Below are 48733 nucleotides of genomic sequence, written 5' to 3' on the forward strand. Positions count from 1 at the left end.
CCGTACGGCCGATTGGATGGAAGGTGGTTGTGGTGCTACTGTGTTTCATGTCGCCCAGTCTAACACGTTCGGACCGAGCAACGGTCCTCGACAGGGCCGTGTCGGCCTCGCGGCCGACCCTCACCCAATCCCGCCCGACCGTCCTGCGGACGCTCTCAATACCCATATGAAACATACTACCGCACAACAGAATTAAAAACCATTGCCACACAACCGATTCCCTACGGGAATCTACGACTAGCGCGACCGTTCATTGCAGCTGCAACCAAAAAGGCCGGCAGATTTGCCCCGTCACGACAGCGGATCGCCGGTTTGCTATCGTCTACCGCGCGTGCTCTGACAGTTGCCACACCCAACGGGAGAACGCTCTCACAGGATGAGGGAGGGGGAGCCCCCGAAATGCACCCCTCCCTCACCCTTCCTGTTCGCCTCTGAGAGCCTGGAACCCCGCCGTGGCGGGGTAGCCGAGTTGGGCGCTCACCTACCCCGCCACGGTGGCACTCAGCAGGCGACTAGACCCGGTCCCAATCGCTGATCGATGTCGAGGTCAGCGAGAATGCGCCCTCGTTCAGCTTCTCCCGCACGGCGTCGTCGTCGATGCGCTGCTCCAGGCAATAGCTGTCCTGCTCGTTGCGGGGGACATCAGAGGCCAGCACTGACACCTGCACCGTCACGTCGACGGTGACCTCGAGGTCGTCCGCGCGGCCCTGCCAGCCGAATTGATCGCAGAACTGCTCGAATTGGCTGCACAGGTCGTTGTCGTCGGCCCACTCGCACGCCGCCTCGTTGCGCGCCCGGTCCTCACTCGCCAGCGTCGACGCCTCCTCACGGGCGGTGTCCCGGTCCAGCTCGGCGCGTCGCAGCTCAGCTCGTAGACGTTCGTTCTCGGCCTCGATCCGCCGAACGTCGTCGGCGCACACCCACGCCCCCGCCCAGGTGGCCGGTTTCGGCAGATTCAACACACCCTCACCGATCGCGGGCCACACCTGCTCGGCAGCGTGCCCGTTGTGTCCGTGGCTGACTTCCATTGTCGTCATGCGACTTTCCCTTCCATCTCCCCGGCAGACCGTGTGTCTCGTCCGGGTAAGTCGTTTCCTCGTGCGGTGGTGTCGATGATCGGCAGTCCGGGGTGCCAGTGCCCGCACGGCGGCAGTGCCGCGTCTCCCTGGTAGGCCTCGGCGGGGCCGTCGAAACAGCAGTGCCCCGAGTGCGGAACTGTGCCCACCCGCCAGCACACACACGCCGCCGTCGGCGCGGCCATCACCGCACCTCGGCGGGAGCCTCGACGCCACCGAGATCGGCGATCGCGGCGGCGACGTCGGGAGCCTCGACCTCGTGAGCGAACCACGCCGCCAGGCGTGCGACCTGCTCTGCAGACAGCGACACGGTGTCACCGGCGGCGGTCGACGACGCGAACACGACCGGCCCCCAGATCACCGGCTGACCGTCCAGAATCGCGTTGAGCACCGATGCCCAGGCGTTGACCGGCTGGGTGTACGCGGCCTCATCCCCGACCCACATGTCGATGCCCTCCGGGAGCCGCACCACATCGACGTACCCGCCGACCCCGGCCTGCAACATGCTCAGCGTGTCGCCTCCCTCGGCGGACACTCGCGAGACCGCGCCCTCGGTATCGATCCGCACACCCGACACAACAGCAGTCCTAGCCATGACGGCCCCTCTCGGTTTGAAGTCCGGCAGACCGTGTGTCTCGTCCGGAACTAACCCACACACTAACGGCACCCACCGACAACAATCCAGCACCGCCACAAAGCAATACACCGGGCCGACCTCATACCGGGGTCGGCCCGGTATGAGGTCGTTGCCCTGCCGGTACAACCGGGCGCCGGCACCCCGATCGGTGGGTGCCGACGCCCCGCTGGAGCCGGTCTAGGCGGCCGCGGCCGCGGCCGCGGTCTCGGCGTCGGGCAGCCGGACCGGCATCAGCAGATGCCGCACCCCGCCGGAACTCGATGGTCATCGGCCGGCGCGTCGGCGCGGTCGGTGACCACGTCAACTCGACGTCGCCCGGCGCGCACGCCAGCAGGGATGCCAGGTACTCCGGGTTGTACCCGGCGACCATCCCGACCGCCCGCTCGTCGACGTCATGGGCGGGAACCTCGAAGGTCGTCGACACCTGCCCGGTCTCGAGGTCGCCGGCCTCCACCCGAGCGCTATCGGCCGCCATCGTGACCCGCACCGAGAACACCGACAATTTCTTGAGCCGGCGCGCGAGATCCGCCGCAGCGATCCGCGCCCGCATCCGATCGTCCCCGGCGGCCGGGAGCAGATTGCGCCACCGCGGGAACTGGGCATCAATCAACCGAACCACCACGTCACTGTCGGGGCCGCTGATCCGAGCATGCCCGCCGTCGGCGTAGACGCTCACCGACCCGTCGCGCTTGGCCACCCGTGCCGCGGTCGCCGCGAGGACCTTCACCGGCACCAGCAGCGGCGCGTCCAGCTCTGCGGGGGCGGCCGTGGCCAACTCCGTTGCCGCCAGGCGGAACCGGTCGGTCGTCGCCAGCGACACCACCCCGGCGTCGTCGGCGTCGAGGTACACACCGGTCAGCATCGGCAGCGTCGCGTCGTCACCGGCCGCCGGCGCCACCGCGGCCACCGCGGTGGCGAACACACCGGTATCGGTCACCATCGCAGCGGTCCCGCCGACCGTGGGCATCACCGGCACAGCATCAGGCTTGGCGAACACCGCCACCGACGACCGCCCGTCGGGGCCGGCCACCACCAACCGGTCCCCGTCGCGCTCGAGCTCCACCACCCCGCGCCCCGCGGCTTTGACCGCGGCGGCGAGTTCGGGGAAGTCGACCGTGGTCGCCGCCAGATCACCAGTCACCTGGGCGCGCACCACCACCCCGGCGTCGTAGTTGTAGTGGGTCAGCGTGCCCACCCCGCCGAGCACGGCGATCGTCACCGTCCGCAACGGCGCCAACACACCACGACGCGCCGACAACCCGGTCACCCGCTTCACATAGGCCAGATCCCCGGCCAACAAACGTCCATCCCACTGCGCAACAGTCATGACACTGTCCTCTCGAATCAGTCCGGCAGACCGTGTGTCTCGTCCGGAACTAACCCACACACTAACCACACCCACCGACAACTTTCTATCTGTCACACAACGCAATACACCGGGCCGACCTCATACCGGGGTCCGCCCGGTACCGCACTTCTCGACCTGCGATTTTGGGGGAGGCGACAGACTGTCACCTCCCCCAAAATCGGGGCCAAAGTCCGCGCTAGCCGATCGGCGGCCACCCGGCAGGGACCTGAGCGCGTAGCGCCGAATCGATCGCCGCGCGAACGTCACCGCGATCAGCCCAATACTCGCCATCGAGGTACCGGAAGATCCGCCGTGGGCAGTTGCCGACAACCTCGAACATCACATCGTTGACCGCATCCAGATCGTTGTCGGCACCCAGATAGCAGCGCTCCCCGTCGGCCAGCGCGAGTGTTTCGATCGCCGAACAGTCGGTGATGTCGACATGGATCGCTACCCACCCGTTGGCGCACATCACCTCATACAAGGTGCGCAGCGCCGCCAACTCGGTATGGCGCTCAACAAGATTGCGCACCGTCAGATGCGACGACAGCGCCGCGAGACGCCCACCTGCAACGCCTCCGCCAGCGCAGAACCGAGCGCCGGCCGGCGATTTGTGCCCCACCCGGAGCGTTCGCGGCGACGTGCGGGAGTCCACCCGCGCCCGCTCCCCCGGCTCGCTGAACACCACCGGGCACACCGCCTGCTGCTGTTCGATGGTCACTGCGACTCACCCCCCAACACGAGCACCTGATAACCGAGCGCATCGGCGAGCATCACCATCAGTTCCTCACCCGACGGCAACGGCTGCTCGGCCATCCGATTGGTGACCGTGTCGCACACCGGCTCATCCTCACAACGACATTCGGAGTTCGACGGGTAGGTGTCGTGGGTCGAATCCAACGCGCACCCGTCGATGGTCAGCGGGTCGATCACCCACCGATCCTCTGACGGGTGGCGCATCAGGTACACCGACACCGCTTCCTCGATGTAGTGCGCGCCCGGATCATCACCGTCGCGGCGCGAGTACTTCGCATCAGCCACGACGCACCCCCTCAGCAGCGTCACGCACCCGTTTCAGATAGTCGACCTCGTCCATCTCCAAGGACGTCAGCAGCCCGGTGTCGCACATCTCCGACGCCGCACTGATCTGCCCGGCCAACCGCCGATGATCGGCTAGCGCCTCATTCAACCGCAGCCAGGCCATGTCCTGGCCGTCTGCGCTGCCGGTGGCCTCCTCGTCGACCGATCGCCAGAACTCGGTAGCGCCGTCGGCCCAGTCAGTGAACGTCGGCACCGACGACGGCGCGACATCGACGAGGTAGGCCGCCACCCACTCGATGGTCTCGCTGGTCCAGTCACCCTGCGCACCGAGGGTGACCATCATGCCCGCGCAGGCGAGCTGCGCGGCCCGTGCCGGGATCTGATCAGCGATCTCGCCCACCGTCACCGTTGGCGGGGCCTCAGGGTCGATGATCACCGCCAGGCTGCTCCGCGCCTCCGTGGGGGCCTCGGGGAACGCCTGCGCGTCGCGCTCACACACAACGACATCACCACCCCGACTGCCTTCCTCGATGTTGTGGCCGGTAGCGACGTCTTGGGCACGGTCAGCGTCGGCGGCGCGCACCCGGTAGCGGGTGGTGGTCGTCTCGGTGACTTCCACCGTGAACACCGGCGAGATATCGGGGGCGCTCATGCGGCGGCCTCGCCGTCGGTGTCGTCGGTGCTGGCCGGGCCGGTGCTGGCATAGACACACGTGACGGGTTCACCGTGGTGTTGTCCGCAGCACCCGGTGACCTCCAGGACCCGGTCCGCGCGACTCGTGTGGCGGCGCGCATAGGTTTCGGCCTCATCCAGCGCATCGGCGCTGATCGCCTCGTAATGGGTGCGCATGTCGGTGACGCCGTCGACCTCGGGCAGCCCGGCGGCGTCCCACATCCGCGCGTACAGCCCGAACCCGTCATGGCTCAACGGTGCGCGCAAGCTCGCTTCCCGCAGTCCCAGACACACTTCCACCGCCGTGCCCGGGCGGGTGTCCTGCTCTTGGCCGACCCGGTCAAGCAGCTCCCGGGCATAGGCCCGGTACACCGGTTCCACACTCAACCGCTCCAGCAGCTCGACCGGCGGCCGGATCAGCGAGAACGAATGGAACAGCGCATCCGCGCGAGCGGGCCAGCGCCGCTGCGCCGCCGCGATCTCATCCTCGGCCCACTCGATCGAGGCGAACACATCCGCCAACGAATCACGAACCTCTGCGAACAACTCGGCAACATCCATCGCCACAACACCCCTTCGGGAATCGCCCGGCAGACCGTGTGTCTCGTCCGGAACTAACCCACACACTAACCACACCCACCGACAGTTTTCTAGCTGTCGCACAACGCAATACACCGGGCGAACCTCATACCGGGGTCCGCCCGGTACGACCAAGGCGCCGGCCCCCGAATGGGGTGCCGGCGCCCGGGTCTCGAATGGCTGTCGGCCCTAGCGGTCAGGCGGTCAGGGCGGCCGCCGCGTCGACCTCGACCGGGACGCCGAGTAGGGCGAGCATGTCGGCGCTGGTCTCGAGCATCGGCCACAGCGCGCTCGGGTGGGCGCCTGCCCGCAGCACTTCATCGAGCAGCCGCGCGAGTGCCCAATCCGGATCCGCGGCGAGTGCCTGATCCAGTGCGATGCCGCTCATCGCGCCCTCACCGGCGAGGTAGTACAGGTGCGCGAGCATCGTCGCCGCGCTGGCCCGTACGGTGCCGGTGCTGTGGCGGGCGATGTGCTGCCACAGATTCGCCGCGGTGTGACGGTGGGCGGTAGTACCGGCCAACGCCAGCAACGCGTCCCGAATGTCGAGGTCACACAACGCGCGCCCGACCGCCGCCGCCGTCGCACAGTCCACCGGGCCATCCAGCGCGCCCATCACCGTGGCGACCGCCGCGACCGGATCGGTCTCGGTGTGACCGTGGGCGTCGAACTCGTAGCCACCGCAAGCGCATCCGTCTGGGGTGAGGTCGGCGCCGACCCGGTCGCGGCTGGCGGCCACCGTGCGGCCCTGCTCGACCGCGGCACGGGTGGCCGTCGGCGAGGTGAACGGATCACCGAGCACCTGGTCCGAGTCGCCGTCGCGGGCCTCCTCACCCCAGAGTGTGCGCCACCGCTGGCCCTCGGTCATCGTCTCGACCACATAGCCCGCGTGCAGCCCGCCGCACCCGGCGAGGATGTCGTGCATCCGGTGCGCGAACTCCCGATGCCGGGCATCGCCGCGGCGCAGCCGGTCATCCACGATCACCGCCGCCACCGTGGTCACGCCATAGGTGGCGATGATCGCCGCCAGGTCCCGCAGCGTCGCATACATCTGTTCGTGTGCGGTGCCATCGGCGAGCCGCGCGAAGTCGTGACGCATCGTCGCCACCACACGCTCACCGCCGTCGGTGAACGCCACGATCACCAGCGAGCGGTGCGGCACGAAACCCAGCAGACCAGGCACCGCCGTCAGCATCGATGCCACCGACATCGGCACTCGACTCGACATGCACTCACCCATCGAAATCACTCCCTCGAATCAGTCCGGCAGACCGTGTGTCTCGTCCGGAACTAACCCACACACTAACCGCTGCCACCGACAACAAACCAGCACCGCCACAACGCAATACACCGGCCCGACCTCATACCGGGGTCGGACCGGTGTACAAGAGCAACGACTTTGGCAGACTGGGGCGATGACGCATCCACCCGAGACCGCTCCCGGCCCTCAGCCTGACGGCGGAAGCCGCACGGCCGCGATAGTGGCGCCAGTCGTTGTGTATCAGAATCCGGACTTTGTATCGGGACTGCTCCAGGCCATCCTCGGTGCCGGCCTACTTGAATCGGCCGAGACCGAAGACCAGCAGAACTACTCACAGTCGCAGAATCAAGGGAACACAACCGGAGCTAACGCGTCCGGAAAGGCTGGGTTCCTCGGTTTCGGCAGCGCTGATGCCGGCGCCAACCTGCAACGAGTTCGTGAAGCCGTGCAGGCCGACCAGACAAACCGGGCGCAGCGTCTCAAATACGTCTTCTCTCAAGCTTATTACTTGAACTATCTGCGGTATCTACTCTCCGAGAACAACATCATCACGCCCGTCGACACTCTTGAGTCCGCGCACGACCTCAAGCCCGGCGACATTGTCGAGTTCTCCAGCACTTTCCGGGCCAACGAGATCAACGCCGTCCTTGACATCGCGACCCCCGAGCTGGTCTCGACCGTCACCAAGTACGTCATGCTTCGTACCACTAACCGAGAGCTGCGCGACATCAACGATGTCGACGGCATCATCAGGCACCGCCAGGTCGGGGAGCTGAACGCAGCGGACTCCGCTGAGCTAGCCGCAGCGGTCGCCACCGCACTACGCCAGGACTTTCGTTCCGAACACACCCGTGAGTTCTACGGACTGATCGCAACCGGCGTTGAAGGGTCAGGCATCGATGAGTCAGACGATACTGACAGCAGTGAAGCTGACGTCCCGGAAGGCGAGGATCGGGGGTTGACCGCGGTGACTGTATGCGAGACTGCGCATTTCACCACCGCGGACCCAGATCGGTTACTCGACGGTCAATTCACGGTCCTGGGCAAAGTCGTGTCTCCTCTCCAACAGGACGTCGGAGTGCTCGAGCGCAACAAACTGCTCGATCGGATCGACCCCGACCTCGTGGCCACCGTCTTCGACAACCTCGCCGTCCTCTCCCAGCAGGCACCGGCACAGAGCCTCACCGAGGGTTTCGATGGCAGCGGGATTGATCTCGAGTTCTCCGCGTATGTGCCGGGAAGCTCATTTGCAGTACTGCCCATCGCGATCTACGCCTAGTCGCCCAACCTGGTGTGAGACCAAGCCTGGTCGAGCTACGCCCGAATGCAATTCCTCATACCTATCGATAGTCGGTCAGCCGAGGCAGCGCGTCGACGAGCCTGTGATAGATGTCGGGCCAGCCGCCGGCCAGGCGGGTGATATGGCCGTTGTCCAGGCGTGAGGGGTCGATCATGGCGTTGACGCGGGCGGTGTGGGTGTCGGCGCCGAGGGCTTCCAGTTTGGCGTACAGCGGGTTAGGGGGGATGTCGCGAGCTGCGGCGTACGTCCACACCTGTTCCGTGCTCCAGTTCCAGATCGGCCCGAAGCTGGTCGTGCCGTCGCCGCGGCGCACCGTACCGCGAGGTATGGCGCCCTCGTGGCGGGCGGCTTGGGTGCGGTAGAGGTGGCGTCGGCCTGCGGACTCGGCGGCGCGTACACCCCACAGGTTGGCTGGCCCGAACACCGCATGCGCCCGAGCGGCCGGCGTTTCGATCATCGCCTGGCGCATGTCCACCTCGAGGCGCCAGGACGCATCGGTCGGGTCGAAGTCGCCCGCCGCGACGAGCAGGGTGAGTAGGTCGGGTTCGGTGGGAACCACGTGCAGGTTCAGATCCCATACGTCGGTGAGATCGCGCAGGTAGGTGCGGGTTTCGGGGAAGTCCAGGCCGCAGTCGTAGAACACCACCGGCACTTGTGGGTCGACACGCCGCGCGAGGTCGACGACGACGGTGCTGTCTTTGCCGCCGGACCAGGCCACCCACATGCCGCTGTGGTGGTCGCGGTAGTCGGCGATCTGGGTGAGCACAGCAGTGGGATCGAGGCCCCGGCCGCGCACCGCTCGCAGCGCGGTGAGGTCCAGGCCCGGGTCGGGTCCGTCAGCGGCGGCCACGCAGGGTTACTCCTACCGCTTGCGGCGGGACGTCGTGGTGGTGGTGCGTGGCGCTTCGGGGGTTTCGTTGTCGGCGTTGGGGTCACCGGGCTCGATCGAGCGGAAGTTGGTGACGCCGAAGCGGATGTCGTCGTGCACGATCAGTACATCGTTCCACCGGCCGCGACTGGGCGGCTCGCCCTTCTTCTTGCGCGGGGGCACTGGTGGGAGGTCTTTGGGTCGTCGGGTCGCAGACATCGGTTAGGACTCCTTGGTGTCTCGGGCTGCGGCACGCGCGGCGGCCTCAGCTCTGCGGTCACGAAACAACCGCCGGCCGGTGACCGGCGGCTGATAGTCGGGGTCGCGCGGGGTGTCGCGCAGCTGCACCACCAGAGTGGAATCATGCCCGCCGGGGCGGGCGTAGTCGGCGTACTCGTCGATGCCGGCCACCCGCATCCCCAGTCCGCGGGGCAGCAGGTGGCTGGTGTCGTCGACGCTGTCCGAGCGGCCCAGATACATCCCCCGGGAGGTCTCGATCTCCAAGATCACCGTCGCCGCACCCGACCCCCGACGTTGCGCGGCTACCGCAGCAGCTTCGTGCAGGGTGTGGGTGGTCATCGTGTACTGGTCAAACGAGATCCGCGCCCCGGGCTGCAACGTCTCGGGCACGTCACGTCGGCGGGTCACCGCGGTGTCGGTAGGCAGCTCGGCGACCGCGTACACCACATGCCCACGCCCGCTGTCTCGTTCGTAGCTCTGGATCAACCTGTCCAGGCGCTGCACCGAGCGGCGATCACGGTCGGAGAGCTGTTGGGCGTTGCCGGTAGCCTCACGCAGCGAGCTGTTGAGGTGGCGCCACCGATCCGGATCACCGATCGCCCATTGCATCTCGTTGATCTGGCTCCGCGGCGCCGCTTCGTGGACGCGTCGTTTGAGCGCTGAGCGGTCTTTGCGTTGCCGAGACGACAGCCCGGTGCGGAATTCGCCGCGATCAGGCAGCTGCCGGCGTTTGCGGTCATCGTCAACCGTCGAGGTGTCACGCGGGTATGCGCGGTCGCGGTCCCGTGCGGCGCGGTGACCGGAGGTGTCGTCCTCGAGGACCCGGTCCGACAGGTCAGCGCCGATTCGGGACTGTTCCATCGCGTCGTAGAACTTCTCGGCCACCACGCCCGCAGCTTTGAACCGGGCAGCATCAACCGGCCCGGCCTCGAGGTCGATGACCCCGTGCCCGGTGTAGGCCGTGCGTGTGGAACTCACGTGTTCAGCCTGGCAGAAACACCAGCCGCGCGCCGTCAACGCCGGCCGCGGCGCGTGCCGCGCACACCTGGTGGGTGGTCAGGGGCAGGTCGGCGTGCGCCGGCCAGTGTGTCTCCATCTGCTCCTCGGTCGCGCACACCCACACGATCGGGTCCTCGACGTCGATGCCGGCGGCGATCTCCTCGACGTGTGCGCGGGCCCGCGTGGTGATCTCCCGCAATTCCGCGACCACCCCTGCCGGCACCGCCCCGGTCCCGGCGATCCACGTCTGGACGCGTTTTCGGCCCACATCAAACCACTTCTGGATCTGGTTGAACCCCATCCCGCACGCCGCGGCCACACACACCAGCCACGCCGCATGGTCGGCGGCCTCGTCGAGGTCGCGGCGGATCACTCGCGCACTGGGCACGGCCATCGCCGCCCGGCCAGCGCACACCCGGTACACACCCTCCATCGCGATGCGCCCCGCAGTGGCGGCGAATACGTCGGCAGCGTCCTTGAACACCTCGATCTCGCCCGAGACTGTGGCTGTCTCGATCAGCCGCACCGTTTCCGTGGCCGCGACCGCGGTCACCTCGTCGAGCAGCTCGACGAGGCCGTCAGGGATCGGTGCGCGTCGTTCCTCGGCGGCCGCGATCGCCCCGGCATCCAGCCCGAGGATCTGCTCGACTTCGTACTCGAGCAACCCCACCGCCAACCGCGCACACCGCACCGCGGCGGCATCAACCTCATTGATAGTCATCAGCATCATCTTCGCTCACCCTCGATAGTCATGGGCAGACCGACTGTCTCGTCCCAAGCAAGCCCCATCATAGCCGCGCCCGGCCCGATTCCCCAGCACGTTTCCTGCCGGGGGACTAGGCCCACCGAACGTCCGAGCCGAGCTTGTCCCAGTGATCGTTGAGAGCTTGCGGATTCGCCGTGGTGTCGTGAGAAATCGCGAACTCGTGCGGCGAAAACCGCATCAAGTGCCACACCATGTGGGACTGGTGCACGGTTAGGTGACATCTGATCTGGCTTGCCCCGGGAGGGCGGCCTGGAAGGATGACTACTGTGCCTAAGCCTTATCCGAAAGAGTTCCGTGATGATGTGGTCCGGGTTGCCCGGGATCGTGAGAGCGGTGTGACGCTCGCGCAGATCGCGAAGGACTTCGGGATCCATGAGATGACGTTGCAGAAGTGGATGCGACGCGCCGACATCGATGACGGCAACAAGCCTGGGATGACGTCGGGGCAGTCGGCGGAGTTGCGGGAGGCCAACAAGCGAATCCGGTTGTTGGAGCAGGAGAATGAGGTCCTGCGCCGGGCCGCGGCGTATCTGTCGCAGGCGAACCTGCCGGGAAAAGGTTCTACCCGCTCGTGAAGGAGCTCGCCGCCGACGGAATCCCCGTCGCGGTGACGTGCCGGGTACTCAAGCTCGCCAGACAGCCCTACTACCGGTGGCTCAAGGAGGCGGTCACCACCGCCGATCGGGTCGCGGCCGCGCGGGCGAACGCCCTGTTCGATGCGCACTGCGAGGACCCGGAGTTCGGGTACCGGTTCCTCGCCGACGAAGCCGAACACGCTGGTCAGGCGATGAGCGCGAGGACGGCGTGGCGGATCTGCTGCGCCAACGGCTGGTGGTCGAGCTTCGGTAAGAAACGTGGGAAGAACGGTAAGAAGCCGGGGCCGCCGGTGCACGATGACCTGGTTGAACGCGACTTCACCGCCGACTCCCCGAACCAATTGTGGTTGACCGATATCACCGAGCACTGGACCGACGAAGGCAAGCTCTACCTCTGCGCGATCAAGGATGCCTGCTCGGGGCGGATCGTCGGCTACAGCATCGATGACCGCATGCAATCCCGTCTCGCCGTTGCTGCGCTCAACCATGCGGTCGCCCGCCGAGACGGCGATGTTGCTGGTTGTATTGTCCACTCGGACAGGGGTTCTCAGTTCCGGTCGCGGAAGTTCGTGTCCGCACTCAATCGGCACGGCCTGGTCGGATCGATGGGCCGCGTCGGCGCCGCCGGCGACAATGCAGCGATGGAATCGTTCTTCGCGCTGCTGCAACGCAACGTCCTCGACCGGCAGCGGTGGGCCACCCGCGAGCAGCTGCGGATCGCGATCGTCACCTGGATCGAACGGACCTACCACCGCCGACGCCGTCAGGTCCGCCTCGGCCGGTTGACGCCCGTCGAATACGAGACGATCATCAACACAGCCGCCTCAGCGGCATGACACCGACACTGTCACCCGATCGTGCAGCAGTCCCTGTTGGCCACCTGCTGATACTCCTCCTCGGTGTCGCAGTCAAAGGAGATCGTCACCGTCCGCTTGTGTTTCGGCATGCACGCGACGCTACAGCCTGGCGACACTGCAACGGGTTCAAAACCCGTCCAGTGTCAGTTCGACTGCGACCGGGCGCACTACGCGAGACCAGACTGGTGCCCTGGGCGAGTTCCACGTCCACGATTCCGGCGATGCCCGCCGGGCCTACCTCGATCACACCCCGTTCAGTGACGAATTCCTCACCAGCGGTCATCACCTGGAATGGTTGGGCACAGTCACCAGACGAGCCTGTCAATCTTTGCTCAGCCGAGAGGCAAAGCACTCCTCGCAGATAGACATTCCCTCATCGCCGGTGTCAGTGACCACGTTGCACATATCGCAGTGGTCCAGGTCGTGCACTGCGCCTGTCCAGCCACAGTCAAAACACGCCCAGTAGGCCAGTGGTTGGGTATCGCAGCCGCCGTCGAACAACGATTCCAGGCTCGGGCGGCGTTGCTTCACCCCCTCCACCAAGGCCGGCGACGAGCATCGTGGGCAGTCCCACACCGGACCTCCCGGCCCGGCAGATTCGTTGTAGGACCCACCCAGCACGGCCTCCTCGTACTCCTGGGCCGCAGACGATCCGTCCTGCGGATTCCACAGGCAGTAGCCGCAATACACCGACTGCGACTGCTCGAAGAGCATCAGCGCTGGTTGCTCGCAGCGCGGACAGTCCACACACACGTCGGCGCCGTCGAGAGTCTCATCGATTGTTCCCATCCGGTCACTCACCAGCTCCTGGATATACCGCAGTTCGGAGGTGAGTTGTTCGATGACCTCCTCGACGAGTTCCTCTATGTCGCCGTTGGCTTTGCCCCGAAATTCGTTGTCGAGGAACCATAGTGCGAAGTTCAGTGCGTGTCCGTAGACGGTGGCGACGCCGATCGAAGCGTCGTCTGTGGGCACGGTGAAGTGGACTACGCGGTTACGTAGCTGTCCGATCTTCTCGATCCGTTTGTCGTGACCGAGCGTTTTCAGTGTGAGCCCGGCGATGCCGTCGAGCCGTATGACCGACTGCTCCGGGGACACCGTTTTCGCCAGCCCGGCCTCAAACTGGGCCACGCTTGTCTTATCAGGCTGCGCGCAGATCAAACTCCAGTGCTCCCGTACCAGGCGAGCTTTAAGCAGCACCTCGATCGCAACGGCCAAGTCGACGATGGCGAACAGCGGGCCACGGTCGTCTGATCCGCGCATACTGGTCACCGACCGGACAAGGAACGCCAGGCCGTGCTCGGTGAGATCGCGTTCGATGCTCGCGCTATCCATCAGCTACTCGGAACCGTCAGTCGGTTGCAGGTCGGTCCAGTCTGCCCATTCGCCAGGCGCGTAGCTGACAAGCACTTCGCCGAGGTAAATCACCTCGAGGGTGCCGTCGATGTCCTCGGCGCGAATCCTGGCGCCCGCCTCGGTGTAGAGGTACCGGGTGCCGGTGATGTGGTGGACCTCGCCGTTGTGGAGCCGCACACGAATAGCCCCTGTGCGGGACAACATTCCCTCGGTGAAGTAGGGCCGGTGGCATTCCATGACATCGGTGGCCAGAGGTCCCTGGGCGGCGAAGTACTTATCGGTCATGACGACACCAACCTAGCCCTTTCGCAGCGGATATGTTCCCACCACCACGATGCCGTCGGCGCCTGGCATCGGTCTGCACCTGCCCCTCATCGGGACGTCCTCTATCAGCCACGACTTGCTCGCCCCGGCGACTTCCGCGGTGTCGATCTGCGCCACCTCATCCGATCGGGCCGGGATCGGTCTCAGGGCGCGGGTAGGTAGGCAGCGGTTGCGTGGCGGCTTGGGTGGGAGTACGGGGCGCGGACCGCGATGCGGGAACGCCCACCGTGGACGATGTCAGGTCGGTCGGCGACGCAGGGTGACGGCACGCTGCGGCCCAGGACGCCGGGGGCGTGTTCGTGGCCGGCCGACCACACGTCATCACCCGGGACGGGTTCGACGGTCCATGACCTGACGCGGCCTTCGCCGCTGGTGCGGTACTTGCCGATCTCGGTGACCTCGGCGAGCAGCTCGGCGATCTTCTCGGGGTCGCCGACGGCCCGCCAGGTCGCCGTCGCAGTGACGGTCGCGACGGCGGGGATCAGGCGTTTGCGGTAGTGCCCGCGCGTATCGGAGACCGTGGAGGGTACCGAGGGTGAGAGGCGTTGCAGATCAGCGTGATCGGTGCGACTTGATCGCATACGTGTCTCGGGTTGAGTGGTGGCCGGCGTCGTGTGGGCGAAGGTGCACATCCAGTGCCACGGCTCCCCCAGCTCGCAGCGCGCCAGGGGAAGCTCCATGTCCTCCGGCACCGCGAGGGGGTCGTAGGTGAGGACCTCACCGCGCGTGGCGGCGGTGGCTTTGCGGCGGTGCCAGAGCACCGAGGCCAGCAGGCCGTCGAGGCTGATACCCCACGGGGTGCCGAAGCACACTCCGTGCGGCAGGTCGGCGGTCACTCGTAGCGGCACCATTCCGGTGGCGGTCATGTGCTCGGGTGCCGGCCGCGGGCAGGGAGCCGGTCAGTGAGGTGCAGAACGACTCGCAGGGCGACGATCGCCAGGATCGCTATCCCGCACCCGAAGATCACGACGTCCCACACTGACCAGTCCCCGAAGAGGGCGGGCATGAGGACTGCGATGAGCGCCAGCACAGCGCTGAGAGCGTCGCCGACATCCACGGCGCTGCGATCGATCCGAAGCCAGGTCCACACCCCACCCAGGATGCCAATGCCGGGACGGGTCAGGCGAGCGCAGCCGAAGGGTGATCGGTTCGTGTCGTCGAGTACATGGCCGCAGCGACGGCGAACCCGCCGGCCAGCGCCACCACCAGCGGCAGGCCCAGTCCCGCGATCGGGATGAGCGCACCGAGGACCACGAGCGCGGCGATCGTGTTAGTGGTGGCGCGCAGGCGGGCTTGTCTGAGGGCCGCCAGGGCTGCGAGAGACGCGGCCGCGACCGCAAGGCCGACCGGGATCAGCCACCGTCCGTAGGCGGCGCTCATGTCGAAGAGACCGCACAGGGTGATCACTGCCCCAACGAGTAGAGCGAGCGCACCGGCGGCCAGCGAGACGATCATGGCCAGGGTGAAACGGTCCTCCGGTGGTCCCAGATCTTCGCGCCGCCACAAGACCCCGATGACGACACCGATGACGGTCAGCGCCACGATCAGAGCGATCCCGGGGAACACGTATCCGATTCCGTCGGGGCACACCCACACCTGCTGCCCGTCGATGGTGTTCGACTCGCAGCCCAGGTGCAGCACAGATTCCGACACATGTATCAGCGGCCACGCGAGGGCGACGGCCAGCGGCATCGCGATCGCGACACTGACCAGAACAATTCCGATCAGCGTCGCGATCGCGCGCCCCACGCCTGAATCCCTCACCCAGTCAACCCTACGAGGTAGCAATCGCACGGACGATGTTGTCTCCCATCGAACTATCACCACTGGGCGCGCAACATATCTGCGGTGCTTGCATTTTCAAGCAAATCTGAGCGACCCAGAATCCTAAGATTGGTACGCACGTTCAGACCCAACGCCGTAGCCTCGGAGACTGGTGACCGATTTGTGGGGTTCCAGGGGGAAGGATGGGAGATCGCTTGCTATGAGGGACGGAACACTGCGGACGTCTTCCACCGACCTGCCTGGACCGTCGCCCAATCATGGGCCGGGGGTCCTTAAGCCGTTCGGAACACGTCTCGATGGCGAGTTGATACGTCGTTTGAAGCTGCACTCAGCGCTAACGGGACGACCGGTCCAGAGCCTCGTGGATCAAGCCATAAGGCAACTGCTCGCCAGCACGCGCCAGCAGAACGGTCCGACGTAAGTCGTGAACCGCGTTCCGATTTTCGCCGCTTTCATCGTTTTCGGGGCTTTCGTCGGGGATGTATTCCTGAGGGTGTAGACATGAAGCGTGGCGACATATAGTGACTACGCGTGGATCACTGAAGAGGCTTGGATTCAGGACGCGTACTGCCTCACTTTAATCAGTGCGCTCCAGCCCAACGAGGTTTTGGCGAGTCTGCACGCTGGCCGCTCTCGTCTTGTCGCAATGGGCGCTGACGATGCTCTGCTTGAAGGCGACGAGCTGGCTGCGGAGCAGCACCTGTCGGTGACTGATCACCAAGTCGTTGCCGTCGCAGACGCGGGGAACGGCTGGACGCTCATGATCCAGAGCAATGGCTACATCGGAACCACAGATTCTGTTATGGCCCCCCTAATCGCTGGCCACGAGGTCGTCACGCATTCGCAGAATGTCAATGGCGACAACTATTTCGTGTGGTGGCGCGACGGTAAGAGGCAGGTCCTTTTCAGTCCATCCAATCCGGCCTGGGAGTTGGAGGGCGCAGGATCTGCACACCAAGGATCGGCAGGCGCAGTAGCTCGCATCATCGAGTTGATACACGACGTCGGCGGTATCGAGCTCCAAGTCCCGCCCGAAGAACGCACCGAACACAAGCACATCGAGGGTGCATTCGCTCTCGCTGAGCAGCTCACGGGGGTCGCAGTCACGCCGCGTCTGCTCGCCACCTCAAGCTTCACCGTTGCCGTCGTACCGATCAACCCAGCTACTGCGGGACACGACCCAGCAACTGACGAGCCTCCCCACGCCATCGTCGACGAAGTCCCCACCTGGGAGCAGGTCGTGAAGCTACATGCCTCTTCGCATAAGTTGCCACTCCACGGGACGTTAATCGAGTCTGACCATGACATTGGAGAGACGAGATCAGTTGAGTTCTGGCGCAAACACAAACGTGCCTGGCGAATAGCTGACGAGGCGGGTGTACGCCGCATCGTGGGACGGCGCGGCGAGAACTGGTTCCGGGTTGACGGGGAGCTGACCGACGAGCCTGGCGATCGGTACACCGAAGGCCTGCACCCAATGCTCTTGCTGGAGATCTTCGACAACTGGACCTTCGGCCGCCACACCGCCCCGACCGTCCCATGGGTGAAAGGAACCCCGGCGACCGTCGCGGGCAGGCCCGCATGGGAGTTCTCCGTCAAGGACGAGCACCGCAATCCCAGCACGATTGCTTTTGATGCCGCCACCGGGGTAGCAGTCCGGTGGGCGCGAAACAGTGCAACCTATGAGCTGACATCGTTGGAGGTGGGCATCAATCTGCCCGACAGCCTCTTTGAAGGCCCCTAGTCCTAGCAAGGACCACCGATGACGGTCTCCGCCGATGGTTGGCGGACGGCGCTCAACGAACCCGAGCCTCTCACGTGGCGCTAGCTCGCTACGTGAGAGGCTCGGGGCCAGGGTGGAAACCTGGTTCTGCTTAGCCTCGATCCACCGATGAGCCTTCGGCGGGTGGCGTCGGCGTGATGGGCGCGGCGTGATCGGCTGCGGGCAGGGGTGAGTTCCGGGCGTCTCATCCCGGTTGTCCACTTCGTTCTCGGTCGTGCCGCTGGTGGCGGCGGTGGTCAGCTGGCCGCGGCCGGTGGTGGTGGTGCGTGCGTCGCGGTGAAGAGTCGGTCGAACGCGGTCTGCCAGGGCCAGGCGTCCGGCAGGTGCAGGATGATGCGGCGCGCCGTCCGTGCCAGTCGTGCCGGCACTGAGATGAGGGTGCGGCGAATCGTCGCGGTCGTTGCCCGGGCGAGCCGCCCGCCTCGGTCGGCGGTGAGTCCAGCGGCGCGAGTGAGGTTGAATGCGATCACGGCGAGGACGAGCCATGCGCTGTTCGCGGTGAACACTCCCGAGGGCAGGTGAGCGAGCGGGCCCGCCTTCAGGTCGGCGTGAACTTGCTCGATGATCGCGTGCCCGCGGTGGGTCTTGTCCGCCGCGACGGTTCCCATTGTCTGCTTGTCGGTGGTGGTGAAGAACGCGTGGTGCCGGTAGCTGTCGAACAAGGTCGGCTGCTCGACCTGCTTGGGGTTCAGGTCTGGGATCCGTCGGACCACCAGTCGTCCTTCAACCCGTTCGGCGATCTTCCGGGAACGGAACGCGACGAAGGGCACCTCGGCGACCTCGGCCTTCGAGATCCACCGGCCCGTGACCTCGTCACGGATCGCGTTCGGGTACTCGATCGTCTCCCACCCGTCCTCGGGGATCGTCGCGATCGCCGTCTTCACCGCGGGGTCCATCCGAACGGTGATGGACACGTCCGCGCCGGCCTTGATCGCGGTGCCGATGGTGGCGTGGCCGTAGAACGCGGAGTCCGCCCGCAGCAACGGCCGAACACTGCTGCCCAGGTCCATGCGGCGAAGCGTGGCGAGGGTGTCGGCGACGATCCTGGCCGCGCCTTTCGGGGAACCGGTCTTCCCCTGCCGCAACCGCTGGGCGAGGATCACCGGCGCTGAGGTCGTCGTCGACGCTGTCGCGACGAGGGCGTTGAGGCCGCGGACGCCGGAGTACCCGAACGACGCTCCCTGCTTCTGGTACCCGTGGACCTCGATGATCGTGTCGTCCACGTCGACCATCACCCGCTCACCGTCCCGGATCTGCAGCAGCGGCGCGGCCGATGCGAGGTTCACCAGCGTCCGTGAGGCGACGGCATCGAGCTGGCGGACGTGCCCGAACCGGAACTCCCGCAGGAACGAGCCCAGCGTCGACGGTGCATACGTCCGATCGAACAACCGGCCCATCCCGCCATGACGCAGCAGATTCATGTCGTCGATCGAGTCCGCGCCAGCGAGCATCCCCGCGACCAGCGCCATCACCTTGCCGCCGGCGTTCGCACCCTTGTCCGTCGGGACGCTCAATCGCGACTGCGCGAGCTCATCAAGCCCCGCAGAACGGGCAAGACGGAGCATCGGGACCAGCCCCGCGACCGACACGAGATTCGGATCATCGAACACAGCCGACACGGCAACGGGAGCATGCTTGAATTGCACCTACGAGATGCCTCTCAGACTCGGGAAATAGGACCTTAGCGCTGGCGGGCGGCGGCGCGAGCGGCCCGGATCGCGTTCACAGCCCGCTCGGGATCGGCGGCCAGGGTGGCGATCAGGCGTGAGACCGTCGGATCGGAGGCCACCAGACCGAACACGTCGGGACGACCGCGGACCATGCTGATGTCGGCCAGGCAGTCACCGCCGACGATCAGGCTCGTGGCCAAATCGAGGAGGATCTTCGCTGGATCGTGGGTCGCGAGGGGTTTGCGCCACGGCGCGAGCGCGGTCCGTAGCGCGTCGGTGAGGCCGGAGAGTTCGGCGGTACGGGTGGCCAGGACGGTGCCGCCGTGGGTGATGATGCCGCCGCCGTCGGCGGTGGCCTGAATCTGCGGGTAAAATACGGTAGAGTTCTTCACCAGAAAGGTGCTCCTTGCCCTGCTTGTGATTGTCGTTTCGCAACAACAATTATTGCAGCTCAGAGCACCTTTCTTCATGAAAACGGCAGGTCAGGCGAACCTCGATCTTTCTTGAGTTCCGCGTGCCGGCCTGAGGGTCTTCGGATTGGATGTGGAGACCGTGGATCCGGTGGGTATCCACGGTCGACTGCCCGACACGGTCGGGTGACGCCGAGGTCCACGGCCCCGGAAATCGTGTCCTTTCGTCTCGATGAAACTGGTACATGCAGGTCACGCAGGCGCAGGTAGCGCTGCGAGCCGGTTCAGGCCGGCCACGAGAAGATCGACATCCGGAGCTGTCGCAGCCAGTCGCAGACGAACACGGCGGGCATGCCGGGCGATCCTCCCCGCGATCGACAGCAACCGCAGCCGCAGCCGTTTCGGTTCCCACCGCCGCGCCGGAACCTCGGTCAACGCGAGCATCTGCGTCCACGCGAGCAGCTCGCATGCGAGTTGCACGAGCGCCAGCCAGATCCGGTTTTGATCGAAACCGTGCAACGGAAGATTCTGCAGACCGGTGACTTTCGCTGCTCGGATCCTTGATCGCGGCACGCACTTAGCCTCGATCCACCGACGTCGGGCATGACGGAGACGCGCCTGTTGGCGTTGCTCCTCAAGCTGCCGCGCGGTGTCCGCGGCAAGTAACCGGATTGAACTGAGGTGTCTGCTGCGCGGATGGTGACGGCGGAATCGAGGCGGACGACGTCGGCTGGAGCCTGCGCGGTAGGGACGCGGTGGACGCGACTGGGGTGACCGACAATTCTCGATACCGACCTGTCCCTATCCGCCGGACTGGTGTGAGACAGCCGAAGCGGTGACAGTCCTCGTGGCCTACTGCCGCTGAATCCGAGCTACTCGCGGGCAGCGGTATGCGACTGAGTCGAAATGACGTGGGCGACGGGCCAAGTCTTGCTGAGGTCAGTCAGGACGAGGTCGGCTCGGAAGCCTTCGGTCAGCGCGCCACGGTCGCAGAGACCGACACAGGCGGCCGGGCCTGAGGTGATCAGTCGAACGGCGTGTGGGAGTGAGAGGACGCCGTCGCGCACAAGTCGCACTGCGGCTGGGAGCATAGAGGAGGGAAGGTAGTCACTGGCCAGGGAGTCGGCCACACCGGCGACGACGAGCTCGGCTGCCGAGACGTTCCCGGTGTGGGAGCCGCCACGGACGACGTTCGGGGCGCCAGCAACGACGAGCATGCCTCGGTCGCGGGCGGCACGGGCGGCGTCCAGGGTCGTTGGGAACTCCGCCACGGTGCAGCCGCGGTCGGCGGCAGCCGCGACGTCTTCCGGGGTGGCCAGGTCGTGGCCGAAGAGCCGGATGTGTCCGGCTCGGGCCAGGTCGCCCAGCCACGTGAGGGCGCGGTCTCGCACGGTGAGACGTTCGGCGCGGGTGCGACGCCACCGATCGACGTGGTCGACCGCAGCGGCCTCGGTCATACCCTCGTTGGTGATCAGCCACCGCTGCATGGTCGTGGGGTCGGCGAACTGCCCCTGCCCCGGTGTGTGGTCCTCGTGCGAGACGATCGGCACCCGTGCGCGTTGGGAATCATCCGGTGTGGTGATGCTCCGAAGCCTTTCAGAATCCGCGGAGTCGTCGAGTGCGGCCAGCTCCGTTGCGAGCAGCGTCCGGCCGTACTCGCAGCGGGCGTCCAACCGGTGCAAGACCTGGTGGTCGACCTGGGTGTCGTCGGCATGACGCAGCGAATCGGACAATTCTGCGGCAGCGGGGGAACCGATCGTCGTTCCCACGATGGAGTGCTCCTGGAATGCAAGGCCGTGGAAGGCGGTCGTGATTCCTGCCGCGCGTAGACGGCCGCCCGCCGACGTCAGTGCGAAGGCAGGGTCTAGGACGACGCCCGGTCGCGGCCGGGTCTCCCGCGCGAGGATGTCGGTGTGGACGTCGACCAGGCCCGGCAGCAAGTGGGCGCCGTGGGCGTCCAGGGTGCAGCCGGCACCCGGCGGGTGTGGGCCCACCTCGGCGATCCGACCCTCGCGCACCACCACTCTTGCGTTGTCCTCCACCCGATCGGGTAGCACCGCTGTGACGTGGCCGATCACGAAATCTGTCGGCGGCCAGCACGAGTTTCCGAAGGTCATGACGACACATTCTGACAGGGCCCTATGGCCGTCGCATGAACGCGGAAGTCATCGGTCGTTCACCGGCATCGGATGGTCGGACGGGGTTCACTCACCGTTCTCTCAACCCTAATCGTCCGTTCGTAAGTCCTCTATAGGTTTCGGGGTGTTCGACCAAGTCCTATAGAGGGGTTTTCATGATCGATCTCGTCGAGGTGAGCAAGACCTACAAGGGGGGCGTGCAGGCGCTGCGCCGAACCGACCTGACGATCGAGGCCGGGCAGGTGACCGTGCTGCTCGGTCCTTCGGGAGCCGGCAAGTCGACGCTGCTGCGGTGCATAAATTTGCTCGTGCAGCCCACCACCGGGACTGTGCGTGCCGCCGGTCTCCCGGCACTGGACTCGCGCCGTGCATTACGACGGCATCGCCGGCGCACTGGCATGGTTTTCCAGCACCACCAGTTGGTCCCGCGGTACACCGCGCTGCGCAACGTGCTGCTCGGCCGAGTCGGCTACCACAGTTTCTGGCACGGTCTCCTGCCCGCTGGTCGCGCCGACGAGCGCATCGCCCTCGAGGCGCTCGACCAGGTTGGTCTGCTCGACAACGCGCTCACCCGGGTCGACAATCTCAGCGGCGGCATGCAGCAGCGCGTCGGCATCGCCCGCGCACTCGCCCAACAGCCGCAGCTGATCCTCGCCGACGAGCCGGTTGCCAGCCTCGACCCGGCCACCGCAGTCCGGGTGATGGCGCTGTTGCGCCGTGTCTGTCACAACAACGGCATCACACTCGTCGCCAGCCTCCACCAGGTCGACCTGGCCCTTGAGCACGCCGACCGCATCGTCGGCCTCGCACACGGCGAGATCGTGCATGACAGCCCCGCGTCCGATGTCACCGATGACGCCATCCGACTCATCTACGAAGGCGTCACTGAGGAACCCAACGGGGAATCCGACGGCGACGCCGTCACCAGTACTGTCACCGGCCACCTCGCTGCTGATGTCCGCTGACCGGAAGCTGTTCGCATCACCCGAATCACATTCACCAGATCCTGGAGTTCTTCACAATGACCAGACCAGCCCGTTCCACAGTTGCCGCCCTGGCGGCGCTGACCTCTTTCGCGCTTGTTCTCACCGGCTGCGGCTCCGGCTCCACCTCCGAGCCTGCCGCCGGCGAGGTGCCTGAGACCCTCCGCGTGGCCCTGCTGCCCGACGAGAACGCGTCTCAAGTGATCCAGGACAACGAACCGCTCAAGGAATACCTAGAGGACGAGTTGGGCGTCGAGGTCGAACTCATCGTCACCACCGACTACTCCTCGATGATCGAGGCGATGACCCGCGGCCGGTTGGAACTGGCCTACTTCGGGCCATTGTCCTACGTGCTCGCCCAGGAGCAGGCCGACATCGAGCCCTTCGCCGCGCTGCAGGAGGAAGAAGGCGCTGCCCCCACCTACCAAGCGGTGTTTCTCGCCAATGCCGACTCCGGCATCACCACACTCGACGACGTCGCTGGCAAGACCGTCGCGTGGGGAGACCCGGCCAGCACCTCCAGCCACCTGATACCCAAGGCCATGCTCGCCGAGGAAGCAGACCTGCGCGTCGACGACGGCGATTACGAAGAACAGCACGTCGGCGCCCACGACGCGGTGGCGCTGGCAGTGCAGAACGGCAACGCCGACGCGGGCGGCATGAGCCTGCCCATCTACGAGCGCATGGTCCGAGACGGGACCATTGACCCTGAGGTGGTCGTGACCGTCCAGGAGTCCAAGCCCTACTACAACTACCCGTGGACTATGCAGACGAACCTGCCCGAGGACTTCAAGGCAAAAGTGCGGGCGGCGTTTTTAGAACTCGACGACGATGCCGTGCTCGAGGCGTTCGAGGCCGCCGGTTTCGGACCTGTGACCGATAAAGACTACGACGCGGTGCGCGACCTCGCGCCCCTGCTGGACATCGACCTGGCGGACTACCAGTGACCGCCGACACTTTGCCGGACCCCGTCGAGGAACGGCGGGAAGAACAGTACCGGGGCATCTCGCGTCGGGTGCGGATCAGCTGGGGGCGCAACAGCGCCGCCATGGGCGTCGTCGGCGTCCTTGTACTGGTGTGCGTCTGGGCGGTGGGACTACTCGACGGCGAACGGATGATCACCGGACTGGCCGACATCGCCGACCTCCTGGGCGACATGTGGCCCCCGGACTTCACCCACATCAACCGGTGGTGGGGCCCACTGTGGGATTCGATGTCGATGAGTATCGCGGCCACCGCACTGGCGGTCCTGCTGTCGGTCCCACTCGCGCTGCTCGGGGCCCGTAACACCTCCCCGCACCCCACCGTCTACGCGGTCGCGCGCCTGGTCCTCAACACCCTGCGATCGGTGCCCGAGCTGATCATGGCGATCGTGTTCGTCGCCGCCGTCGGCTTCGGCGCCCTTCCCGGCGCACTGGCACTGGGTATCCACTCCGCCGGCATGGTCGGAAAGTTCTTCGCCGACTCGATCGAACGCGCCGATCAAGCATCCGTCGAGGTCGCCCGCGCCGCCGGAGCCACCCGGGCACAAGTGATCCTGCACGGCATCCTGCCGCAGGTGCTGCCCCAAATGGCCGACGTCACCGTCTACCGGTGGGAGCTCAACTTCCGCGCCTCGGTAGTCGTCGGCGTCGTCGGCGCCGGCGGCATCGGATTCGAGCTGATGGCCGCCCTCCGCACCCTCCAGTACCAGGAAGTCTCCGCAATCCTGCTCGTCATCCTCGCCACCGTCACCGTGGTCGACGCCCTCGGCGGAGCATTACGAAGAAGGTTCCAATGACAAACGCGTCCGCGCGCCCGGTGGTCGTTCTCACCCACCGGGTGCATCCCCAGATCCTCGAAATGCTCGGCCGCGAGTGCGACGTGGTGCCGAACCAGCAAGACGACAGCCTCCCGGCATCCGAATTGCGACGCCGAGTGGCACACGCCGACGGGCTGATGGCGTTCATGCCCGACCGGATCACCGCGCAGTTCCTCGACGGTTGCCCGCGACTGCAGGTGGTCGCCGGCGCACTCAAGGGCTACGACAACATCGACGTTAGCGCCTGCACCGAGCGCGGCATCTGGCTCACCCGAGTCGAGGACTTACTCACCGAACCCACCGCGGAATTGGCAGTCGGGCTGCTGATCGGCCTCGCTCGACACGTGGCGACCGGTGACCGCACCGTGCGAGCCGGTTTCCGCGGCTGGCGGCCGGTGCTCTACGGACGCACACTCGTCGGCTCCACGATTGGCATCGTGGGCGCCGGCGTACTCGGCCGGGCCGTGGCGCAAATGCTCGCCGGATTCAATCCCCGACTTCTTTACCACGACCCCGATCCGGTGCCGTCCGCAACCGCGGCGTCGATCGGTATGGAACGGGTGGAACTCGCCGAGCTTCTGCAGCACAGCGACTCCGTGGTGGTCTGCGCCCCCCTGACGGCGGACACACTGCACCTGCTCGACCACGAAGCGATGACATCGATGCGACCCGGAGCGCTGCTGGTCAACGTCGGACGAGGCTCAGTGGTGAACGAAGGCGCAGTGGCCGAACTCCTGCGCAGCGGACACCTCGGCGGATATGCCGCAGACGTGTTCGAATTCGAGGACCTCTCCCGACCCGACCGCCCCAGCGGCCTGCACACGGACCTGATGGAACTGACAAGCCATACCCTCTTCACCCCGCACCTCGGATCTGCGGTCGCGTCGGCACGCTTGGCGATCGAGGAGCACGCGGCGAGATCCATCCTGCAAGCACTCGCGGGAAAAGTGCCCGACGGAGCAGTCAACGATCCGCCACGAAACCTGTCGACCTCCTTCGTTCCCGCAATATGATCACGCCCATCAGCGACGCCGCACCCGTCAAAACCAGTCCTCGGGTACCGGTGTACCTTTCCGCCGCCGACGCACTCGCCGAGCAGATCGCCAACCAGCCCGTCGGCACCCGGCTCCCGTCAGAAGACGAACTAGCCCGCACCTTGGGCGTCAGCCGGCTCACCGCCCGAGCCGTACTGACCGAGCTGGAGAGGCGCTATCTCGTGCGCCGTCGGCAGGGCAGCGGCACCTTCGTGTCCCGACGCATCGACTACACCATCAGTCGACACATCCCACCGTCCTGGAGCGCAAGCGTCCGCAAAGCCGGATTCGCCCCAGACGTTCGCACCACCGGGTGGCGACTCGAGACCCCACCCGCCGAGGTCCGTGACCGCATGAAAGTGGGAGCACGCAGACAACTGCTCGCACTCTCCCGTAACCGATACATCGACCACGAGCTCGTCGGCTACGCAGACACCTACCTCGACCCCCAACTCGTCCCCGACCTACCCCAGATCCTCGACCCTGCCGGCTCGTTGCACGACACCCTGGCCACCCACTACAAGCTGGAACCCGAGCGCGGATGGTTCGGCGTCGCCATCGACCCGGCGCCACCCCACGTCGCCGAGCACCTCGAACTGAGCGGCCGCCCACCGGTCATCTCTATCCGGTCCCGCACCGATGCCGCCGCACGCAACCACCACCCCGTGGAACTCACGATCTCCTGGCTTCGAGCCGATGTATTCCGAGTCGAGGTCGACTTCGACACCACCTAATCAGGACGACAAACCCATCGCCCGCCCCGAATAACCGCAGTCACCAGGGGACTGCGGCCCCGGAAGGGCCGTCTTGTTTCTTGGAAGGTCGAGGGCGGAGATGCATGGTTGCTTCACGTCCACCGTTCGACGAATGCACGCACAGCGGTGTTGGCGATGTCGGGGTGTGATGCGGTCAGAAAGTGCTGCCCGCCGTCAACGATCTGGAGTTCGGCTGATGGAGATTGCGTGAACTGTGAAATTCCATGCTCGGCGTTGGCGACGGAGTACACCTGGTCGGCGGTGCCTTGCAGCCACAACACTGGGTATTTCACTTCGTTGAGGCGTGCCTCGAGGCCATCCCGGTCGCGGAGATTGATCGTGCTCGTCCGGAGTCGGCGCCGGCCCTCGTCTCCGGTGTAGTTGGCGCGGTAGGTTTTCAGCCAGAAGTTCCGTTCTTCGTCGGAGACATTCTCGCCGAAGCCGGCGCCAAGGACGGCGATAACGAAATCGTCGTCTACCACCCAGTCGTCACTGACTGGCGCCGATAGTGCATCGATGGATGGGCTGCAGAATTCTGACCCGTTCCAGCACCCTCTATCCATGCTGGCCTGGCTCTCGAAGTCCATGGAGGTGCCAAAAATTACGATCCCTTGGATCGTATCCGGAGCGAGCAGAGCGGGACTGTACTTTCAACGGTGTAACTCCGATCCAGGAGGTACACGATGAGGAAGCAGGTTGAGCCCTGATCCACCGATGCAGATCCGGGTTGGCTGATTTCGCGGTCGCGGTGTGGCGATGTGCGGGTGGGCATGGCGAAGTCGCCGGCCGGGTGCCGGCTCTTCCACGTCTTCAGGGTCCTCAGTTGCGCCAGGGTGCGGCTCGGTGGTCAGGGTGCTGCCGGTGCAGGTGGTCCGATCGCTGCCACCCAGAGCGACTGCCACGCCGCCATCCATGGCCAGCGGTCGGGCAGGTGGAGAACGAGCCGTCTCCCGGAGGTGGCGATACGGGCGGGCAGGTTGATGATCCGGGTGCGCACGCTGGCCCAGCGTGCTTTGGGCAGGTCGGCGGCAACCGCGCAAGCGCGGGCAAGATTGAACGCGATCACCGCGTGTGCGACCCACGCAGCGTTCGCCGCGTACTTGCCGCTGGGCAGGTGAGCCAGGGGTCCGGCCTTGAGTTCGGCGATGACCTGCTCGACGATCGCGTGGTCGCGGTGGTGCCGATCGGCGGCGACCGCTGGCAGGGTGCTGTTGGTGATGAACGCATGGTGTCGGTAGGTGGCGAACAGTTCGCCCTGCTCGCTGCCGTCACCGGCCGACGGTTGCAGGCGCCGGACCCGCCGCACGACGAGCCGGCACGCGACGTGCTCGGCCTTGCGTCGGCCGGTGAACGCCACGAATGGGACCTCGGCGATCTCGGCGTCGCTGATCCAGCGTTGCTCTTCCTCGTCCCACACCGCGTGGGGATACTCGATCGAGGTCCACGCGTCGGCGGCGATACCGGCGATCGCATTCCTGACCTTCGGGTTCATGCGGGTGGTGACCGAGTATCCGACTTGGTGCCGCAGGGCGGTGCCGACGAAGGCGTAGCAGAAGTAGGCGGAGTCGGCCCGCGCCAGGATCGGACCGGTGGTTCCGGCCCCGCGGGCGGTGCCGATCGCCTGGGCCAGCAGTCGTCCCGCACCGGTGTGGGAGGCGCAGTTCCCGCGCCGGAGCCGGGCGCGGGCGATCACCGGCGCCGTGGTCGCGGTGCTGAGGGTGGCCAGTTGCAGGTTCAGCCCGCGGATGCCGGTGTACCCGAACGCCGCTGCCTGCTTGGCGTAGCCGTGGACCGGACCGATCGTGTCGTCGACATCGACGAACGTGGTCGTCTCGTCGTCTCCGGCGAGCAAGGTGGGGAGCCGGTCGGTGAGACCGGCCAGCAGTGCGGCGTTGACCTTGTCGAGTTGCTGGACGTGCCCGTGGGTGAACGAACGCAGGAACGTGCCCAGCGTCGACGGGGCGCGCACCCCGGCGAACAACCTGCCGGTGCCGCCGTGGCGGAGCAGATCCAGGTCGTCGATCGAATCCGCACCCGCAACCATTCCCGCGAGCACGCTCGTTGTCTTTACGGCAGCGTTCGGGGACGGCACCGTCAGCGCCTCGAGCAACTCGTACAGGCCGGCTGATTCGGCCAGCCGCAGCGCCGGGACCAGACCCGCGGTCGACACGAGGTTGGGATCGTCGAACACCTGGCGAATCGTGTGAGAGGGTTTCACCTACGAGGTGCCCTTCCTGTGCAGTTCGGATCGGACGTCGCAATCCAGATCTTCCCTGCTGGGAAGGGCATCCTCGTTCTACGCCACGCTCAACACACCGACCAACATCGGTGGATCAGGGCTTAGCGGATGCTGAAGGTGCCGATCCGCTGGTTACCCTCGCGGTTCCATAGCGCGATGTCGCGTTGGCCGGCAGCCCGCTTGGCGCTTTCCGGGTTCGCGGCTGGCGCCTTGTTCAGATCCGCGGTCTTGACGAATCCGACGGCTCCGTCGTTGCCGATGGCCAGGATGAGATCGAGATCGGCTTGCTCGTCGGCGTCAGCTGTCGCAGCTGACCCGAACTTCTGACCCCGGGCGTTCACTCCGGACTTGCGATCAGCATCGGTGATTGTCGTCGGCGCTGATCGTGCCGACGACGCGGCCGGATCAGTCCAGTTCAGCGGATTCGACGGGAACGTCACGTACTCGTTGTAGGTGTTGGTGGATGCATTCCAGAGCGCAACGAACCCGTGGCTGTTGTATGAGCCGCTGCCACAGGTGTTCTCGGTCCCCGCGGTCAATTCTGTCGCGGTGTAGAAGTTGTACTGGTAGTCGCTCGCCTGACAGAGTGCTCCTGACTTGAACAAGCGGGGTCGAACTCCGAGCTTACCGTCGGGTGAGGACTGGCCGAACGAGTGGTAGATCTTCGACTGGGCAGTCAGGTCCGGGGCGTTGATGATGGTGGAGGTGTGCAGATAGCCAGTGGTGCCGGCGGGGCCCACCCATCCGGTGACCGTTGCTGCAGAGGCACCACCAGTGCCGCCGAGTAACGCAGCCACGCCAATGGCGGCGGCGGCACACCCAGCTCCGAACCTCTGGATAGTACGATCCTTCTTCATTCTATTCTCCTTGACGGTTGATGTATTTCAGCGTTATCGCTGTGGATTCAGGGTTGAACGTAAAACCAGTCACCCACGAGAAGTCTGTTCGATGAATACCAGTTCCGTAGAACGGCGCCTTGACTGTCGTTCTCCCATTTGGGCACCCACTTGATGACACCGTCTGAACGGCCGCCGTCGGTGGTGCTCGCAAACGGGTATTCGTCGCACTCCCAGGGTTCCCCGGTGTCTGGGTTTGGAGCTGGCCTCGCACCGATCAGAGCGAGCGTGCGAGCATCACTACAACTGAACTGCTGGTTAGAGCCGCTGCGGCCACTATCGGCGCGGATCAGGGGCTGAACTCCAGGCGCTCCCAGGCCATTGAGCAGGCTCTGCCCGTTCACGATGTTTGCGCTGATGAACGGGTAGGTCGCCGCAGGGAAGGAGACCGTCGGCGTCCAGAACACATTGACACACCCAGGCAGGCGGTTCGAGGGCAGAGGGTCCGTATTGTCATCGCAACGTATCAGGGTTTGTTGCGTGCCGAACTCTTCGACTTCGGTCCCATGCTGGTAGGTGAAGTGAATTCCGGACACTTCATTATTTCCTTCGGATATCGGAGGCGTGACCGTCTTCGTTTTTGTCGATGTTCCTGTCGCAATTCTGAACGGAATGGTGTCGAAGTCCTTATCGCCGATCCCAATTCCGTCGGTGCGGCCGTCGAGATAGATCAAGAGTCCGGCCGGGTTGGTCGAGCCGTCCTGAATAGGGACGAATTTCACCTCAAATCCAACCGTCACAGTCGTATTTGAACTATCAAGGGTTCCCCTGACCTTGATCTCGACGCGCCACAAACCTCTGGATTGACCGTTGTATGCCACCCCGGCCTCCTTGTAGAAGGTGCCTTCGCAGATACTGAACCGGCCGGTAGCGCAGCTAGTCGTGTTGCTTTGCATTCTCGCGGAGGGGGTTTCAGGTGTGTAGGCAGTCCACCCCCTGGCGTCGCTCACAGGTGGCTTACGAGAGCTGCTGGAGGACGGGGCGGCAGGGGGCTCGCTGCCGGGGGTCGAAGGTGAGGCAGAGTCGTCCGGCGACGCGCTGGAGGGGCCTGTGACCTCGGGAGTTTGAGAGACGACCGACGGCGTCGTCGATATAGAAGGCGTGGTCGACGTGGAGGGGGCCGCGGCCCCAGATCCCGCGGGGGCCGTTGCCAGCACGAGCGCAGCCGATATGACTACTAGTGCGGCCGCTCTTACACTACGCGCCATCGCGTTCCCCTATCTGACATGTGCATCTACACACGAATTATGAATCCAGCCGAGGTCGTACAGAAAAGCGCCGTGATGATCAACGCAGATCGGCGACTTTGACGGTGTGCACCACTGACACACCAGAGGTTAATCCGCCCATTGGGGCCGCGCCCGGCGAAACGCGAACTGCGAGGGCATAAATGTACGTAGACCGAGGTCAGGGGCACACTCCTGATTGTTATTTTGTTAACTTCCTAGCAAATCATCGATATGTTTCCCCAGTTCTTCGCAGGGGATTTTTTGTTTCGCGCGCCAGGCCGACAATTGCGCCGACAGCTTTTCTCGCTCCATCGATCGCGATCGACTACGGGCAGCGCCTACTCTCGCGCGAACCGGGCTTTTGCTCGTCGCGGTACCGTGTGGCCGGACGCGAAGGGCCCTTAGGTGAGGTTAGTGAGGGCGATGATCGCGGCGTCCCGCCTGGCGGCGACGGCGGCTCGCCAGTCGACGCCGCTAAGGGCTGTGCCGGAGGTGATGATCGGGCTGAGGGTGGCGTGGATGCGGCCATGTCCGGCGGCGGTGCGGCCGCCGAGGTGGCCGTGGGTGGCGAAGTGCTTGAGGATGTCGGCCAGCAGCGCGTATTCGACGCTGGTGGCGTGGGTGAGGCGGATCTGTCCGGACAGGCGGGTGCCGGCGATGAGGGTTTCGGTGTCGAGGCGGATCGGGCTGAACCCCTCGCCGGTCTCCCCGGTGACGGTGGCGCCGGCGGATAGGTCGTTGCTGTGGCTGGTGGATTCCTGTCCGAGGATGGTGTGCACCGATGCTGGTATCGGAGCATCCGGCGGTGCGGTAGGGAGTAGGTGCAGGGTGTCGGCGGTGACCGGGACGACCTTGGACACCACCAGTTTCCCGGACATGACCCGCGCGTTCGCCGCACCGCCGAACAGCCCGATCAACGGCACCAACGTCTTCAACTCGCGCTCTTGTTCGGGGGTCATCTCGCGGGCGGATTTGCGCAGGAATCCGCCGTTACGCAGCAGGTGCGCAGCCGCGGGGGTCAGCTGCCCGTCGTAGTCGAGGACGTCGGCGAGGAGTGTTTCGCCGGTGCGTCGCAGGATGCCGCGCCAGGCGTTGCCGGAGATGATCGGCACCACCGCCACCTCCCCTCTCGGGGTCAGGACTTTCTCGCGGCGGAACAGGCTCTGGATCGACGAGTTGTTGCGGGTGTCGTCGCGGTGCACGATCGACGTCGTGGCGGTGATGTCGAGATCGAATACCGCGCTGATCAACGGCTGCCCCATCACTTCTCCTCTCCAGCAGCGGATTCGGCGGCTGCGCGGCGATTTTCGGCGACGGTTTCGGCGATGATCCGGACCCGCAGGATCAGGGCGGGTAGTTGGTCGCGGAGGAGGGTGAGGACCGGCGCCGACGGCTCGGTAAGTAGTTGGGCGACCTCGAGGCGCCGCGCCCGGTCGGTGACCGTGATGGGTAGCGCTTGGGCCAGCAGCGACCACCAGGTGGCCAGGCTGTCGGCGCGGTAGGTCGCCGACCGCACGCGGGCCGGGAGCAGCTCGTCCCAGTAGCGGTGGCGGTGATCGCCGATCCAGGAGTCCCAGTCCAGGTCGTAGTGCACCAGCAGCAGCAGCCGTTCCGCGGTGATGGCGGCCGGGTCAGACAGTGCGGGGAGGTCCGGGACCGCGGCCCGCCATCGCGTGGTCGGCGTCGACCCCGCGGCGGTCGTGCTCACCCTGACCGCCTCGTCACCGTGGCCGGCGACGCCGCACCGCCCGGTGTGGACAGGGCGATCGCGGCGTCCCACCACGCCCCAGGGTTGGTGCGCCACACCGTCAGCGCGTCCCAGGCGGTGAGCAGCTGGGGCCACTGGTCGGCCGGCAGGGCGCGTATCAGCGTCATCGGTGGGACGGGGTCGGTGAGCATGGCCGCACGCACCCCAGGGAGGGTGCGTAGCCATCGCAGAGCGGTCAACAACGCCACCGCGGCATCATCCCACCGAATCGCCGTGTCGTCGGTGCAGACATGCCCCCACCGTGCGGTCGGGAGGATGTGGCGGCGACCACGGACCGGCACCACCACCATCCGGTCGACCGGTAGCGGGCCCGCGGCCAGCAACTCCCCCAGCTCGGCGCGCTCAACGACGGTGCGGGCGGGGCGATGCTGGTCGACGACGTAGACGCTGCGGCGCAGTTCGACTGTGCCGTAAGCCCATCCGCACGCCGCGCACAACCAGTCCCCGCCATACACCCAGGATTCGGCGTCGGTGAACTTGCGGGAGACCACCGACAACGCGGCCACCACCGGTAGGTCGGTGGCCCCGCAGCAACAGCACCACTCCCCTTGCCCGGATAGTTCGGCCGTGGGTGGGACCGGCCGGCCGGCGGCGGTCCAGGCCGTGAACGCAGGAGACCCGGCAGCCGAACAGGTCTGGGACCTCCCCGGCTGCCGGGCCTGTCGGGAACGCGATACTGCGGGCGAACCTGATATGTGAGAAGTGCTGTCGAGTCTACCCATTCACATGTCTGTGGCGGTCTCGATGTCGACGTCGCTGCCGTCGTCGTGGAGGGCGATCAGACGCACGGTGGTGGTGCGTTCGGTGAGGGTGAATGCCTCGATCTCGCCGTTGACACCGTGGTGGCGGGCGGTGATGCGCACGAATCCCGCACCCGTGGCGGTGTCGGTGAGCGAGTGGATCGCGGTGACGTGAGCAGGCTCGGGGCCGTCGAGGAGGATGTCGCCGACGGTCAGTTCATCGGCGCGCCGCTCGAGCGCAGCGGGAAGTGGCGCCTGCTGCCCGCCAACGGTCCTCGGTGATCCTGCCAACGCCGTGCCCAGCGTAGCCGCTGGCTTGTGGTGGGCGAGGTCTCTACTCGAGTCCGCACGTGGCCCGACGTTATCCATTAGCGTTGCCACGCTTGGGGCGTCGGTACTGATCGACCAGCGTCGCCGGTAGATAGCCGGTGGCATCGACAGTGCGGTAGTCCAGCCGCCCACTCATGGCCCGGTTCTCCGCGGGGCCGCTGTGCGGGCCGTGCCAGATGGTCGCCGCGATGACCGTGGCCATCGCCAGCCACGGCGCCGTCGCAGCGAACTGGACGACCACCTCGGCAGACATCGCAGTGTGCGACACATTTCCTGCTGCGGCCCCAGCCGTACGTAGATTGGCGAATCCGCCCGACAGCCACCGGGTAACGACGGGAACACCGTGAGCCGACGCCACCACCGACAGTCCGGTACCGGCCCCGGCCACCCCGACGGCGGCCACCCCGATCGGTCGCGGACACTGCCCGCGCACGGTCTCGATCAGCCACACCACCGCATACGACGCTGTGGTCGTGGCCACCGCCAACAGCACGCCCAACACCAGCAGCGCGGCGACAAGGTTGCCGATCGCGATCAGCACCGGGCCGACGGGCGGGGCCCCGATCTGTGTCAGTGCGTAGAGCCCCACCATCACTATCGCCGCGCACACCGCTCCGTGAAGTGCCGCAATACCCCAGTGCCGAATCCACCGGAGCCGCACCTGCGTGTGGACGGGCTCATCGACGTCGTGGTCGGCAAGGCGGAACCACCACGAGCGCGGACCCCATGCACCGTTGGCGGGGGTCACCGTGCAGCTCCGACGGCTGCGTGTTGCGTGTCTGTGGTGTGGTCGCGGTGAACCATCCATCGATGCGACAAAGTCACTGTGGCGTCGGGGGCGTCGTCGAACCGCACACCGAACAGATACTCGGTCAGCTCCTCGACACAGCTGGGCAGAGCCTGTCCGCCTGTGTGTTGGCGGCGATAGTCGTATTCCGGTTCGGTGAGTGTGCGTCGCATGACCACGACCTCGGCGCGATCGTTGACCACCACACCGGTACGACCGGCCCACTCAGGCGGGATCGGGTTGCCGTCCGGATCGCGGCTGGGCACGACGAAACAGTCCGCGTTCTTCCAAGACCGGATGGCCACAAACACCTGCGTGGGCTCAAAGTTGCCGATGACTGTACTCAGCCCGGCAAGGACGCCCCCGACATCTGTGACCGGTTCAGATCGACCAGTGCGGTTGTGCTGCATCGCCGTTCCTTCCTCTGGTTTATCGATGTGTCTGCCAGGTATGTGCCGGCGAGCCCGGTTGGACGTGGGTGCGTTGGTTGAGGGTGCGTAGTGTGCGATCGGACCCAACCAGTCCGATGCCGATGCTGGTGGCGATCGCGGCCACCAGCACCACCACGAGGGGAGCTATCGCGTGCTGCCACAACGGTTCCCCAGTAGCGGTGTACACCGTGGCCATCGCGACGCCGGTGAGTAGCACCACCATCCACCGGTAGTAGGTGCGCGGTGGTTCGACGGTGGCCATCAGCCCCAGGAGCAGGCCGGCCGCGGCGGCGACCCCGGCCACCGACCAGCCGACCGCTTCACCGACAGGTAGCGGGAGACGGGACCAGTCGCTGGTGGGGTCGATCTGGGCGAGTACGGAGTTAGCGCAGTACACCGCGAGCCAGACGGTCAGCGCGACCGCTACCGCGGTGACCGCGACCCCGGCGGCGAAACTGCCCGGGTGTCCGACGAACAAGCCCAGCCGCGCTGGTTCCGGCTCGATGCGGTAGTCGTCGCGGGGCGGGTCTGGGGTGAGCCACGGTGGGGTCGGCGCCGCAGTTGGCTGGTGCGGTTCAGGCTGAGTGAACTCCGCGGTGGGTGTCGGGCCGCGGCCGTAGGCCACGGTGGCGGGATCGGCTTCGCGTTCGGGTACAGCGGAGTAGGCGATCGGCCGGGCGTCGGAGGGGTCGGGGCGGGGCGTGTTGGTCATGACCGGTACATCTCGGCGAGGGTGAGGATGCGGTCGGTGTTGTCCGGATCGGCGATGTCGATTCCTGCGTCCTCGAGTTCGCGAGCCAAGCCGCCGAGGTCGACTTCGTGGCCGTCGGGTAGGTCGAGTAGCTCGGCCAGCACGTTGCGGGCGGTTGTGGCAGTCATGGCGTTCGCCTTCCAGAAGGTCGTCGGTTGGGATGCACTGGGGGTCCGAGGGCCGGGGCTCGGGTGGCTCCCGCTTCGCGTCCTGTGCGGTGCACAGCCGGTGCGGTTGGGGGCCGGGCCCGCGCTGTCGTCGTCCAAGACGGCGCGGGAGCCACCCGAGCTTCCTCGTCTCCGTTCCGCGTCGACCTAGTTGGGGGCCAGACCATGTCACGGGCCGGAGGGGTCTCTATGGGGTTATGCCGACCAGGGGCTGATGGCCCACCATTGGCCGTTGCCGGCGCGGTAGCAGGTCCCGAACCGGGGACCGAACTTCTTGGCGCCGAAGCTGGTCAACCGGTTGGCGGTCGGCGCGCATTGTGCGGCGCTGTCGTGGGGTCCGATGCCGAATGCGCGGTGGCCGTCGACGGTGCCGATCGGAGTCACCGCGGCCGTCGCCGGGGCGGCGACGGCCGTGCCGAGTCCGGTGGCGATCGAGGCGGCGAGCAGCGCTGCGGTCGCAGCGCGGCGCAGGCCGCGGTTGTGGGCGGTTGTGGTGGTCATGGCGCTCTCCTGTGATTTGTTCGGTCTTGTGCTGGCTGCGCCCTGGTGAGCGCCCGACGTCACCACGCCGCCACTGCCTCGCAGCGCCGGACCCGATGACGAAGAATTGCCTGCGCAGCGACGAGCGCGGTACACACGATCACGATCGTGAGGTACAGCGCCCATGACACCGATGCGACGGCGTTGACCCATGACGCGAGGGTCAGAAACCACACGGCGGCGGGACGTAGCAGCGCGAGAAGCGGCTTGTTTCCGAATGCTGCCGCCGCTATCAGCGCAGCAACGGCCATCACGACACCAGAGATCATCAGCGCGGCGAGGCTCTGCCACGGTTCGGCGAAGCTCACCGCACCGAATCCGAAAAGACCTCCTACGGAGACGATTACGAACAGTGCAGACCGCAGCCAGGAGCGCAGGGCGTCGAGGTCCTGAGTATGGGGAGTAGTGATCATCAGCTCTCCTCCTGCGGTGGTCAGCAGTGTCGTTGGGCAGTGCGCTGATCGGCGGTGGTGATGGGCAGCTGGTAGTTCACGGCGACCCGCAGATAGGTAGCGATGTAGGTGCATACGTAGTCAGGGTTGGGTGGCAGCCATTCGGCGATGAGTTTGGAGCCTTTGGCGCTGTTGGCCGAGCCGTCGGCGGCCAACAGGTTGCTGGGGTCGTTGGCGAAGCTGACCCGCTTGGCCAGTGGCCAGTTGTGGGCGCCGGCATGCCAGGCTGCCTCGAGCGGGAACACGTGGTCGATCTCGATGTCGCTGCTGGTGGTGCCTTTGCGGAACTGGAGGACCGCACCGGTGTAGGGGTCGGGATCGAGCACGCCGGAGAGGACTGTGCAGCCGCGGGTTTTCGGGTCGAGCTGCACGTGCGTGAGCTGTGACCTGAGGATGTCGTTGCGTGTGTCGCATCCGTTGTGCGACAACGCCGCATCCGAGTCGTCGGTCCAGGCCGGGCCGAACACGCACCCTTTGCCTTTGCGGCATGACCGCTGGTAGCCGGGTTCTTCGTTCATCGTGGGAACTACTGAGGCAGTGCGCAGGAGCGCCTGGACGTGAGCGGCGTCGACTGGGTCCGTGGTCGGGGGTGGGGCGTCGGCAGATGCCGGGGACAGCACTGACAAGTAGCGGGTGATCGCGTCGGTGGGGTTGTGCGGGTCGATGAATCCGGTTCCCATTCCGAGGCCAAGAACTACGGCGACGGCGATCGCTAGTCGTATCAGGCGGCGCATCAGTTGCCCGGGGCTGGTTCGGTGGACGTTGACGTATTGGCGGGCGTGCGGTCGGTGAGCTTGCCGTCGACCTGTTTACCGGCGGTTACGTGGACGGTGACCTTGCCAGCGGTGGGGCCGGTTTCGCTGTTCGTGCCGGTTGCCACGATTCCGAGTTGGGTGAGGGTGTAGTCACCTTCGGGTACCGCGAGCACGATGGGCTCTTTGCCGGTGATCAGATCGAAGGTGGTGCCGATCGGCAGTCGCACGCTCGCCGGTTGCGGCGCGGGAGTTGCTGCCTCCGAGGGATTGTCGGTGCGTGTCGAAGGTTCGACTGCTGATGTCGGCGGCGTGGTGGTCGTCGGACTGGGATCGGTCGTGGCACTGGGGGTCGTGGCAGTCGTGTTGTTGACGCGTTCGAACTGGATCACCGAGTTCTCCACCGGTGTCCCGTCGGTGGTGACGTGGCTGATGGTGAGCACGCCGATCTTGTCGGAGGGTGCGTCGCCGGGAGCACTCGGGGCGTCGTCGGCACGCGCCAGACCGATTCCGGTGCCGACAATCAGGACGGCGAACACCAGGGCCACAATTGCGACGGCGAGTGTGCCTCGTCGGCCCTGGGGCTGCGTGGTGCGTCCGGGCGCGGACGTGGGGTCTGCGCCGGGGATGGTGCTGTGACGAGAGGTCATGGCTGAGGGTCCTCCGGGTGACGTTCAGGCGGTCCGGGCGCTGGTGAGGCCTGTGTAGGTGTGGGCTTCGGCGGCGGTGAGGATGAGGTGCTCGTTGGCTGGATCGCTGGGATCGATACCGGTGTCGGCGAGTTCGCGGGCCAAGCTGGTGAGGTCGACCTCGTCGTCGGGTCCGACATCGAGGATGTCGGCGAGCACCAGTTCTGCGGTGGTGGCCATAGCGGAAACCTCCAGTTCGGGTCGGCGACGAAGCGGTTCAGTTGCGGTGTTTGAAAGCGTTGGGGTTGTTGGGTGCGTGGATGGGTTCGCAGCGCGCACCGAAGACGTAGCCGGGGTGCCAGCCGCCGCCGGAGATGTACTGGGTGCCGGGATGGCACGGGACTCGGGGCGGGTTGAGCGCGTGAGCGTCCGCAGACGGGTGGGGGGCGCTGACGAGCGTCAGGACGGCGGCGATTCCGGCGAGCAACAGGGTTGCGGCCAGGCGCCGACCGGGATTGGGCGTGCGACGGCTGTCGGTGCTCATACGCTGGTTCCTCCGACGACGGTGGCGATCCGTTGGTTGATCCAGTCAGCGAGCCATTGGGTGGCGCTGCGGCCGTGCTTGTCGACGGTGAGGTTGCCGTAGCTGACGTGGGACTGTGAGCCGAAAAACGCTGCGGCGTCAAGCCCTTGGGAGACCAGCTTCGTCAAGTCGCTGGCGTTGCTGGAGGTCGCCAGCTCGGTCAGCGATCCGGCGAGGCCGGCGAGGTTCTTGGTCTGGGCGCCCTGGATCAAAGTGGCGGTCTGTGACGACACCTCGGTGGGCTGACCGAGGAGTTGGGGGTCGGTTTTGGCCGCGGTGCCGGTGAGCATGCCGCTGGCTACCGATGCGATGTCGAGGCCGATCGGGATGAGTCCTGCCAGCGCGGTCGGGTTTTTGAGCGCGGCCCAGGCGACTTCCTGTGCTTGGCCGATGTCGTTGGCCAGGCGGACGATGTCGACGTTGCCGATGATCGAGAGCACCATCGCGGCGATCTGGGTGTAGCCGTACGGGTCGGGGATCATGGCCAGGACTTGCGAGGCGGCTTTGAAGTCGATCTGGGCGGCCATGGCCACCAGAGGCCGGAACAGGTTGTTGAGTTCGCCTGCGATGCGGTGGCTTCCGTCGATGTCTGCGGCGGCGATCCGCGCGGGCAGGGCCTGCAAGTTGGCGATGATCTTGGGCAGGTTGGCAGCCATGCCACCGACGCCGCTGGCGACGTTGGTGAGCTGGTCGACGAGGACTTGCGGTTGCAGCACGGCGAGGACGTTGCTGGCGGTAGTCAGGGTGTCAGCGGGGGTGGCGGCGACTGGTGCGATCTGGTTGGACAGGCCTTTGGCGGTGGAGGTCAGTTGCTGGGCCTCGGGAGTGTTCGCCGGGAGCGATGAGGTGCTGAGCTGGCCGGCAGTCTGTGCGAGCTGACGTGCTGTGCCCACGGCTTGGGAGAGGTCGGCCTTGTTGACCGCGCCGAGCACGGTGGACGCTGCGTGCTCGGGTGAGTTTGCGGGTGCTGATCCGAGCCGCTGGGCCAGTCCAGGATCTCCGGCAACCGAGGTAGCGATATCGACGAGCGGGGAGAGGGTGTCGACGAGGGTCGATGCCGTCTGGGCCAGCTGGTTGGGGTTGACCGAACCGTCGGCCGGGGTGGCTGCGCTGGTGAGGTCGGCATGCGTGGTGCTGATGCCGCCCAGAGCTTCCGGATCGAGGTTGCTCGTCAGCGATGTTGCCAGCTCGTCGGCGGTACCAGGCCCGCTTGTGGTCGAGTCGGAGGTGGGGCCGGTGGGGGTGGCCCCACTCTGGCTAAGGATGGTCCCAAGGCTGGCCAGTAGGCCGTCGCGTTTGGCGTCGACACCGCAGTACAGGTCTGCGCTGCGGCCCGGGCCGGCGGGGGCGCAAATGGTGGCCACTTTTCCTGCCAGGGCGCCCATCCCCTGTTTGCGGGGCCCGGCGATGCCGGTGGTGCCCACCGGCTGCGGTCCCACACCGACCTCGCCGGGAGTGCCCCGCTTCGGATCGGCGAGCAGCGCTACGGCCAGGACCTGATCTGGCTCGAGGGGGCCCTTGCCGTTACCAATATTGCTGGCCACGTCACCGGCGATGTCGGCACCCTGGGAGAAGCCGCCGAACGCGACCTTGATTGCCCGGCAGGCGGCCGTGATTTTCGACAGCTGAGTATTGAGTGCGCGCACACCGTCGGCCTTCGACGCACCATAAGTCGTTGTACGGAACGCATCCGCGGTGTAGGGGGTGTAGATGATCTGGACTGCCGCACCGTATTTCGCCGCGATGGGGTCGGTGATCTGCTTGAGCATCCCGGTCGCTTGATGCGGACTGGCGGTGGGTGTGGTCTCCCAGGTGCCCGGCACCATCACCACTGCCACCTTCGGGCAACTCGGCGCCGCCGAGGATGCCGCGGGAATGAGGAAGGTCGCGAACACAGCGATGACGAGGCTGAGGCACGCGGCAGGAACGCCCACTGCTGTCGCCCGGCTTAGCCGGCGTCGTGACCCCTTCGCGACGGTCATCTCACTGCCCCCTCCGCGGTTACGCGAACATACAAGCCATTTATCAAGAACAAATATATGCACAATCGTACTACGGGGCTCCCCCAATAGACGTGCGGCTTACCTGGCTACGGGCGTGTCACCGCATGGGCGGCGACCGGCCCCCTCCTGCGCGTTACGCAGGCGGAGCAAGGGACGCCAGGAGTTCGCGCATCCCTTCGGGGACTGTGTAGGTGGCAGCCACCACCGGATAGTGCAGCTCGGGGAGAGCGTCTGGTCGCGGATGGCTCTCAAACGCCGTCGTCGCCGCGGTTTGAAGTGTCACCACGTAGCCAATCGGGTTGGGCTCGACCGACCATCGTGGGGCGGGCCGATCCGGCTCGTCGAGAGGGTCGAACCCGAAGCGCTCAACGCGTTGTGCACGCGACTGCCGAGCGGCCGCGCGGTTGAGAGACTCCCAGGTGGTGTCTCTAGCGGAGAAGATGCTGTAACCGGCTGCCACCGCGCCCGCGGCGGCCAGCGCAAGCCAGGCCGGACCTAGCAGGGCCGCGACAACGAGCCCCACCAGGGTGGTTACCACCGCGGTATCACGCAAATATCGCAGCACTGTATGGCGGCGTGGGCGGGGTATCCAGATGCCCGTGTCGTGCGCGGCGCGTTCCTCGGCGGTGATGGTGTCGTCGAGGAGTTCCTGCCAACGCTGATGCCAGCGTTCGTCGACGTCGGCGATCCAGGTGGTGATCGTGAAAGCGCGTGTGACCCAGTCGGTGAAGAACTGGCCGTCGCTGGTCTGCCGCCAGATCGCGAACGCCTGCCGGTCGTGTTTGAGCGAGTCGTGGGCGTAGTCCTGGGCGAGTTGGCGTTGCTGGTGCCAATGCGCGAGCTGCGCATCGAGATACTGCGCCGCGGGCGCATCGTTGATAGCGGTGGCCTCGCGGAGTTGGCTGGACAGGTCATCGATGTGGCGGCCGTACTGCTCGTAGTCGACGTCGAGACGTTGCTGCTCGCGGCGATAGAGCCAGATCTCCTCGGCCATGGTCACGTAGTCGTAGTCCGGGGTGAGCTCTGCTGCCGAGGAGTCGGTTGCCGATGCCTCTGGTGCGTCGGAATCGGCCTTCGCATAGTGCGTGGTGACTTGGGTGACCGCGCGCAGCGCGTTGGGCAGGTCGGTGTCGGTCCGCAGCAGTGTTGCGGTCGCGTTGGCCGGCGCGGGGTATTGGGCGGTGTCGGGAGACAGTTCGCTGTGTTCGTAGTCGCCTAGGGGCATCACGGTGGTGACGATGTCGTCGAGAGTGGCGGCGAGGTCGCCACAGCGGGGGCACTCGGCGGGAAATCGTTGATCGCGCAGGATCGCCCAGTGCTGATCGCACAGAAGGTAGTCGATGGTGGTGCCGGCACAGCAGTCCCGCACGGTGATGCCGTAGCTCACGGTGCGAGGTTGGGCGATGGAATACAGAACACACCAGTCGCAGGTCAGTTCGGTGTCCTCGCTCATCGCGGGTGCCTCTCGTGTGTGGTCATGGTCGTTGTCGTCGGCGGTCATTGCTGGACTGAGAGTCTAGTGATGCGCCAGGCACCGGTGGTGTCTTTGCTGACGGTGGTGTACACCGCGAACGGGCTCGGCGGGCGCCCGGCCGGACGGCCTGCGGGATCTGTCACCTGGTGGGTGATGGTGACGATGCGCGACACCGCGGTCGGTGTGTCGGGATTGTCGTTGCTGGCGGGAATCGACACGGTTGCTTTCACACTGGCACGCGCCTGTGCCCACTGGCGCCATTGGGCTCCGGTGATCGGGGCCAGGGACGCGAATCCGGCGTCGATACCGGCGGGCCCGAGCAGTGGTTCGGCGCGACGAGCGGCAGCGAGTTGTGTGGCGTCCTCCCCGGGCCGGTAGGTGAACAGCGCTTCGAGTCCGGCCTGCATGACCGCGATTGGGTCGGCGGGGTCGACGTCGGTGAACGGTTCGGCGAATCGCGGTGGAGCTGAGTCGGTGCCGCTGGCGTCAGTGCGTGGGTCCTGTCCGGGGGCGATGGTGACCGGAGAGGTCGCAGACGGTGGCCTGACTGGGGATGGCGGGTCGTCGGTGAAGGCGCCAGCAAGGACTAGTACAGCGGCGATCAACGCGACGGCACCGACGATGGTGGCTGCGATGGCCAGTGGTCGTTTCATGTGGAAGGCCCCCAAGGCTTTCGATTGTGTTGTGCGGGTCAGTGGTAGCGGCGGAAGGTGATCGGTTTGGAGAAACCGTTGTGGATGTTGTCGATACGGACCTTGGTGCCTGACTGAGGAGCGTTGACCATTTTCCCTCCACCCATGTAGATCCCGACGTGTGTGGCGCTGCCTTGTCCTCCGAAGAAGACCAGATCGCCGGGCTCGGCGTGTGCCTCGTCTGGTACCGGGATGCCTCCGGTCGACTGCGGCTGGGAGGTGCGGGCGATGGTCTTGCCGGTCGCTTTGTGCACTGCGTAGCGGGCCAGCGCCGAGCAGTCCCAGCCGGGAATCGCGTAGTCCTGGTGCGCATCGCCGGCGCCACCGCCGTCACTGATTCCCTTGGTGGGTCCATTGAGGTCGCCGCCACCCCAGGAGTAGCGGATACCCATCTGAGAGGCAGCAGCAGCGACAATGTTGGGTCCGGCCGGTCCTCCGGGTCGGAATCCCTCGATGTCGGCGCCGCCGGGTACGGGTGCTTGTGGGAGGCACGCCGCACCGCCGGAAGCTGCGTCGCCGTTGCCAGGAGCCGCGGCGCCACTAGGGTTGGTGCCGGTGGTGGCCCAGGCGGCGGGATTGATAGCGTGGCCGCCGTCGAAGTCGCGGTGCCCGCCATCCCACACCTCGAAATGCAGGTGCGCACCGGTGGATTGGCCGTTGTTTCCGACCTTGCCGATGAGCTGCCCGGCGGTGACTTTCTGTCCCTTTTTGACCAGGACGCCATCGGGATACATGTGGCCGTAGACGGTAGCGAACAGTTTGCCGTCGATCTGATGGTTGAGAACGATCCACTGCCCGAACCCGCTGGCGGGCCCCGCGTCGACCACTGTGCCGTCGGCGACGGAGTAGAACGGCGTGTTGACCGGAGCGGCCAGGTCGATCCCCTGGTGCTGTTCACCGCCGCGCGGACCGAACGGTGAGGACACCTGGTAGGTACCGTCCTTCATCGGCTTGACCTGAGTGCCCGGCGACGCGCTCTGTTCCGGAACCGCCGCAGCTGCATCGCTACCGACGGTCTCGACATAGTCGGTGACCTGTGAGTTGTCGGACAGCGCGGCAACGATCTTGGTCGCCGATCCCATGAACTCCTGATAGGCAGCAGCACCGGTGGCGTTGCGCTGCACCGTGGTAGCCGCTTGGGCGGGGTCCATGCTCTGCCAGCCCGGTACCTTGATCAGGGCGTTGAGGAACCTGTCGGTGGCGATCGCAGGGTTCATCAGCTCTTGAGCTGTGCCCCAGCCGTACTGGGGCTGTTGCTGCAAATAGCCGACCGAGCCCCCGTCAAAACCCACGCCATCGTTGGGCAGCGACATCGATTCTGGCACTGCCGGATTCGATAGGTTCCGCAGACCTGATTCATCTTGCCCGACCGCGATGACGATGATCGCTGCTTTGGCCGGCAGTTTTCGGGCTGCGACCCTGCCGACCGCGGTCGCGGCGATCCGCGTCTGTTGCGGGTTGAGGCCGGCGATTTGTGCCCCACCCGGAGCCAGCTCGAGTGTCGGGATCGGCCCGCAGGCGCCGCCACTGCCGCCGACCATCATCACCAGCATCAATGGCGGCAGTAGGAATACGACCGGCACGACGGCGAGCAGCCACAACCACCACCGACGCTTCCCCGGAGCGTCGGTGGCGGGTGGTCGTGTTGGCGTGGGCGGTGCAGGCGCGGTGGTGACTGTCACGGCAGCCCTCGCTCAGCGAACGCTGGTGGGTTGTGGCCCATCAACCTGGCCACCGGCCCGACGGGCGGCATCGCGCGCCGGCGGCGCCGGCCGAGGTGACGGCGGAGTCGGTGCAGGTGGCGCCGAGGTCCGCCGTGGGGATGGAGAACCCGCTGCGCGGGCCGTGGGCACCCAGACTTGCGTGCCATCAGCCGATGTTCGCGGACGGAAACTGCGGTTGTCCTCGGCTAGCGAGCGAACGCGGTCGGTGGCCGAACGAGCATCGGAGGGCCGGGTAGCCGCAGAGACTGCGCCGCGGGCGGAGGCGATCGGCGGAGCGCTCGTACCGGTAGGGGTGAGCGGGCGGTTCTGGATGTCGCGGACCTTGGTGACGGTCTCATACAGCGCCTGTGAGCGTCGGCGGGTGTCGTCGGGGCTCGACGTTGCACTACCCCCTCCTGTGCCCATGGGGACAGGAGCAGGACCCGACGACGCTGCAGGGGCGTCGGTGGCAGGAACATCGTCGGCGGTGCGCGCACCTGATGTGGACTCGCCCAACTTGGCGGCCACGGCCGCCGCGGTTTGAGTGGCGGCGTACTCGGCGCCGATCTTGGCTGCCGTCGCCGCGACAGCGGAGGCTCCGCCGGTGCCGACAGCGGCCACGGCCTGCCCGCCGCCGGAGACCACCTTGCCGACAGTGCCCCCGACCTTTCTGGCGGTGTTGTAGCCGTGCTTGACGGCCTGGGCGCGGGCCAGCATCTCGTGCGCCGACGGTGCGGTCTTCTGTTTCACGGCCACCGGCGATGCGCCCGGTCGCCGCGACATGATCTCGGTGAGTCGGTCGGACCACTTGTTCAATCCGAGCATGCCTTTGCGGAACATCACGAGGGCGATGAGGATCAGGACGTCGGCGATAAGCACGGTGGCCATCAGCTGGACGTCGTCTTTGTCGAACACCGAGGTGATGATGATGCAGTAGGCGCAGGTGAAGATGACCGCGAAACACACCTGGAGCAACGCCATAGCGACGTCGGCCAGCGATCGCATCAGTTGGGTACGGAACATCGGTGCGATGCCGAGCAGGCCGCCTGGGATCAGCTTCACTCCGTTCCACAACGCCACCACGGTCGCCAGCACCACCCGTCCGGCGAGGTAGAGCGCGAACAGGAAGACCAGACCTGCCGCGGGGATCAAAAACATTGAGGCAATGGCCTGTTCGGGTCCGGGGTTCTCGGCGTAGTCCTTCATTTGTTCGCCCCCGGGGCATTTGCCGACCGCGTCGCGGACGCGGGCTTTGGCGTCGTCGCCGCCGGGCAGCACGCTGTCGACGGCACCGCCGACCAGGGGGATGTCTTCGACGCTGTCGCGGATCTCGCCGAGGGTCGAGCGCTCGGGGGGCTTTTTCAGGTAGGCCTCGTCGAACGCTTTGACACACGCGGCGGCGCCGTCTTGTTTCGAGGTGTCCAGGACGCGACCGAAGTTGAGTAGTTGAGTGGGCTGGCGAATGAACGTGTCGGTCAGTTGTCCTGTGAGATCGTCGATTTGGGCGTCAGGGTTTCCGTTGGTGTTTCCGTCGTTGCCGATGCCGGTGGCCACCTCGAGCGAATAGTCCTTGGCCTTGGAGATCAGTCCGTCGTCTCCGGCGAGGGTGGCGACCGGGTTGGCCAGGAACCCCAGCACGCCCGCGGCAATGATCAGCGACATCAGCAGCTCGTAGAGACCGGTGGCATAGCGTCCACGAAAGAGCCACAGCGCCACCGCAAAACCGGCCAGAGTGAGCATCAGCGGCCGCATGTGCAGTTGCCCGGTCAGCGAGGTGACCGCATCTGCGATGTCGGAGATGGGGCTGGTCACCATGTCGAGCCACTTGAACGACAGAGCCTGCTTGATGAACCAGATCGCGATCATCACCACGCCGCGGTAGGCGTTGTATTCCAAGTTGATGATCCACGCCCACACCGCCTTGATGGGGCTGGTGGCTCCACCTTCGTCGATCGAGAGGTAGTAATCGGCGGAGTTAATGCCGTGGGAATCCTTGATGTTCATCCAGCCGAACAGATTGCGTAGAGTGCTGCTCGCAGCGCCGTCGGCCGCCTCGGCGGTCGGTGCGAGGACCAACATGATCGCACCGACCAGATGCCACACGGCGACCAGAATCAGCAGGCGCCGCGCCCAGCGCCGCGACCACACCCATCGGGCCGCGCCGCGCACCGGGCGCGGCCATTCGAGGCGGATACCGGGAAGCTGCGGGTGCATCAGAGCACCTCGGGGGTCAGGGTCTTCGCGGTCGTCTGCGTCTTCTTCTGCGGGGTGGTGGTCGAGCTGGCGGTTTGGCGGTCGGTACGGAACGAGCGCAGGACTTTGATACGGCCCACGGCGCCAGAGGCATCGCGCATGTAGCCTTCGCCGCGGCGTTCTGGCTTGACGTAGGGCTTGTCGGTGGCGTGCCGTGCTGGACGGGTGATCGGAGCGGTGTTGGTGGTGTATTCCTCCAGGACGTCTTCGGCGTCGGGGTCCAACCCAACCCAGTCCAGGGCTTTGCGGGCGAGAGTTTTGTCAGTGTGACGCATTGCGACGCGGGTCTTGAGTAGGCCGCGCAGTTCCTGACTGCCGAATTCGCAGTCCTGATCGCCGAGGATCGCTGCGGCCTTTTCCTTGCGGCCGCGTTTGACGACTTCGGTGATGATCTCCAGACCGTCGGCACCGGAAAGGATGTGAGCGACCTCGTCGGTAACCAGCGCCGACATCTGGGCGGGGTCGGCGTACATGATGCCTTGCGACAGTTTGGCGATGTGGGTGTAGATGACGTGGCCGTACTGCTTTTCGGGGGTCAGGTTGTCGAACAGGTGCTCTTTTTCCATCTGCTCACGGGAAGGCAGTGAGACGTCCTGGGTGCGGAACACGATCGCGGGTGCGTCGATCGGCAGCGGCGGCAGGGTCTCGTCGAACAGGGCGCGGGCGTAGGTCTTGCGGGAATGGACCTCCAGGGCGCGGCCTACCTCCAGCGCGCCGTCGAGGGCGCATTCGCCCGAGAGCAGGTGTTTGACCATTCCGCCGGTGCCGAGGTAGGGGTGGCGGGCGCGGTAGCTCTCCGAAAGAACCTCGGACAGCAGGGTTGCGCGCGAGTCTTGCACCCGCAGTCGCAGCAGCGCGCGCAGGATGGTCTCGGTCTGTTCAGCACCTTTGGCCCCGCCGAAGATGAGCAACGGATCGAGGCTGTAGCCCGCGTCGACCATGTCGACGACGACCGCATGCGCCACTGAACTGGCCCAGCGGGCGTACTCCCCTGAGGCCGACTGGTCGATCACCAGGACCTGTCCGCCGCGATCGACGATCTGGCCGGCGACGAGCTTGATGAACTCAGACTTGCCGGCGCCGAGTTCACCGGTGACGCCGACCGAGTTCGACACGTCACGTTCGGTCAGCGCCGAGACGTCGTAGTGCACCGCACTGGGGACGTGAGTGGTGATGCACAGCGCCAGCAGCGGCCCGCTCGGATCGCCCAGGGAGGCCGCGACGACGGGAACGAACGCGCCGAATTTGCCGCTGGTGGTGATCTGGGTGAACTCGGCGAGCACCCGGGGCGCCGGCGCGCCGGGCACCATCGCCCACCACAGGTCCTCTTGGTATCCCAACGGCTGGGCGAGGCGGAACTGCTGGCTGGCGAACTCGGTGGCCAGCGCGGTTGCCGCGGCCTGGGCGGCCGCCGCGGTGGTGCCGGAGGTGGCGAAGATCGCTGTCCAGCCGACCTCGATCTCATTCTTGTCTGATTCGAGCAGGGTGGAGTACTCGGCGAGCGCTTCGGCAGCGACGTCGAGGACACTGCGGCCGGTGGAGAGTTCCCCTTCGCGCTGGTGGAACTGGTCATTGAGCTGTTTGAGCGCTTTGCGGTTGCGACGCAGCACATCTCCCCCGGCGCGGGTGACGATCCGCAGGGCGAAATCGACGTCAACCGGGATCTTGGCGTCCGGGCGCGCCGGGTCCTCGACGGTGATGGATTCGGCCAGGGTGAAGAACTCCGAACCGGGAAAGTGGGTGCCGCCGGCGGGAGTGTCGGTGATGACCGACAGCGTCTGATAGGACGGCGGGGGCGGATCGACCTCCCACGGGGTGTCGATCTTGAGCACGGTGGTGAACCTCGATGGTTTGGACTTCCCGCCCGAGTCAGTTCGGTCACTCAGGGCGCCCTCATCGAGCCGAGCAGCCGTCAACGCGCCGGCTGTTTTCGATTCAGGAGTGTCGGCGGCCACCGGAACATCGGGATCGACGAACAGGCCGCGTCGCAGCATGTGATTCCACAACCACACCGCTTGCGCCGGGGTGGTCGGGA

General features: G+C 66.1%; 51 protein-coding genes and 2 pseudogenes. 8 read left to right on the forward strand and 45 right to left on the reverse strand.

Annotated elements, in window-relative coordinates; genetic code table 11:
* Positions 1-512 precede the first annotated feature (512 nt).
* The 8 genes from BJF87_RS11630 to BJF87_RS11665 form a co-directional block, all read right to left on the reverse strand.
* Positions 513-1037 (reverse strand): hypothetical protein, encoded by a 525-nt coding sequence (locus tag BJF87_RS11630; protein WP_139319477.1) that lies wholly within the window; start codon positions 1035-1037, stop codon positions 513-515.
* A 223-nt stretch (positions 1038-1260) separates the two neighbouring features.
* Positions 1261-1671, reverse strand: coding sequence for a DUF3846 domain-containing protein (locus BJF87_RS11635; RefSeq protein ID WP_084813187.1), 411 nt, complete (start codon positions 1669-1671; stop codon positions 1261-1263).
* 121 nt (positions 1672-1792) lie between these two features.
* Complete coding sequence (locus BJF87_RS11640) at positions 1793-3040, reverse strand: hypothetical protein (protein ID WP_084813188.1); 1248 nt, start codon at positions 3038-3040, stop codon at positions 1793-1795.
* Between the two features lie 217 nt (positions 3041-3257).
* Positions 3258-3782 carry a hypothetical protein gene (locus tag BJF87_RS11645; protein WP_075863192.1) on the reverse strand — a complete coding sequence of 175 codons (525 nt, stop codon included), beginning with the start codon at positions 3780-3782 and terminating at the stop codon, positions 3258-3260.
* Positions 3779-4102 carry a hypothetical protein gene (locus tag BJF87_RS11650; RefSeq protein WP_139319478.1) on the reverse strand — a complete coding sequence of 108 codons (324 nt, stop codon included), beginning with the start codon at positions 4100-4102 and terminating at the stop codon, positions 3779-3781. Before BJF87_RS11650 ends, BJF87_RS11645 begins: the two co-directional genes overlap by 4 nt.
* Positions 4095-4754: a hypothetical protein gene (locus BJF87_RS11655; RefSeq protein ID WP_075863194.1), complete on the reverse strand. Its 660-nt coding sequence runs from the start codon at positions 4752-4754 to the stop codon at positions 4095-4097. The genes BJF87_RS11650 and BJF87_RS11655 overlap by 8 nt, the downstream gene beginning before the upstream one ends.
* Positions 4751-5335 (reverse strand): hypothetical protein, encoded by a 585-nt coding sequence (locus tag BJF87_RS11660; RefSeq protein ID WP_075863195.1) that lies wholly within the window; start codon positions 5333-5335, stop codon positions 4751-4753. Before BJF87_RS11660 ends, BJF87_RS11655 begins: the two co-directional genes overlap by 4 nt.
* 214 nt (positions 5336-5549) lie before the next feature.
* Positions 5550-6581, reverse strand: coding sequence for a DUF4192 domain-containing protein (locus BJF87_RS11665; RefSeq protein ID WP_158037504.1), 1032 nt, complete (start codon positions 6579-6581; stop codon positions 5550-5552).
* Between the two features lie 187 nt (positions 6582-6768).
* On the opposite strand from BJF87_RS11665, the gene BJF87_RS11670 reads away from it, so the two are divergent.
* On the forward strand, positions 6769-7893 hold the full coding sequence (locus BJF87_RS11670; protein ID WP_139319479.1) for a hypothetical protein: 1125 nt from the start codon (positions 6769-6771) through the stop codon (positions 7891-7893).
* A gap of 61 nt (positions 7894-7954) precedes the next feature.
* On the opposite strand, the gene BJF87_RS11675 is transcribed toward BJF87_RS11670, so the two are convergent.
* Genes BJF87_RS11675 through BJF87_RS11690 form a run of 4 tightly spaced genes read right to left on the reverse strand, consistent with a single transcriptional unit; the run spans position 7955 to position 10742 of the window.
* Positions 7955-8764, reverse strand: coding sequence for a phosphoadenosine phosphosulfate reductase family protein (locus tag BJF87_RS11675; protein ID WP_075863198.1), 810 nt, complete (start codon positions 8762-8764; stop codon positions 7955-7957).
* Between the two features lie 12 nt (positions 8765-8776).
* Entirely contained in the window at positions 8777-9001 is a 225-nt protein-coding gene (locus BJF87_RS11680; protein WP_139319480.1) for a hypothetical protein, read from the reverse strand.
* A gap of 3 nt (positions 9002-9004) precedes the next feature.
* Positions 9005-10000, reverse strand: a complete 996-nt coding sequence (locus BJF87_RS11685) for a hypothetical protein (RefSeq protein WP_075863200.1) — start codon at positions 9998-10000, stop codon at positions 9005-9007.
* 4 nt (positions 10001-10004) lie between these two features.
* Positions 10005-10742 (reverse strand): hypothetical protein, encoded by a 738-nt coding sequence (locus BJF87_RS11690; protein ID WP_139319481.1) that lies wholly within the window; start codon positions 10740-10742, stop codon positions 10005-10007.
* A 311-nt stretch (positions 10743-11053) separates the two neighbouring features.
* On the opposite strand from BJF87_RS11690, the gene BJF87_RS11700 reads away from it, so the two are divergent.
* A protein-coding gene (locus BJF87_RS11700; RefSeq protein WP_109860712.1) for an IS3 family transposase occupies positions 11054-12219 on the forward strand; the annotation gives its coding sequence in 2 pieces (ribosomal slippage) (positions 11054-11338 and positions 11341-12219; 1164 coding nt in all).
* A 342-nt stretch (positions 12220-12561) separates the two neighbouring features.
* Here BJF87_RS11700 and BJF87_RS11705 read toward each other — a convergent pair.
* From BJF87_RS11705 to BJF87_RS11725, 5 genes are all read right to left on the reverse strand, one after another.
* Positions 12562-13575 (reverse strand): hypothetical protein, encoded by a 1014-nt coding sequence (locus BJF87_RS11705; RefSeq protein ID WP_075863202.1) that lies wholly within the window; start codon positions 13573-13575, stop codon positions 12562-12564.
* Positions 13576-13578: 3 nt separating this feature from the next.
* Positions 13579-13881, reverse strand: a complete 303-nt coding sequence (locus BJF87_RS11710) for a hypothetical protein (RefSeq protein WP_075863203.1) — start codon at positions 13879-13881, stop codon at positions 13579-13581.
* Positions 13882-14063: 182 nt separating this feature from the next.
* On the reverse strand, positions 14064-14786 hold the full coding sequence (locus BJF87_RS11715; RefSeq protein ID WP_075863204.1) for a hypothetical protein: 723 nt from the start codon (positions 14784-14786) through the stop codon (positions 14064-14066).
* Positions 14783-15010: a hypothetical protein gene (locus BJF87_RS11720; RefSeq protein WP_139319482.1), complete on the reverse strand. Its 228-nt coding sequence runs from the start codon at positions 15008-15010 to the stop codon at positions 14783-14785. The genes BJF87_RS11715 and BJF87_RS11720 overlap by 4 nt, the downstream gene beginning before the upstream one ends.
* A 29-nt stretch (positions 15011-15039) precedes the next feature.
* Positions 15040-15684, reverse strand: coding sequence for a hypothetical protein (locus BJF87_RS11725; protein WP_139319483.1), 645 nt, complete (start codon positions 15682-15684; stop codon positions 15040-15042).
* Positions 15685-16213: 529 nt separating this feature from the next.
* Between BJF87_RS11725 and BJF87_RS11730 the strand changes: the two genes are divergently transcribed.
* Complete coding sequence (locus BJF87_RS11730) at positions 16214-17449, forward strand: DUF6461 domain-containing protein (RefSeq protein WP_075863207.1); 1236 nt, start codon at positions 16214-16216, stop codon at positions 17447-17449.
* Positions 17450-17724: 275 nt separating this feature from the next.
* On the opposite strand, the gene BJF87_RS11735 is transcribed toward BJF87_RS11730, so the two are convergent.
* From BJF87_RS11735 to BJF87_RS11750, 4 genes and pseudogenes are all read right to left on the reverse strand, one after another.
* Complete coding sequence (locus BJF87_RS11735) at positions 17725-19134, reverse strand: IS1380 family transposase (protein WP_075863208.1); 1410 nt, start codon at positions 19132-19134, stop codon at positions 17725-17727.
* A 44-nt stretch (positions 19135-19178) separates the two neighbouring features.
* Positions 19179-19550, reverse strand: a pseudogene (locus BJF87_RS11740) (transposase); the annotation flags it as partial.
* Positions 19551-19820: 270 nt separating this feature from the next.
* Positions 19821-20183 (reverse strand): annotated as a pseudogene (locus tag BJF87_RS11745) (transposase); the annotation flags it as partial.
* A gap of 257 nt (positions 20184-20440) precedes the next feature.
* On the reverse strand, positions 20441-21685 hold the full coding sequence (locus BJF87_RS11750; RefSeq protein WP_020171046.1) for an alpha-D-ribose 1-methylphosphonate 5-triphosphate diphosphatase: 1245 nt from the start codon (positions 21683-21685) through the stop codon (positions 20441-20443).
* Between the two features lie 176 nt (positions 21686-21861).
* Between BJF87_RS11750 and phnC the strand changes: the two genes are divergently transcribed.
* The 5 genes from phnC to BJF87_RS11775 are packed head-to-tail and all read left to right on the forward strand — an operon-like array spanning position 21862 to position 26258.
* Complete coding sequence (gene phnC, locus BJF87_RS11755; RefSeq protein WP_020171045.1) at positions 21862-22671, forward strand: phosphonate ABC transporter ATP-binding protein; 810 nt, start codon at positions 21862-21864, stop codon at positions 22669-22671.
* Between the two features lie 56 nt (positions 22672-22727).
* On the forward strand, positions 22728-23636 hold the full coding sequence (phnD, locus tag BJF87_RS11760) for a phosphate/phosphite/phosphonate ABC transporter substrate-binding protein (RefSeq protein WP_026920072.1): 909 nt from the start codon (positions 22728-22730) through the stop codon (positions 23634-23636).
* The gene (phnE, locus tag BJF87_RS11765) at positions 23633-24469 is read left to right on the forward strand and encodes a phosphonate ABC transporter, permease protein PhnE (protein ID WP_020171043.1); all 837 of its coding nucleotides are present in this window, start codon (positions 23633-23635) and stop codon (positions 24467-24469) included. Before phnD ends, phnE begins: the two co-directional genes overlap by 4 nt.
* Complete coding sequence (locus BJF87_RS11770; RefSeq protein ID WP_020171042.1) at positions 24466-25503, forward strand: phosphonate dehydrogenase; 1038 nt, start codon at positions 24466-24468, stop codon at positions 25501-25503. The genes phnE and BJF87_RS11770 overlap by 4 nt, the downstream gene beginning before the upstream one ends.
* A complete protein-coding gene (locus tag BJF87_RS11775) occupies positions 25500-26258 on the forward strand; it encodes a GntR family transcriptional regulator (RefSeq protein WP_020171041.1) in 759 nt (252 codons plus the stop codon). Before BJF87_RS11770 ends, BJF87_RS11775 begins: the two co-directional genes overlap by 4 nt.
* 113 nt (positions 26259-26371) lie before the next feature.
* Here BJF87_RS11775 and BJF87_RS11780 read toward each other — a convergent pair whose 3' ends face one another.
* From BJF87_RS11780 to BJF87_RS11890, 24 genes are all read right to left on the reverse strand, one after another.
* Positions 26372-26866, reverse strand: coding sequence for an alpha/beta fold hydrolase (locus BJF87_RS11780; protein ID WP_231386659.1), 495 nt, complete (start codon positions 26864-26866; stop codon positions 26372-26374).
* A 260-nt stretch (positions 26867-27126) separates the two neighbouring features.
* Entirely contained in the window at positions 27127-28497 is a 1371-nt protein-coding gene (locus tag BJF87_RS11785) for an IS1380 family transposase (RefSeq protein ID WP_020171039.1), read from the reverse strand.
* Between the two features lie 122 nt (positions 28498-28619).
* Positions 28620-29375 carry a hypothetical protein gene (locus BJF87_RS11790; RefSeq protein ID WP_139319485.1) on the reverse strand — a complete coding sequence of 252 codons (756 nt, stop codon included), beginning with the start codon at positions 29373-29375 and terminating at the stop codon, positions 28620-28622.
* A 47-nt stretch (positions 29376-29422) separates the two neighbouring features.
* Positions 29423-30235 carry a NucA/NucB deoxyribonuclease domain-containing protein gene (locus tag BJF87_RS11795; RefSeq protein ID WP_187346493.1) on the reverse strand — a complete coding sequence of 271 codons (813 nt, stop codon included), beginning with the start codon at positions 30233-30235 and terminating at the stop codon, positions 29423-29425.
* An 809-nt stretch (positions 30236-31044) separates the two neighbouring features.
* Positions 31045-31905 (reverse strand): RAMP superfamily CRISPR-associated protein, encoded by an 861-nt coding sequence (locus tag BJF87_RS11800; RefSeq protein ID WP_075863212.1) that lies wholly within the window; start codon positions 31903-31905, stop codon positions 31045-31047.
* A complete protein-coding gene (locus tag BJF87_RS11805) occupies positions 31905-32351 on the reverse strand; it encodes a hypothetical protein (RefSeq protein ID WP_075863213.1) in 447 nt (148 codons plus the stop codon). The genes BJF87_RS11800 and BJF87_RS11805 overlap by 1 nt, the downstream gene beginning before the upstream one ends.
* Complete coding sequence (locus tag BJF87_RS11810; protein ID WP_262338950.1) at positions 32348-32917, reverse strand: hypothetical protein; 570 nt, start codon at positions 32915-32917, stop codon at positions 32348-32350. Before BJF87_RS11810 ends, BJF87_RS11805 begins: the two co-directional genes overlap by 4 nt.
* A 216-nt stretch (positions 32918-33133) precedes the next feature.
* On the reverse strand, positions 33134-33442 hold the full coding sequence (locus BJF87_RS11815; protein ID WP_075863215.1) for a hypothetical protein: 309 nt from the start codon (positions 33440-33442) through the stop codon (positions 33134-33136).
* Between the two features lie 70 nt (positions 33443-33512).
* Entirely contained in the window at positions 33513-34229 is a 717-nt protein-coding gene (locus tag BJF87_RS11820; protein ID WP_075863216.1) for a hypothetical protein, read from the reverse strand.
* Entirely contained in the window at positions 34226-34534 is a 309-nt protein-coding gene (locus BJF87_RS11825; protein ID WP_139319486.1) for a hypothetical protein, read from the reverse strand. The genes BJF87_RS11820 and BJF87_RS11825 overlap by 4 nt, the downstream gene beginning before the upstream one ends.
* 163 nt (positions 34535-34697) lie before the next feature.
* Entirely contained in the window at positions 34698-35411 is a 714-nt protein-coding gene (locus BJF87_RS11830; protein ID WP_075863218.1) for a hypothetical protein, read from the reverse strand.
* The gene (locus BJF87_RS26100) at positions 35408-35578 is read right to left on the reverse strand and encodes a hypothetical protein (protein ID WP_158037506.1); all 171 of its coding nucleotides are present in this window, start codon (positions 35576-35578) and stop codon (positions 35408-35410) included. The genes BJF87_RS11830 and BJF87_RS26100 overlap by 4 nt, the downstream gene beginning before the upstream one ends.
* Positions 35579-35812: 234 nt before the next feature.
* A complete protein-coding gene (locus BJF87_RS11835) occupies positions 35813-36118 on the reverse strand; it encodes a hypothetical protein (protein ID WP_075863219.1) in 306 nt (101 codons plus the stop codon).
* 59 nt (positions 36119-36177) lie between these two features.
* On the reverse strand, positions 36178-36570 hold the full coding sequence (locus BJF87_RS11840) for a hypothetical protein (protein ID WP_139319487.1): 393 nt from the start codon (positions 36568-36570) through the stop codon (positions 36178-36180).
* 20 nt (positions 36571-36590) lie between these two features.
* Positions 36591-37289 (reverse strand): HNH endonuclease family protein, encoded by a 699-nt coding sequence (locus BJF87_RS11845; RefSeq protein WP_262338951.1) that lies wholly within the window; start codon positions 37287-37289, stop codon positions 36591-36593.
* A 53-nt stretch (positions 37290-37342) separates the two neighbouring features.
* Positions 37343-38011 carry a hypothetical protein gene (locus BJF87_RS11850; protein WP_139319488.1) on the reverse strand — a complete coding sequence of 223 codons (669 nt, stop codon included), beginning with the start codon at positions 38009-38011 and terminating at the stop codon, positions 37343-37345.
* Between the two features lie 24 nt (positions 38012-38035).
* Positions 38036-38230 (reverse strand): hypothetical protein, encoded by a 195-nt coding sequence (locus tag BJF87_RS11855; RefSeq protein WP_075863223.1) that lies wholly within the window; start codon positions 38228-38230, stop codon positions 38036-38038.
* A gap of 37 nt (positions 38231-38267) precedes the next feature.
* Positions 38268-38534: a hypothetical protein gene (locus tag BJF87_RS11860; RefSeq protein ID WP_075863224.1), complete on the reverse strand. Its 267-nt coding sequence runs from the start codon at positions 38532-38534 to the stop codon at positions 38268-38270.
* Complete coding sequence (locus BJF87_RS11865; protein WP_075863225.1) at positions 38531-40555, reverse strand: cutinase family protein; 2025 nt, start codon at positions 40553-40555, stop codon at positions 38531-38533. The genes BJF87_RS11860 and BJF87_RS11865 overlap by 4 nt, the downstream gene beginning before the upstream one ends.
* A gap of 154 nt (positions 40556-40709) precedes the next feature.
* Positions 40710-42077, reverse strand: coding sequence for a hypothetical protein (locus tag BJF87_RS11870; RefSeq protein ID WP_075863226.1), 1368 nt, complete (start codon positions 42075-42077; stop codon positions 40710-40712).
* Positions 42074-42703, reverse strand: coding sequence for a hypothetical protein (locus BJF87_RS11875; RefSeq protein ID WP_075863227.1), 630 nt, complete (start codon positions 42701-42703; stop codon positions 42074-42076). The genes BJF87_RS11870 and BJF87_RS11875 overlap by 4 nt, the downstream gene beginning before the upstream one ends.
* A gap of 38 nt (positions 42704-42741) precedes the next feature.
* Positions 42742-44424: a peptidoglycan DD-metalloendopeptidase family protein gene (locus BJF87_RS26710; protein ID WP_262338952.1), complete on the reverse strand. Its 1683-nt coding sequence runs from the start codon at positions 44422-44424 to the stop codon at positions 42742-42744.
* Positions 44425-44436: 12 nt separating this feature from the next.
* Positions 44437-46659: a hypothetical protein gene (locus tag BJF87_RS11885; protein ID WP_075863229.1), complete on the reverse strand. Its 2223-nt coding sequence runs from the start codon at positions 46657-46659 to the stop codon at positions 44437-44439.
* Positions 46659-48733, reverse strand: a 2075-nt coding sequence (locus BJF87_RS11890) for an ATP-binding protein (RefSeq protein ID WP_084813194.1), incomplete at its 5' end; no start/stop codon positions are given. The genes BJF87_RS11885 and BJF87_RS11890, both read right to left, overlap by 1 nt.

Source organism: Gordonia sp. CNJ-863 (assembly GCF_001942325.1).
In the GTDB taxonomy this organism is placed as follows: domain Bacteria; phylum Actinomycetota; class Actinomycetes; order Mycobacteriales; family Mycobacteriaceae; genus Gordonia; species Gordonia alkanivorans.

Excerpts from the sequence above, each read along its gene's own strand:
- BJF87_RS11780 (WP_231386659.1), bottom strand. The coding sequence starts at position 26,866 with ATGGACTTCGAGAGCCAGGCCAGCATGGATAGAGGGTGCTGGAACGGG.
- BJF87_RS11635 (WP_084813187.1), bottom strand. The coding sequence starts at position 1,671 with ATGGCTAGGACTGCTGTTGTGTCGGGTGTGCGGATCGATACCGAGGGC.
- BJF87_RS11775 (WP_020171041.1), top strand. The coding sequence starts at position 25,500 with ATGATCACGCCCATCAGCGACGCCGCACCCGTCAAAACCAGTCCTCGG.
- BJF87_RS11840 (WP_139319487.1), bottom strand. The coding sequence starts at position 36,570 with ATGATCACTACTCCCCATACTCAGGACCTCGACGCCCTGCGCTCCTGG.
- BJF87_RS26100 (WP_158037506.1), bottom strand. The coding sequence starts at position 35,578 with ATGACTGCCACAACCGCCCGCAACGTGCTGGCCGAGCTACTCGACCTA.
- BJF87_RS11790 (WP_139319485.1), bottom strand. The coding sequence starts at position 29,375 with ATGAAGAAGGATCGTACTATCCAGAGGTTCGGAGCTGGGTGTGCCGCC.
- BJF87_RS11835 (WP_075863219.1), bottom strand. The coding sequence starts at position 36,118 with ATGACCACCACAACCGCCCACAACCGCGGCCTGCGCCGCGCTGCGACC.
- BJF87_RS11875 (WP_075863227.1), bottom strand. The coding sequence starts at position 42,703 with ATGAAACGACCACTGGCCATCGCAGCCACCATCGTCGGTGCCGTCGCG.
- BJF87_RS11670 (WP_139319479.1), top strand. The coding sequence starts at position 6,769 with ATGACGCATCCACCCGAGACCGCTCCCGGCCCTCAGCCTGACGGCGGA.
- BJF87_RS11860 (WP_075863224.1), bottom strand. The coding sequence starts at position 38,534 with ATGAGCACCGACAGCCGTCGCACGCCCAATCCCGGTCGGCGCCTGGCC.
- phnC (WP_020171045.1), top strand. The coding sequence starts at position 21,862 with ATGATCGATCTCGTCGAGGTGAGCAAGACCTACAAGGGGGGCGTGCAG.
- BJF87_RS11870 (WP_075863226.1), bottom strand. The coding sequence starts at position 42,077 with ATGACCGCCGACGACAACGACCATGACCACACACGAGAGGCACCCGCG.
- BJF87_RS11750 (WP_020171046.1), bottom strand. The coding sequence starts at position 21,685 with ATGACCTTCGGAAACTCGTGCTGGCCGCCGACAGATTTCGTGATCGGC.
- BJF87_RS11705 (WP_075863202.1), bottom strand. The coding sequence starts at position 13,575 with ATGGATAGCGCGAGCATCGAACGCGATCTCACCGAGCACGGCCTGGCG.
- BJF87_RS11850 (WP_139319488.1), bottom strand. The coding sequence starts at position 38,011 with ATGACCTCTCGTCACAGCACCATCCCCGGCGCAGACCCCACGTCCGCG.
- phnD (WP_026920072.1), top strand. The coding sequence starts at position 22,728 with ATGACCAGACCAGCCCGTTCCACAGTTGCCGCCCTGGCGGCGCTGACC.
- BJF87_RS11855 (WP_075863223.1), bottom strand. The coding sequence starts at position 38,230 with ATGGCCACCACCGCAGAACTGGTGCTCGCCGACATCCTCGATGTCGGA.
- BJF87_RS11710 (WP_075863203.1), bottom strand. The coding sequence starts at position 13,881 with ATGACCGATAAGTACTTCGCCGCCCAGGGACCTCTGGCCACCGATGTC.
- BJF87_RS11800 (WP_075863212.1), bottom strand. The coding sequence starts at position 31,905 with ATGGGGCAGCCGTTGATCAGCGCGGTATTCGATCTCGACATCACCGCC.
- BJF87_RS11830 (WP_075863218.1), bottom strand. The coding sequence starts at position 35,411 with ATGACCAACACGCCCCGCCCCGACCCCTCCGACGCCCGGCCGATCGCC.
- BJF87_RS11640 (WP_084813188.1), bottom strand. The coding sequence starts at position 3,040 with ATGACTGTTGCGCAGTGGGATGGACGTTTGTTGGCCGGGGATCTGGCC.
- BJF87_RS11660 (WP_075863195.1), bottom strand. The coding sequence starts at position 5,335 with ATGGATGTTGCCGAGTTGTTCGCAGAGGTTCGTGATTCGTTGGCGGAT.
- BJF87_RS11680 (WP_139319480.1), bottom strand. The coding sequence starts at position 9,001 with ATGTCTGCGACCCGACGACCCAAAGACCTCCCACCAGTGCCCCCGCGC.
- BJF87_RS11845 (WP_262338951.1), bottom strand. The coding sequence starts at position 37,289 with ATGGGAACCGGATTCATCGACCCGCACAACCCCACCGACGCGATCACC.
- BJF87_RS11665 (WP_158037504.1), bottom strand. The coding sequence starts at position 6,581 with ATGTCGAGTCGAGTGCCGATGTCGGTGGCATCGATGCTGACGGCGGTG.
- BJF87_RS11770 (WP_020171042.1), top strand. The coding sequence starts at position 24,466 with ATGACAAACGCGTCCGCGCGCCCGGTGGTCGTTCTCACCCACCGGGTG.
- BJF87_RS11885 (WP_075863229.1), bottom strand. The coding sequence starts at position 46,659 with ATGCACCCGCAGCTTCCCGGTATCCGCCTCGAATGGCCGCGCCCGGTG.
- BJF87_RS11630 (WP_139319477.1), bottom strand. The coding sequence starts at position 1,037 with ATGACGACAATGGAAGTCAGCCACGGACACAACGGGCACGCTGCCGAG.
- BJF87_RS11715 (WP_075863204.1), bottom strand. The coding sequence starts at position 14,786 with ATGACCGCCACCGGAATGGTGCCGCTACGAGTGACCGCCGACCTGCCG.
- BJF87_RS11655 (WP_075863194.1), bottom strand. The coding sequence starts at position 4,754 with ATGAGCGCCCCCGATATCTCGCCGGTGTTCACGGTGGAAGTCACCGAG.
- BJF87_RS11690 (WP_139319481.1), bottom strand. The coding sequence starts at position 10,742 with ATGACTATCAATGAGGTTGATGCCGCCGCGGTGCGGTGTGCGCGGTTG.
- BJF87_RS11865 (WP_075863225.1), bottom strand. The coding sequence starts at position 40,555 with ATGACCGTCGCGAAGGGGTCACGACGCCGGCTAAGCCGGGCGACAGCA.